Here is a 57,671-nt window from a genome sequence, read left to right on the forward strand (position 1 = left end):
GTCCAACGGCGACCTGCGCGATATCTACACGCTGTTTGGCCAGCTCGGCGGCGAGTTGACCGCCAATGGCAAGTTCCTGCAAGGGGACAATCTCGGCAAGATGGAGAAGGCCTACAACGAGGTTGCCGATTGGGTGAAGCAAGGTTGGGCGCAACCCTATATCGATTCCGAAACCATCACCCCGACCTTCCTCGCCGGGCAATCCGCCTTCTTCCTCAACGGCAACTGGGAACTGCCGACCATGGAAACCGAAAAGGCCAAGGGCAATGGTTTCGATTATGGTATGGTCAACATCCCGGCCTGGATGGGCAAGCCCGCCAACTGGTCGGACTCGCATTCCTTCGTGATCCCCAACAATGTCGGGGTGAAGATGACGCCGGAGAAGCGCGCCGCGGTGCTTGAAGTCATCCATTGGATGAATGTGAATTCCCTGGAATGGGCCGCAGCCGGTCATATTCCGGCTTATCTGCCCGTCAGCACGTCTGATGCCTACAAGGCACTCAAGCCGCAAGCGGACTATGCCGCGATGGCGCTCAACGCCTTCTACATGCCGAAAACGCCGCTCACCGGTGCCGCATCCAAATTCGACGATGACTGGCAGAACATGGCGTCCGGCCCGCTGAACGGCGAGGGAGATGCCAAGGAAACACTTCAGAAGTTCCGCGATCACATGAACTCTCAGTGATATCTCACGTCAACAGTCCCGGGGCTGGAGCAAGCCCCGGGATCGCAAACCGAGGCAGGTAACAGATGGCCGCAGTCAGCAACAGGAAGAAGGACAACATGATCGCAGCGCTGTTGGTTGCGCCTGCGGTTATTACCTTTCTGATCATCTTTGCCTATCCGACATGGCGGATGGTAGCGATGAGCCTGACCAATGCGCCGCTGATTGGTCCCGGCGAATGGGTCGGTCTCGACAATTACATGCGCCAATTGTCGTCGCTGCAACTGCAAAAAGCGCTTCTGAACACGCTGTATTTCATAGTCCTGACCGTCGTCCCGGGTACGCTCCTCGCGCTTGTCATCGCGATGGGCGTCAGCCGCTTGACCGGGCGCATACAGATGCTGGTCCTGGCATGCTTTTTTCTTCCGTCGATCCTGCCGGTTTCCGTCGTGACGCAGATCTGGACCTGGATTGCAAACATGCAATATGGCGTCCTCCAGAACCTTATCGGTCTGTTTACCGGTGGCCGACCGCTACCGGTGCTGCGCGCTCCCTCGTATTTCATGCCCTCGGTCGCTGTCGTCACCATCTGGTGGACAATCGGCTTCAACATCCTGCTGTTTCTTGCCGCGCTGCGCAGCATCTCGCCCGATGTTTATGAGGCCGCTGCACTCGACAATGCCAGCCGCTGGCGCGTGTTTTCGAAAATTACCTGGCCGCTGATCTGGCCAGTGACCGCATTGGTGCTGACGCTGCAGCTGATTGCACAATTCAAGATCTTTGCGCAGCCCTACCTGCTCGGCTACTTCGCTCATACGCCGGCCGATGCGCAATCCGTGGTCATGACAGTCATCTACGACCTCGCCTTCAAACAGAACAAGGGCGGAGAAGGTGCAGCGGTCGCCACCATCCTGTTCGTCATCATCCTGATTGCCTCCGTCCTGCAATATCAGTTCCTGCGCGCGCGAGGCGAAAAATGAGCATTTCGATGATTGATCAGCGGGCAGGCCTGACAATGGCGACCAGAAGCGTTGCCTCGGGCAAATGGGTGAGCCGCGGGCTTACAGCGCTGACCCTTTTCGGAGCGCTGATCTGGTTTTTTCCCCTTTACTGGGCGATCGTAACCTCGCTCAAATCCGATACCGAAGTGGTGAGCCGAACCACCTCGCTCCTTCCCTCGGCGCCGACGCTTGAGCCCTATCGCTATGTGATCGCGCATTCGAGCATCGTGCAATGGTATATCAACTCAGTCGGCACATCGGCGATCATCGCGATCGTGGTGCTGGCGATAAGCGTCTGCTGCGCTTATGCGCTCAGCCAGATTCAATTTCCCGGACGGCGCCTGATCTATGGCGCACTGATCGCCTCGGTGATGGTGCCGGCGGAAGCGCTCATCATCAATCATTTCGTGCTGATGAACACATTCGGTCTCATCAACAGCTGGGGCGGCATCGTGCTGCCGCAGTTGGTCGTCCCATCCGTGATCATCATTCTCAAACAGTTCTTCGACCAGATCCCGAAGGAGTTTCGCGAGGCGGCGATGCTCGACAATGCCGGGCATTTGACGACGCTTTGGAAGATCTATGTGCCGATGAACTGGGGTGTCATGACCGCACTGGGCATTACAACTTTCATCGCGGCATGGAACAATTTCCTCTGGCCGTTCCTGGTTGCGACGTCGGACGCCACAATCACCATCCCGGTCGGTATCACCCAGGTGAAGGATGTCTTCGGCGTGCGTTTCGCCAAGGACATGGCGGCAGCGGTTCTGGCCGGTCTTCCCGTCGCCATTCTGTACCTTCTCTTCCAAAGGCAGATCACACGCGCCATCATGTTATCAGCCGGGATCAAGGGTTAGCGGCGCCACTCATCAAACCGATCCACTGGTATTGCAATGAAACTGCGGTTGGCGCTGCGCCAAGGTTGCGGGACTTGGCGCAGCTATATGTGACCATTTGTTTGACGGTCGTTCCGCTTACTGCTGTGCAGGCGCAGTTTTCTGAATTTTGTCCTGAACCTTCTTAACGAGCGCCGGATCCTTCTTTGCGGCAGCTAGGATAGCGTTGTATTCGTCTACCGACATGTCCGGTGACGTCTGAACAGCCTGCACCATCTGCTTACTTGCCTCGGCTTGCAGCTGTTGCTTTGCAGTGGGATCAGCTGTTGCTCCTATCTTGGCCGAATAGTCCTGCTTGATCTTGTCCACCTTGAGATAGGCGACTGTAAAAGCATCGATTTTTTGATCGCTGACAGGTGCGGCCGTGGCGGCGCTACCTGTTTGAACTTGATTTGGTTGCTTGTCTTGCGTCGCTTGCTGTGCAAAAGCCGAGTTGCTGATAAACATCAGGCTCAAGGCCGCAACTGTTAGCGATGCGACGGGGATATAGCGATTGATCATCTCAATTCCTCTTCGATAGTGCTGGTGAAACACCTCTTTAACGGGGTAGAGCGAATGGCGGCATAGTGCGTTGATTTTGCCGTTGGCCAGGGTTGAGGAACGATCTGGCGACAATGCGACCGTCAAATGTTTTCTGCGGGGCAATAGCACGGCGATCCGCCGGCCACGAGGCGGCGGTTTTGTGGCTGGAGCGAGTTTCCCCAGTGCAAGGTCGCTTTTGCTTCGCCAGCAACGACCTGTTCCCGAGCGTCGACCGGTCCGACACCGGCCACGTCACCAGGGGTCAGGTGCGCCTGCACCACGCCGATCCCGGAAGGTTCAACGGCTGCACCTGACGCGCTGAGGCCCTCTACACTCCAACGATTTCGCTGAACTGCACGATGGGCACGATGTCCGTATAGTTGGCGACATCCGCGACGATCTCCGCGCGGTGGGGGCCGAACGCCGCCTGGAACGTCTCAAGGCTCGGCGAGTAGACGTGGCACGCCGCGACGAACTCCGGCGCGCTGCCAGGTTCGCGACCCACGAGGCCCTTCTCGATCTCGTAGCGCAGGCAGGCATCGCCGAGCCGCTGCTGGATCAGTGGCAGGTGATGGGTGCGGTAGTAGTCGTGATCGAACTTGGAGCCGCCATCGGCCGGATAGTAAACGCTCATCTTAATCATGTCGGGCTCCTGCCTGAACGCCTCTCCGAGCGTCCGCGAAGCCTTTCTAGGCCACCAGCTGATAAAGCACAACCAGATTTTGGCTGAAGCACGTTTGACGGGAGAAATATGGTTTTCGCCGTACTTTCCGAAGCAGGTGGCGAGGAACGGAAGTGCTAGAGTTCGCCGAAGAAGCGTTCGCCAAGTTTGCCGCAGAGCGATTGAGGAAGGCGCTGAACGGCGGGCCGCGTTTGCGGCCGGGCATCAGCTTGATGTTGGCTCATGAGCCGCACGCGGCTTGGTCGATAGCGCCCGCTTGACTACCGACCACTCGAAATCCGTCAACTCGTTGCAGCGCCGAGCCGTCCGCGGTTCCCTGCGGAAGCTTGAATCAGAGCCTTTCGCTACCAACAGCAATTTACGAGTGCATGACCTGATGCATCAGTCCAAGTCATGATAATGAACGCCACTCCAGGCTGAGCATTGGAGTGGCGTTCGATGGCTGACGATTAGAGATGATCGCGTGGGATGGTTTGTTTCCATTCGCGGGTCTTGACGACCGCGCCATTCGCCTTAGCGGTCAGCACGCCGGAGATATGAAAATTCTCGGCGTCCGAGCGCATGCTGGTCGTGCTGTTGATATCGACCATCCAGCCTTCGCGTCCCATACGATACTGCTGGGTCAGAACATAGGATGCGGAAAGCGGGTCATCGTCGCGCACGCGCAGTTCGCGCTTCAGGCTGTGGCTCAGCTCGGTGCCGATGTCGTCGAAGCGCAGTACGCCTTCGCCGAACAGACCGCCGATGCCTTCCGTCACGTAAAGCGTTTCGCCCGTCACGTGGTCCTGTTCGCTCCAGCGGCGCACACTGCCCGGATCGAGCTGGGTGATCGGCGTCGCTGGCCCATGGGCCGGCTTGTCGAATGCGACTTCATCCTTGTTGCACGACTGCGGGCGAACAGGCAGATCGAGAGCCGAGGCGCCCGTATCGAGCATGAGCGTAACGCGTTTCGGCGACGGCCAGACCATCGGCCAGTAGCCAGTGGCAACCGAAAGCCGGATGCGGTGGCCCTTCTTGAAGCTGTAGCCGCAATCGTTGAGCTTGATCGCGATCTCATAGGTCGTGCCAGGCACCAGCATTTCCGGCCTGTCGTGGCCATGAATGTGGTTGAGGTTGAAAACCTGATAGCTGACGCGCGTCACGCGGCCGTCTGGAAGAATATCGCTTAGACGCAGCGACACCTGAGCGACTGGCTGGTCGACGCTGAAGCGCAGCCGCGCGACCGGAGCGCCGAGAATATCGAGATCCTCGGCAAGGACAGCCGTATCGAAGTTGAGCGAACCGCCATCGTCGAGACGCTGGTCGGTCGGATGTTCGCCGACGCAGCCAGTACCCATCCATTCGCCACCGGCCTTGCCGTGGCTGTTGGGTGACGAAATCGCAAGCAGAGCGGAAGCTGCCTCAGGCTTGCCGAGGGAATAGTCAGCGCCGAGTGCGAAGGTTTTCGACGCAATCGACTTCGACGGCCATTCCGCCTCACCGACCCAGCGACCGTCGGTGAAGGTGCGTGTACCGGTCGGCTCGATCGTGTCGCAGAGATAGGCGCGCAACTTCGGCTCGTCCATGACGCCGGTGTCCTTGCCCTTCAGCCACTGATCCCACCAGCGGACCGCTTCCTGGAGGAAGCCGATTGCCGGACCCGGAACGCCGTCCTGCGGATAGATATGGCCCCATGGTCCGATGATGCCGCGGGAGGGAACCTGCAAGCCTTCGAGAAGCCGCGGCACGGCATTCGTGTAGCTGTCGCTCCAGGCGCCGATTGCGAGAACCGGACACTGGATTGCCGACCAGTCCTCGCAGATCGAGCCATGCTTCCAGTATTCGTCGTAGTGCTGATGTTCGAGCCACAGCGCCGGGAAGAACGGCAGGCGCTCCAGGCGCTCGATCCAGGCATCGCGCCATCCAGCGCCGACGATCTCAGGATCGAGCGGCCGCGACTGGTAGGCGAGCATGATCGTGCCCCACCACAGATTGTCGTTGAGCAGCAGGCCGCCCATGTAGTGGATGTCGTCGGTAAAGCGGTTGTCGGTCGAATAGGCGGTGATGATCGCCTTGAGCGCTGGCGGACGGCATGCGGCGACCTGAAGGCCGTTGAACCCGCCCCAGCTCTTGCCCATCATGCCGATATTGCCGTCGCACCAGGTCTGTTCAGCGATCCAGGCGATGACTTCCAGCGCATCGTCCTGCTCCTGCTGGATATATTCGTCGGCCATGTGCCCGTCAGATTCGCCGGTGCCACGCATGTCGACGCGGATAGCCGCATAGCCGTTCTCGGCGAAATAGCCATGCATCGGCTCGTCGCGACCACGCGTGCCGTCGCGCTTGCGATAGGGGATATATTCAAGCACGGCCGGCAACGGCGTCTTATCGGCACCTTCCGGCAGCCAAAGACGTGCGCCGAGGCGCGTGCCGTCCTTCATGGTGATCCACAAATGCTCTGTGACGTTTACGGTCATGGTCGGTTCCAATGGATTTGAATGCAAGAATTATGCTGCGGCATTTGTGCTGCGCCCGCCAGCTAGCCAGCGACGCGCGCTTTCAAAATATCGTCGAGCCAGTCGCGACGCAGCTCCGGAACAGAAGTAATGAGCTGTCTCGTATAGGCTTCGTAAGGCGGTTCGAAAATGGCCTTCGTCGTGCCGGTTTCAACCACCCTGCCCTTTTGCATGACCATGGTGCGGTCGGCGAGACGCCGCACGACGCCAAGATCATGGGTGATAAAGAGATAGGAGACGCTGAGCTCGTCCTGCAGCTTGCGCAGAAGCTTCAGAATTTCCTCCGCGACCAGCGGATCGAGTGCCGAGGTGACCTCGTCGCAAATGATGAGATCCGGCTTGGCAGCAAGTGCACGGGCAATACAGACACGCTGCTTTTGTCCGCCGGACAGAGCTCCCGGCAGGCGACCGGCAAAATCCGTCGGCAGCCCGATCAGCTCGAGGAGACGGGCGATCTCAACTTTGCGCTGATCTTCCGTCATCCCGAAATAGAACTTCATCGGACGCCCGATGATTTCTCCGACCGTCTGTCGCGGGTTGAGCGCTACGTCGGGAAGCTGATAGACGAGCTGGATGCGACGAAGTTCTTCGCGCGAGCGTTGCTTGTAGCTGCCGGGCAGGCGTTGACCGACAAGCGTGATGACCCCGCTCGAATGCGGAGGCAGGCCGGCAATAATGCGGGCAAGCGTCGATTTGCCGGAACCGGATTCGCCGACGATCGCAAGTGTCTCGCCGCGGCGAACATGGCAGTTCACATCGGCCAGAACCAGCTTCTTGCCATAATAGGCCGTCGCATTCTTCACTTCGAGCAGCATATCGCCGGTCTTCAGTTCGGCCTGCTCTCCAGCGATGCTTGCCTCGCGTTCGGCAACCAGACGGCGGGTATAATCCTGCTTGGGCGCTTCCAATACGTCTTCGGCGGAGCCGAGTTCGACCATCTTGCCGTGACGCAGAACCATGATGCGGTCAGCGATTTGGGCGACGACAGCGAGATCATGGGTGATGTAGAGTGCCGCCGTCCTATAGCGTTGGATCAGGCTGCGCAGGAGCGCCAGCACCTCGATCTGCGTCGTCACGTCAAGCGCGGTCGTCGGCTCGTCAAGCACCAGAATGTCGGGACGGCAAGACATGGCCATGGCGACCATTGCACGCTGAAGCTGTCCGCCGGAAACCTGGTGCGGGTAGCGGTTGGCGAAGGTTTCGGGATCGGGAAGCTGCAACGCATGCAGCAGTTCCAGCATCCAGGCTTTGGCTTCCGCCTTCGACATCAGGCCGTGATAGAGCGGCCCCTCCATGATCTGCTGGCCGATACGGTGCGCCGGATTGAAGGAGGCGGCCGCACTTTGCGCGACATAGGCGATGCGCGCGCCGCGAATGGCCTCGCGGGCCTCCCGCGTTCCCTCCATCAACGAGATGCCATCGACGACGATGAGCCCCTCGGTAATCTTGCAGCCGCCGCGGCCGTAGCCCATTGCCGCAAGCCCGATGGTGGACTTGCCGGCGCCGGACTCGCCGATCAACCCCAGCACCTGGCCGCGCTGCAGTTCGACATCGACGTGATCGACAAGCGTTGCACCCGTCGGCGCCTTGACCATAAGGCCCGTCATCTTGAGTACGAGATCGTTGCTCATCTATCCGCCCCTTGCGTCGTTGCACGTCCGCCGAGAAGCCAATCGACGACGAGGTTGATACCGACCGTGAGGATCGCAATGGCAGCGGCCGGATAAAGGGGCGCATACAGTCCATAGAGGATGGCCTGCTGGTTGTCCTTGACCATGCCGCCCCAGTCCGCAAATGGCGGCTGGATACCGAGGCCCAGAAACGACAGGCCGGCGACGAACAGGAAGGTGAAACAGAAGCGCAATCCGAACTCGGCGATCAGTGGCGGCAGAGTGTTCGGCAGGATCTCGCGCCAGATCAGCCAGCCGAGGCCCTCGCCGCGAAGACGGGCGGTTTCGGCATATTCCAGCACATTGACCCCTTGCGCGACGATCCGAGCCAGGCGGAAAACGCGGGTGGAATCGAGCACCGCGATGGTGATGATCAACACCGGCAGCGACGAGCCAAGCGCCTGCAGGACAACGAGTGCCGATATCAGCACCGGAATACACATGACGGTATCAACGATCCGCGAGAGGATGGTGTCGATCCAGCCGCCGAAGATGGCGGCAAGGAAGCCAAGTGGCACGCCAATGCCGAACGAGAGCAGCGATGCGGCGAGTGAAACGCCAATGGACATCTGCGCGCCATAGAGCAGCCGTGAAAGCATGTCGCGACCGTTCTGGTCGAGGCCGAACCAGAAATCCGCGGATGGAGGATCGAACGGTGCACCGACGATTTCCTCCTGGCCATGGGGCGCGATCATCGGCCCGAAGAGGAACAGGGCAATCGCAATGGCGACGATGGCAAGGCCAAGCCAAGCCGTGAAGGGGATGGATTTCTTCATGGCTCTACCGGGAATGCCTCAGTCGCGGATTGAGGGCGATGGCAGCGACATCCGCGATGATATTGAGAATGACGTAGGCCGCGCCGAAAACCAGGGCTGCGGCCTGCACCAATGGCAAGTCGCGCTTGGAGACGGCATCGACCATGAAACGGCCAAGGCCGTTGTAGTTGAAGACCGCCTCGACGAGCACGACGCCGGTGATCAGGTAGGCAATGTTGAACGCCACGACGTTGACGATCGGCGCGGCCGCATTGGGAAGCGCATGTCTGACCACCACACGTTTGGTCCGCAGGCCCTTCAGATATGCGGTCTCGACGTAGGCCTGATCCATCACCGACAGTACGGCCGTGCGGGTCATGCGCATCATCTGCGCGACGGTGACGAGAACCAGCGTCAGCGCGGGAAGCGCAGTCGCCTGTATCCACTCGAGGAAGGTCATTCCTTCATAGGTATCCGCCAGGCTCGGAAGTAGATTGAAGCGGATCGACAGGAACAGGATCAGCAGCAGGCCGAGGAAATACTCCGGCAGGGACACGAAGGCGAGCGCGATGATGTTGACGATGCGATCGAATATGCCGCCGCGCTTCACTGCAGTCAGGAGACCAAGCAGAATGGCAAGCGGCACGCTGATGACGCCGGCAAAGGCGGCCAGCGCCATGGTGTTCCAGAAGCGCGGCCACAACAGGTCGGCCACCGGCTGTTGGTTTGCAAGCGACGTGCCGAGATCGCCGGTCAGGAAGCCTGCCAGCCATGAGATGTAACGCGTGAAAAGTGGTTGATTGAGACCGAGGCTTTCGCGCAGCGTCGCGAGCGCCTCAGGTGTCGCATTCTGGCCGAGGATGGCCGACGCCACGTCGCCGGGCAGGATCTGCGTGCCGGCGAAAATCAACGCCGACACCAGGAACAGCGTGAGGAGCCCGAGCCCCACACGCTTCAGGATTAGAACAGTCATTTACGCTTCCAGCCAGACTTTTTCAGCGAGGCGCGCACCCATCAGATTGAACATCGGGTGGGTCGTCACACCCTTCAGCTTCTTGGAGGTGGCGTCGAGATAATCGCCGAACATCGGGATAAGCGCGCCGCCGTCATTGCTGAGGGAAGCCTGCAGTTCGGCATAGATTTCCTTGCGCTTTGCAGGATCAAGCATGGCGCGGGCTTCCAGCAGCTTGGCATCGAAATCGGCGTTCTTCCAATGGGTGTCGTTCTGCGATGCATTGGAGACATAGGCGACGCTCAAGGCCTGGTCCGTGGTCGGGCGGCCGCCGCGATAGGACATGCAGAAGGGCGCCTTCATCCAGACATTGTCCCAATAACCGTCTGCCGGTTCGCGCTTGATGCCGATCTCGATCCCGGTCTTGGCGGCAGCCGTGCGGACGATGGCCGCAGCGTCGACGGCGCCGGTAAAGGCTGCATCAGACGCAGAAAGCTGGATCTTGAGGGAGCTCATGCCGGCCTGTTTCAGATAGTATTTGGCCTTTTCCGGATCATAGGCGCGCTGCGGCAGAGCGGCATCGAAGTACGGATCCGTGCTTGGGATCGGATTGTCGTTGCCGAGGCGACCATAGCCGCGCAGAGCCGTTTTCAGGAGCTGCTCGCGATCGATCGCATATTTCAGGGCAAGCCGGATGTTGTTGTCGGTAAACGGCGCCTGCGTGCAATCCATCAGGAAGGAGAAATGCTGGCCGCCGGCCGATTGGACGATGTTGAGGTTCGGATTGCGCTTCAAAAGATCGACGGTCTTGAAGTCGAGCTGGTTGATCGCATGGACCTGGCCGGACATCATCGCATTGGTGCGGGCAGACACATCGTTGATGACGATGACTTCGACCGCATCGACCCATGCCGTGTTCGGCTTCCAGTAGCTTTCATTGCGCTTGAAGCGGGCACGGACGCCCGGCTGGAAGCTTTCATAGACGAAGGGGCCGGTGCCGACGGGCTTGTTGAAATCGGTCCAGTCCTTCGGGACGACGAGGAAATGGTAGTCCGACAGGACATAAGGAAGATCGGCGTTACCGCTCTTGAGCGTGATCTTGATCGTACCGGCATCGATCTTGGCAACGTCGGTGAACTCCGATGCAAGCGATCGTGCACCGGACGAGGTTTCACCGCGATGCAGGTTGATCGAATAGAGGATATCGTCGGCATCGAGCGTCTTGCCATTGTGGAAGGTCACGCCTTGGCGGACCTTGAACGTCCATTCCCTGGCATCTGCCGAAGGTTCCCAGCTTTCGAAGAGCTCAGGCACCGCCTTGTTGTTGGCGTCGATTTCCACAAGGCCGTTCATCAGCATGTAGGCCTGATTGACCGGCACCCAATCCTTCAGAAGACGCGGATCGAAATTATCGGTGGTGCTGCCGCCGCCAATGCCAAGCTTGAGCAAACCGCCTTTTTTCGGTGTACCCTCGCTTGCGGCGGCTGCGGGCGATGTGATCAGCCCGCTCATGCCGCCGATGCTGGCCAGACCCAATCCGGCTACACCCGACATGAATGTGCGGCGCGTCAATTGAACCTGGTTTTTCTGCTCGAGCATTCGTTACCCCTGTGTTTAATTCATAGCTCATAGGATTTTGCCGGTGGGTATCTTACCGCGGGCCCCATATTCAAGGGCAAATACTCTATTTTCGGGTATGACTTTTGTGCATAGCCCCATGCAAAATGCATGGCTTGGCATTTGCTGGAACAGGATTAAAGGAGCGTCGCAAACGTGATGGCGGGAGGCGCATTTCGCAAGAAAAGCACAACCTGCCTTTTTGGATTTGGATAATCCTGGAGTTCGAAATGAGTATGCCCGACATTGTCGGCCTTTTGGGAGCCGCCTTCTATCTGACGGCTTATGCGTTGCTTCAATTACGCATTTTGACGGTTGACGACTTTTTGGTCACCGTGCTCAACGTCGCAGGCGGCGTTGCGCTCATCTATTCGCTGATGTGGAATTTCAACCTGGGATCGCTGATCTCGCAGGTCGCATGGCTGATTATTACCGTGGTCGGATATGCGCGCTTCCGCATGATTTCACGCAGGCGCGCAGCGTAGTAGTGAGATGACGAGATGTATTGGGCCCATTCGCTGGGCCCGATCATTTTCATGTGATCACATGGGCGCGTTACTGGCTATCAGCCAATCGGATACTTCGCGCACGATCTTACGTTGATGCCGGTCAGCCGGACGCATCAGATAGAAATAGGCACCCGACCGCATAATGTGACTGTGAACGGGAACCAGCGTTCCTGAGGCCAGTTGCTCCCCTATGAGCCAGGTCCAGCCGAGCGTGATGCCGATGCCCTGCGTGGCTGCAGCCACGCACAGGCCATAGTCACCGAGCCGCCATTCCAGCGCACCGGCCGGCGGTGCAAGCTTTGCGTCTTGCCACCATTCCGGCCATCCCTGCCATTCGCGCATCGTATCCTCGATGGCGAGCAGAACGGGCGCGGTCTGCTCCATAATGTGGAGCGAACCCGGCGCCGAGACCGGCACGATCTCCTCCTGGCCGAGAACGGTGAGATTGACGCCAATTGGCCGTTCCTTGCGATAGAAGATTGCAAGGTCGAATTCGTCTAGTCGCAGATGGGCGACATCGTCGGTCACGCGCAGGCGAATTTCAATGCCGGGAATTTCGGCCTTCAGAATGGCGACGCGCGACAGGAACCACTGGTCGGCAATGCCACGCGAGCAGGCAATGGTAATCTGCCGGGGGCCTGTCCATGCCCGCAGCCCGTCGGTAACGGCGCTCAGATCGCCAAGAAGACGGCTGACTTCCGATGCATAGGTCTCGCCGATCGCGGTCAGTTGAACGCCAAGCGGCAGTCGGTTGAACAGCTTCGAGCCGATGAAGGCTTCGAGCTTGCCGATCTGACGACTGATGGCACTTTGGGTAAGGCCCAGTTCCAGTCCGGCACGAGAGAAGCTACCAAGCCGGGCTGCACTGTCGAAGACGACGAGTGCGTTCAATGGCGGCATGGATTGGCGTCCACCTTCCATGAATAAATGCTTTCAAGAATTCCAAATGTCGGGATTGCCCTAATACCGCAATGCGCAAACAGCAAGATCGATATCGTCGGGATTTTGGCCTGTCATGGTAATATGATAGGCTGATAACCCTCCTTCACTCGTCTTGCGTTCACTCCGCTCCTGCGGTTTCACGAGCTGGTTTAGGCTTGCCCTCAAGCAAGCATCGCCCGGCGCGATCAGCGGATCGATATCGAACGAACTCGCTCTATCCTACCCTAGCGCATGCGGGAAAGGCCGCCGCGATCGAGGATGTGCTTGATCGACCCCTTCTCCATGATCGCGGCACGGTCGCACATGTGGGCCACGACGCCGGGATCGTGGCTGACAAGGACGAATGTCATGGCGTGCAGCTCCTTCAGATCATTGAGCAGATTGAGGATGCCGGCCTGGACGGAAACATCCAGCGCAGAGGTCGGCTCATCAAGAAGCAAGAGCTTCGGCCGCAACAGCAATGCGCGCGCGATGGCCACCCGCTGCCGTTGGCCGCCGGAAAGCTGGTGCGGATAGCGACTGCTTGCCGCTGCCGGGAGACCGACCTGATCAAGCGCCGTCTGCACCTGAGCATCGATATCCTTTATCCCCCTCAGCGATAATGGCTCGCCGAGAATGCGCATGATGCTGTGCCGTGGATGCAGCGAAGAGTACGGATCCTGAAACACCATCTGGATATTATCACGCAGACTGCCAGCGATCTTTTTGCCAGCTTGAAGCGGTGCGCCAAAAACGGAAATAGCGCCTTGCCAGCTGGTGTTTAGTCCGGCAATGGCGCGCAGCACCGTCGTCTTGCCGCAACCGGACTGACCGATGAGACCAAAGGTCTCGCCGCTCGCAATGTCGAAGCTGACACCGCGGACCGCAGTAAACGACTGGCGTGTGCCGGAAAAGCTAATAGAAAGATCGGAAACGGAAAGGGCGTTCATGTGCCTACCCCATAGACCGGCAGGCGGGTGCCGTAGGTTTCAGCCGACGGCCGTGCGGCCCAGAGCGCGCGTGTATAGTCGGATTGCGCATTGGCCAGATCCGCTGCGGCCAGTTCCTCGTCGATGCGGCCGCTTCTCAGCACAATCACACGATCTGCATATCGCGATACCTGCTGCAGATCATGGCTGATCAGCAACAACCCCATCCCGAATTGTTCGGTCAGCGAGCGCAGCAGCGCCAATATCTGGTTTTGAAGTTCTCGGTCGAGCGCTGAGGTCGGCTCGTCGGCGATCAGCAGTTTCGGGCGATTGATCAGCATTGCCGCGATCATCACGCGCTGCCCCATGCCACCCGAGAGTGCCGCAGGATAGCTCGAATAGACACGCTCGGGATCGGGAAGACCGACCATGTCGAGCATATCGAGTGCCCGCTCGCGTCGCTCCGCAGCCGAAAGGCGTGTATGCAACAACAATGTCTCTTCAACCTGGCGACCGACCTTATGCGCTGGATTGAGCGAATATTTCGGATCCTGAAGGACGAGCCCGATGTCCTTTCCCCGGAGGGCGTTCCAGCCGGAAGGCGCAAGAGAAAGGAGGTTCCGTTCGTCGAATGACAGACGCTTTGCCTGGACTGTCGCCGTGCGCGGCAGCAGCCCCATGATGGCTCTCCCCGTCATTGACTTTCCGGACCCGGACTCGCCGACGAGCGCGACGATTTCTCGACCGACCGTAAAGTCGATGCCGTCGACGACACGCACCGGACCGACCTCGGATGGAAAGGAAACCGACAGGTCCTCAACGGTTAGCAGCGCTTCAGCCATGACGCGGATCCAGTATGTCGCGCAGACCGTCAGCCAAGAGATTAAAGGCCAAGGAGGTGATGAGAATGGCAAAGCCGGGCACTGCCGCCACCCACCATTGATCGAAGATGACCTGCGTGCCCTCCGAGACCATGGCGCCCCACTCCGCCGTCGGCGGGCGCACGCCGAGCCCGAGAAAGCCGAGCCCGGCCGCGGCCAGAATGATGCCTGATAGATCAAGGGCCAACCGGATGATCGCCGATGGTAACACCAGCGGCAGCACATGACCGTAAAGCAGCCGGATACCTTTGATGCCAACCATTTCGGCGGCGGCCAGATAGTCGCTGCGGCGAAGCGCTGCCGTCTCGACCCGCGCCTGGCGGGCATAGGCGGGCCAACTCGTCAGCGATAGTGCCAAGGCACCATTGACCAAACCCGGTCCCATGATCGCGACGAAGGCAAAGGCGAGCAACAGGCGCGGGAAGGACATGACGACATCGGTGATGCGCATGAGGATGCGCTCAGTGATGCCGCCGAAATAGCCTGCCAGTATGCCGACGAGGATGCCGAGCGGAGCCATCAGGAGAACGACGAACAAGAGCAGCAGCAAGGTCGGCCGCGCACCATAGATCATGCGAGATAGCAGATCGCGCCCGAACCCGTCCGTGCCGAACCAATGCGCCGCACTTGGCGGCATCAGGCGATTGGCCGTCTCCTGCAGATTGGGATCATAGGGCGCGATCCAGGGCGCCAGCAATGCGGCAGCAAGAATGAGGAGGACGACGATGCTGCCAGCCGCGGCCGATGGTGATCGGAGGACACGTCGCAGGAAAGACGGCCCTTCGAAGGGATGCTGGACAACGGCGCTCAACGCTTCTTCCCCACTTCTAGCCGTGCGACGCCGAGATCCGTCAGCGCGTTCAGAAGGACGAAAGACATGCCGACGACCAACGTTGCGCCAAGGATCGCCGGCATGTCGCCGGCAAACATCGCCGTCGTCAGATAGCGGCCGATGCCGGGCCAGGCGAATACGGTCTCCGTCAGCACAGCCCCTTCAAGCAGGCTGGCATAGGAAAGGGCGATCACGATCAGAAGCGTCCCGGATATGTTCGGTAGGATATGTGTGAAGACGATGCGGGAAAGGCTCGCGCCCTTGGCACGCGCAGTCGTGACATATTCCTGTCCAAGCTCGGTCAGGATCGCAGCCCGCGTCAGCCGCGAAATGGCAGCAAGCGCATGAAAGGCGAGTACTGTTGCCGGCAGGATGAGATGCGCCAGCGCATCGCGAAAGGCGCCCTGTTTGCCCGATAGCCATGCATCGATCAGGGCAAAACCGGTGGCGGGTTTAACCGTATATTGAAAGACGACATCGGCACGCCCCGGACCTGGTGCCCAATGCAGCCGCGCATAAAAGAACAGCAGCATCAGCAGACCAAGCCAGAAGATCGGCACCGAATAGCCGAAGAGTGAGACGATCCGCGCAATCCCGTCAAGCCATGTCCCCTGGCGCATCGCAGCCGTGATCCCGAGTGCGAGGCCAATAATCGAGCCGAGGATGATCGCCGTGGTCGCGAGCTCTATCGTTGCCGGAAAGGTCCGGGCAATGTCCTTGGCAACCGGCTGTCCCGTTGAGGTCGATCGGCCTAAATTCCCCGACGCGGCCGTCTCGACGTAGCGAAGGAATTGCATCGGCAGGGGTTGATCGAGGCCGAGCTCGGCGCGGGCCTGCTCGTATGTCGATTGACTGGCATGATCGCCAACCATCTGCAATGCGGGATCGATCGGCGACAGACGCGTCAAGGCAAAGGTTACCAGCGCGAGCCCGAAAAGGGTGAGCGCAAAAGACCAGACCCACGAGAGAAAAGAGCGCACGAAAGACAACTCCCGCCAGGCTTTCATCTGGCGGGAGTTGGTCATGTCGGCATCGGATTGGCTTGCCGCTTGCGGCACTTACTTCTCCACCTTGTCATAATAGACCTGGTCTGCGTTAAGACCTTGGACATAGTTCTTCACCTTGTCGCTTAGCACGACCTGATCGTTGCCTTGAAGAGTAAAGATGAAGGGAGAGCTCGCCTGGATCTTTTTCTGAAGATCCTGATAGAGCGCAACGCGCTTGGCGGCATCCTGCTCCTTGACCGCTGAAAGTGTCTCGTCGGTCAGTTCAGGAATAACCCAGCCGGCATACTTCGCAGCCGTATTGGTTGAATTGTCCTTGTTGATGGCAAAGGCGCTGGCGTTGGAATGCGGATCGAAATAATCCGGGATCCAGTAGCGCAGCGTCATCTCGAATTTGCCCGAGCGGCCGCGTGCGTAGATGTCGCTTGCTACACCCGGCTGGATGTCGAGCGTGATTCCCGCCTGCGCGAAGGTCGCCTGCAGCGACTGCGCGATCGACAGGAACGGCTGGTCATTGAAGACGATGAATTCGACTTTGAAGGGCGTCTTGATGCCGGCATCGGCCAGGACCTTCTTGGCCTTTTCGACGTCGAGCTTGAAAGGCGTGTCGGTCAATGCACCGGGAAAGCCAACCGGCAGGAAAGCCTGATGGACCGAGCTCTGGCCGCGAAGCAGATTCTTGGCGATGCCATCATAATCGACGAGGTAGCGGGCAGCCTCCCAGAAGGCGGGATTGCCGAGCGTCGGATTGGCCTTGGTGTTGAGGAGGATATAATCGGTGCGAGCCGACGGCACCGACAGGACCTTGACGCCAGCCTTCGTCTTCAGGGCTTCAATCTGGTCGGCCGAAAGACCGCGGGCGATATCAGCATCGCCCTGCTCGACGAGAAGACGGCGCGCACCGACATCGGGAACATTGCGGATGATGACGCTGTCGAGCTTCGGCTTGTCACTGGAATTGGCGTTCGCCTGCAACACCAGTGCCTCGTGCGGCGTGTAAGTGGCAATAGTGTAAGCGCCGCTGCCGGCCGAATTGGTCTTCAACCATGCATTACCGAAATCACCGTCCTTCGCTTGCGGCGCGGCACTCTTCTCGTCGACGATCGAGGCAATCGGCGCGGTCAGAAGCGACAATGCAAACCCGGAACCGACCTCAGCGGACCAGGTCAGCTTCACATGCTTCTCGTCCACCTTGGTGATGGCGCCATCAACATTGTCGGCCTTCCAGCCCAATTCGTTGAGAATGAAGGCAGGCGACTTGTTAAGCTTGACGGCACGCGTCAGCGAAAAGATCACATCTTCCGGACGGACCGGATTGCCCGAGGAGAATTTGGAGTCAGCAAGTTCGAAGGTCAGGCTGCGGCCATCATTGCCGGCGACCCACGATGCGGCAAGCGCCGGCTCGATCTTGGTGCCGTCCTGGCGGTTGGACTGGACCAGCCGCTGGTATACATTGTTGAAGGACTGAACCGTCGTCAGCTCAAAACCTTCGGCAGGATCGAAGCTCACGGCGTCATCGATCGACTGAGCAACGACGAGGACATTCGGCGGCGTTTCGGCATGGGCGACGGGCGCACCGAGCATAAGCGCCAGAGTGAATGCCGTTCCCAAAAGGCGCGAACGGACTGCAGTGATCGACATAGATGAACTCCTGAAATGTCATTTTGCGCGGCAGCCGCAACAGGTTTGATCTTGCCCGATACGGCTCGGCTATAGTTGAAGCATGTAGCAATCTCTTCGCGAGGACGCAGGCTAAACGAATCCTGATTTTTGCGTTTCATTCGAATAATTTTTCATAAGCATTTCGCCGCACCCTCATGGCTTGCCCACAGCCCAAGGCGCAAGGCGCACTGCCCAGTTCCAGTCCCTGGTCACGCCGATCAAGGTCGGTGTCGTGACATGCCAATGCATTATTGCGGCGTTAATGATGGGCAATAGGACGGAAGATGGCCCTCAACGCCGGGCGACGGCCAGGAGTTGACGTGGCAATGCCAGGGACGTTTCAACAGCAATCCGGGCTGCGAAATCGAGGCGGGCTGCTACGTGTGAGTCGGGCTTTCATGAGTGAGTCGCAACTCAAAGCCCCTCCAACAGCCTCAGGTCGCAGCCAATAGCCGTTTGATTCACAGGAGACGGCCCAATAGTAGATTCCGGCTAATGATTTCTGTAACACATTGAAATATAATGGGTATATGTCTTGAAACGTGCTCTTGCGTCGCGCAATCGCCTCCCCTTAAGCCTTTGTTTATCACCTATGATTTGACCCAAGCCCGGAATCAGTTAACTGTGAGGCGACGGAAATTTGGCGACGATCGAAAAAAAACCGTCGTGAGGAAAAATGAACGCGAAGCTACAATCGACCGACATGGTGGAATCCTCCGCCGACAAGATCAGCAGGCAGTCGCAATTGCTGTCTGCGCAGCTGCAGTCGATTCGCGAGCGTCTTTACGAGCCCGAATCCGCCAAAACGTTGAAAACCTACACCTCTCGCGAAGTCGCGACGCTGCTCGGCATCGCCGAGTCCACTTTGAGGCAGATGTCGCTCGATGGCGAAAGTGCCATTCCTGATCGGCAGGATAATGGCCGGCGCATCTATACACTTTCGCAGATCAATCAGTTGCGGGAGCATCTCGCGCACAAGCGACCGGCAGAGGCTTTGGAGTTCCTGCCTCGCCGACGCCCTGGCGACAAGCTGCAGGTTATTGCCGTTGCCAATTTCAAAGGTGGCTCGGCCAAGACGACCACGACGGTGCATCTGGCGCACTATCTCGCGATCCACGGATTGCGGGTTCTTGCCATCGATCTCGATCCGCAAGCCTCGCTCTCGGCCATGTTCGGTTATCAGCCAGAATTCGACGTCGACGAGAACGAGACAATCTACGCCGCCATTCGTTATGATGAGGCGCGCCGCCCCATTCGCGAGGTCATTCGCCAGACCTATTTCGATGGAATAGATCTCGTCCCAGCGAATCTCGAACTCATGGAATATGAGCACGAGACGCCGCAGGCGATTGCCGAGGGATATGGCCGCGGCAACGAGATTTTCTTCAGACGGCTTGCGACTGTGATCGGCGAGGTCGAGGCAGATTATGATGTCGTCTTGATCGACGCGCCGCCGCAGCTTGGCTATCTGACGCTCGGCGCGCTTTGCGCCGCCACTGCACTGATGATTACGATCCATCCGGCGATGATTGACGTCGCAAGCATGAACCAGTTTCTGGCCATGATGAGCGACTTGATGCGGGTCATCGAGGAGCGCGGCGGGGTTCTCAGCCATGATTTCATTCGCTACGTGATTACGCGTCATAATCCCAATGACGGCCCCCAGGTCAACATCGTCACGCTGCTGCGATCGCTGTTTAAGGATGATGTCCTCGCACCCGCCGTCGTTGAAACCACCGCTATCGCAAGCGCCGGTCTCGAAAAGAAAAGTCTCTATGAGATGTCACGCGGCAGCGTCGGGCGTGACACACTCAATCGCGCCCTTGATTCCGTTGATGCGGTCAATCACGAGATCTTAAATCACATCAAGCAGGTGTGGGGGAGATAATGGCGAATCCGCGCGAACGAAACCAGCGTATCAAGAGCCTCTTCGGGAACGTGGATCCGGAAGCTCTTGGTAGGCAGTCCCCTCCTCCGCAGCCTGACGCCGACAAGCGGCGGGTGGGTGCAGGGGCCGTCAAGTCAATGGACCGCGCATTCGTCTCGATCGAAGAAGAGAATAAGCGGCTTCACGATCAACTCCTCTCGTCTGAAACCATTATTGAGCTCGATCCGAGCCGTGTGGTCCCGTCTTTTGTCAACGATCGGCTCGATATCGAAGGCGATCGCAATTTCCAGGCCTTTGTCGAAGGAATTCGCGAGGCAGGCCAGAAACTTCCCATTCTCGTAAGGCCGCTGCCGAGCAAACCTGGTCACTATCAGGCTGCCTATGGCCATAGAAGACTGCGAGCCTGCCAGATACTCAAACGTCCGGTAAAAGCCATCGTCCGCGAGCTTTCGGACGAGGAACTGGTCGTCTCCCAAGGCATTGAAAACTCGGAGCGCCTCAACCTCTCATTCATCGAGCAGGCGATCTTTGCGCTCGCATTGAAGGAGAAGGGCTTCTCCAGAGAGACGATTTCAGAGGCCCTTGGTCGTAACGAGGGCAAGAGGCTCGCCTATATCTCGATCCTCACCAACATCGCTTCCCTGCTACCGGAGGATCTGGTTCGTCTTATCGGTGCTGCCCCTTCGACGGGACGGCCGAAATGGGAAAAGCTGGGTTCGCTGATCGAGAATAGGGTGCTGTCCGGCGCTCAGGCGAAAGCGATTGAGCGCGTCGTTCAGGCTCCGGACTGGGCGCAGAGTGATAGCGACCAGCGGTTCGCCCTTATCTTCGGGGCATTGGGTGAGCGCGAAAAGCAGACAGCCGTAATCACCGAGCTGCGTATCGCCGGCATGGTGATTACCGCGACCCAAACGGACACGAAGACGAACATATCGATCCCGAACAACCGCATTCCCGGCCTCTCGACATGGCTGCTGAAGCGATTGCCGGATTTGTTGGAAGAATTTCAGGCTGAGCGGGGAGAGGATTCCAAGATGGAATAGCCGGAGAAATGAAGAAGGGCCCGCCGACGGCAATCGGCAGACCCTTGGTCCATTAGCCAACGGAACGAAGACGAACCGTAAGCATCAGCGTTTAGCAATCTGATTCTAGGACGGTCACGGCACATAATCAAGCCTCTGTCAGCGCAGGGATGCTTTTTTGTGCCCAGTTCTCTGCTGGCTTCCTCACAAACGATATGTGGGACTGCGGTCATTTTCGGCTGCAGCAGGAAAGCTATGACCGAAACGGCACCTGTCGCGTCTTTCAGACGCGTGACACCAGGGATCGTCGCCAGCGCGCGCCTCGCGATGGCCAATGATGTCCCTGATATAGCAAAAGCTGAAATTGCGCTTCTCTTGAAGAAGGCGGCTCCCGTCCTCGGTATCGACGGAACGACCTATCATGTCCTGGATATTCTGCTAGGCCTCTCACGAGCCGATGATTGGAAAGGCACAGGCCGCCCGATCGTCGCCATATCCAATGCGAAGCTTGCCGAGTTTACAATGCGCTCCGAGCGGACAGTCATCCGCTGCATACGCAGATTGGTCGAGGCCGGAATAGCAGCCTATCGAGACAGCTCGACCGGGCGTCGCTTCATCTACCGTGGCGACAATGGCGAAATCAACGCCGGCTATGGAATAGATTTTACCCCGGCGCGCGTAAGGGCTTCAGAGCTCAGGCTTGTCGTTGAACAGTATCACGCCAAGTTGAATCGAGAGCTTGCCGCCAAGAGGGACATAAAGAGACTGGCACGAGCGCTCGAAGACATCGCCCGAGCCTTCCCGGAAAAGCAGGCAGATCTACGTCTATGCGTGAGCTCGATCAACTGCGCGGATGTCACGATTGAAGAGCGAGCAGAGATGTTCAGAACGCTACATCGTTGCGTCCTCGACGAGATCAGCTCATCAGCTGAAGAGCTTAATATGTCAGGCGAGGGTGACACTGATGACAGGCCTTATATAAATAGAACCCAAGAATCTTTATCTGATAGTAGACCATCGGGAACTCGCTCTGAGGAACGAGACATGGATTATGAAGGCAGCAAAGCTGCCGAGATGGCTTTCGAAAATGATGTCGGGGAAATCGACGCCCAAGAGCAAACACCCGCTTCATCGGTTCGAGTAGATGTTGGTAATTCCGTGCAAGTAGAAGTCCTCGGTTCCGTCTCAATCGGCCTCATTCAGGCAGCTTGCCGCGAAGCGCAGGCCCTGCTTGGGATGGAGTTCACTTCTTGGTCGTCTCTGGCAAGATCTGGTGAGGCTCTGAGGCGGGTCGTTGGACTTTCGGAAGCTAGCTGGGCTGACGGCCGCGCCAGGGTTGGCATTTATACGGCAAGCGCAATTCTGGCGACCGTGCTGGAGAAATACATCCGTGATCCCGAGCTGATCTCGAAGCCTGGTGGATACTTCCGGGCGATGGTCGATCGGGCCACGGACCGGAGGCTCAATCTCGAGCGTACTCTCTTCGGACTAGCTGACGGGGGCAAAGGAAAATAAGGAAAGCAGGAAGTAACAGTTGTTACGATAGCAATAGACCAGCTCTGCAGACCTCTCAGGCATCAACTGAATGGAGCGGCGCCTCGAAAGGAGAACCTGATTGTGGCCGACCTCACTGTCCTTGACGGAACGACCATAGCGTTTGACCTCGACGGAACACTGGTAGACACCGCGCTAGATATCATTGGGGCGGTCAATGCCGTTTTGATCGGTGAAAACCTTGCGCCGTTGGACTACGCCAAAAACCGGGCTTTCGTTAGTCGCGGCGCCCGCTGGTTGCTTCAATCGGGCCTTGTCGCTTCGGGCGTAGAGGATCCCGTTGCTCGGACAGCGACCTTGTTTGAGCGCTTCACCCGTTACTATGAAACCCATATCGCTGACGAGAGCCTGCCTTTTCCGGGCGCAGTCGCAGCCTTGAAGGAGCTGAGAGCCGCCGGCACCAAGTTAGTGGTGTGCACAAATAAGCCAACTCATCTTGCGCGCCGCCTGTTGTCCGAACTAGAGATGGTCGCTTTGTTCGATGGCGTCGTGGGTGTCGATGCCGTTTCAGCGAGCAAGCCCGATGCGGCTCATCTGGTTGAAGCGGTTGCGGCTGTGAGTGGCGATATCAAGCGTAGCATCATGATCGGGGATGCCGAACCTGATGCCCGGAGCGCGCGTTCGGCTGACGTACCACTAATTCTGGTCAGCTTCGGTTACAGCGAAACCCCGGTATCGGTGCTCGCTCCCGATGTCCTGCTTGATCAGTTTGGGGATTTGACAGATGCTTGTTGCGAATTGGTCAGCGGAATGCAACCTCGCGAAGCGCTTGGCTAAGTAAGCGCTTTCATTCCATGGCTGCTCACGCAGCGCCGGATTTTCGATCAGGCTCGAGTATGATTGGTCGGGCAGATCTGGTCATGCGTCATCAGCCGGGTCTCGTCCTCGAATAGCGCCGGACAATCTAGTTAGGAAAGAGACGAGAGGACCCGACCGTCCGATTGATTGACAGGTGAACGCATATCAGGCCAAAGGTCTTGGCCTTGGGCCATTGGTGGACAACTTTGCTGGCTAACTATTGAAAGGCGGTCCTGAAATGCGCGGATGACATGTCCCTTTGCCAAGCGACTTGCGACGCGAGGCAGGCGGAGTTGCAAAGCGAGACATTGCTGATGGCAGCGAAGACGCTACTCTGTGGTGAAGAGGTGAGGAATGAACGCAACATATCGACCTCCGGAGGAATTCACCACGGAGCGCTTTGTCGTAAGGCGAATTCGGCCTTACGACGCTGCAGCCATTTTTGCCGGGTGGGCGACGGATCCTGACGTGACGAAATATCTCACCTGGCGTCCACATGTAAACGTGGCGGAAACAAAGGAGGTCACAACACGGTTCCATAGCGATTGGGATGGCACCTCTAGTTTTCCGGCGGTGATCTGTCCTCGGGATGCGCGCAGTGAGCTGATAGGGAGCATACACGCGCGGGTCTCCGGATCGAAAGTCTCTTATGGCTGGCTGGTTCGCAAGGATCATTGGGGACGGGGCGTTGCGAGCGAAGTAGCGCGCTGGGCTATCAGGCACGCGTTTTCCCATCGGCAGATATATCGGACCGAGGCAGCATGCGATATCGACAATGTCGCCTCGGCAAGGGTCATGCGGAATGCGGGCATGACGCTGGATGCTCTGCTTCGGCGATATCTTCAACATCCAAATGTCTCGAGCGAACCGAGAGATGCTTTCCTGTATTCACGGGTTCGCTGACCTCGAAGGGGGCGCCCTCCTAGCAGCATCGACGATGACGGCGGGTAATGCAGGCAGTAGCTCCTTTACTGGGCAATGAGACCGCAACCGCGAGCCTGCTTGGTGTTGGTGGAACGGAAGATCCCGATTACGCGTGATAATGGTTGTTAATGCGTATCGTGTATGGTGGGTTGTAATTTCCGACATAGATGCCCAAGGATGCGATTTTATAGCTCTGCGGTGCCATTGGTTATCCCGGTCGCAAGATGTCGCTGTACGGGCCTGTGTGTGGACGAAGTTTTCGGATTGTGTTGTGAATGAATGCAATTCTAAGTAGATTTCCGTGAGTTTCATCGCAAATGACTCTCAAGCTTGAAGGGCGCAGGATCAGCGGATCTGCTTAAGCCGTTCGGAGGAATCTATGAGAAAAGGGTGGCCGCTGCAGTTACGCACGGCGATTTCGAGATGCATGTGGCTCGGCTTTGAGCTGAGCCGGACAAGCGCTGTCATCGAAGGGTGGAGACGGGAAGGGGTGCCGTAACTGCGTGTTTCGGAGCTCCCGGAGATTGCCGGTTAAAATGGGCTTCATCGTTCCTTTCACGGTCATTGTGGTGCGATCGAAGCACCCGGCGCGTCAGCAATTTCAGCTGTGGTTGGAATGACACTCTTAGCTTTCATCACCGTACATATAGTTGGAGACGCCGATCACCGGAGACAACGTTCAACTTCCGCCGGTTTGTCAAGCGAAGTGATGATTTGACCCCCGCATTGCCTCAAGCAAAATGTTACCGATAGGGTTGATGCTCCCGACGGGGCGCTGCTGATTTGCTGTCCCGGCTCGGGGGGCGGATGGCACGGCGGATCAGCATGGCGACACGGACGGAACTTGTTGAGGCAATCATCGAACGATATCGATCGGGCAGTCGTGCTGATAAGCAGAGGATTCTCGACGAATTTGTTGCGGTAACCGGCCATCATCGCAAGCATGCGATCCGAGTGCTAGCTCGGCGCAAGCAGCCTTCACGCGGGCACAAGAATACGACCCTCCGTTATGGCAGCGATGTTCGAGACGCGCTCATTTTATTGTGGGAAGTATCAGAACGCCTGTGTTCTAAGCGGCTGAAGCCGCTGATACCTGTCTTGTTGCCTGCGCTTGAACGCCATGGCCGACTAGAGCTTGACGCGGAGCTACGCGACAAACTGACGACGGTAAGCCCTGCAACGATGGATCGGCTTTTGGCGGAAGTCCGTGTCGTTGCGCGCGGTGGTCAGCGTCGTCGTGCTGGTATGAGTTCGGCGGTCCGCCGATCGGTTCCGGTGCGCACCTTCGGCGATTGGAACGATCCTCTGCCTGGCTTTGTCGAAGTCGACTTTGTAGCGCATTCAGGCACGTCTTCGTCGGGAAGCTTTGCGCAGACAATGGTGCTGACCGATATATCTACGGGCTGGACCGAATGCGTTCCGGTCCGCACACGTGACAGCGGCAATGTGATCGTGGCGATCAAGCAGGCCCGTTCGCAGTTTCCCTTCCCGTTACTGGGCGTCGACTTCGACAACGACAGTGCCTTCATGAACGAATTCGTCGTCTCCTGGTGTCGTAGCGAGAATTTGGAAGTAACGCGCTCTCGCGCCTATCGTAAGAACGATCAAGCGCATGTTGAGCAAAAGAACGGCGCCATCGTGCGTCGTCTAGTGGGCTATGGTCGGTTTGTCGGTACCGAAGCAACGATCGCCCTTCGTCAACTCTATGCGGTAGTCCGGCTTCACGGCAACCTGTTTCAGCCGTCATTTAAGCTGCGGGAGAAGACGCGGATCGGGGCGCGCGTGATCAAACGCTATCACCCGCCCGTTCCGCCCGTAGCGCGAGTCCTCGCGCATCCTGCTGTGACGGAGGCCGACAAGGATCGTTTGCGTGCATTGCTAGTGACGGCTGACCCCGTTCTATTGTTTGCAGGCCTGCGCGCTGCACAAGAAGAGCTTGGAAAACGAGTTGACCGTCGTGGCATTAGTCAGACACTTGAGGAGCCCGTTGTCGTTGATTTCCGGCGCTTTGCCGCAAATCTAAAGGTGGCCTGGAAAAATGGCGAGACAAGACCAACGCATCGGCGACCGTATCGACGGACCAAACCCCTGCCCAAAAGACCTAGTATGTACGAGCCTTTCGAAGCGCAGATCAAAGAATGGCTGAAGGACGAACCAGCTCTTTCGGCAACTAATGTGCTGCACCGCTTGATCGATATCGAACCGACCCGCTTCGAAGCAAAGAATCTCCGAATGGTGCAACTGCTGGTAAAGACCTGGCGAATGGAAATGGCTGGCTTGTTCATCGTCGATAGTGGCTGGTTCAGGAACGTACCTGCATCACCTGCCACCGCGGCGGCAGGTGATGCAGATACGTTCGCCGCGGTCGGTAACACCAGCCCATGAGGCAATGCGCACCCCCTAACGAAACGAAGAACTGCCCCTTCGGTCAAACGAGGAGAGATCGATGGCGACTGTGATTTTGGCGCATCCAGCATTATCGCGAACGATGCGGGGGCGAGGATATGCTTCAGGCTGATGAGGTGGTAGCGATGTTGCGGCTGCATGATCTTGGCTGGGGCCCCAAACGCCTGTCGAAAGAGTGCCGCTGCGCGCGCAACACAGTTCGGCGGTATCTACAGGACAGCGGCACAGGCGCACCACTCATCCGCAACTGCGCAAAGCAGCCAGCCAGGTCGCCGTCTTGTGCAGGGTCGGGCGGCCTTGCAGCTGAAAACCGTACTCTGGATGATGGGGTTGGGTTACCGGTCGAGATTGCAATCACGCCAAATCACCGCACGATCTCATTGCGAAGATAGTCGGCGTGGCTACGATCTGCCTCTGGCTGTCCACACCCGGAGCGCCGTCCCTGGAGGTTCCCAACGTGGCGTGATGGCGGTCGCCTCGGCTGGGTGGCCAGGACATGTCCAGCAACACGAGCTGGAAATAGTAACAATTGTTACCCCTCTCGGCTGCTTGTTTAGGTATTGCAGACCAGAGAGGAGTGGGGCGCTCGGAGTTTCGATCGGCATAGAAAGAGTAACAACTGTTACTTTGTTTGGCGCGATGATCTCTCTTCTCCATCAAATGGACGAACGGGACCCATCGTCATTGTGGGCTAGAGAGGTTGCAGCAAGCATCGAGTGCCAAGGGGAGGAAGCTCGTGAGAAAGCCGGAAAGCCGGTGCTTACAGCGGCCTATGGACCCCTTGTTGCCCGTGCACACCGTTCTTCCCGATCTGTTTGATCGAGCGTAACCAACATCACTGCAATGGTGATGCTTCCTGCTTTCCAGGTCCACCGAAATCGCCTTGGTTGGCCAGAGAGCGCAAACAGGAGACATGCTTCCACGCGTCGGTTCACGTCGTGTTTCCCTATTGCAGACAGCCAAACCGAAATTGAAGTGGCCAACGAGCGGTCAGCCGCACGAAACATTCCGTCATCGCGCCTGCGCACTTAGTAGGCTGATATAGGTCCTGAGCAATGGCACTCTTCGGGGCCGAAAGCTGTGTCCCGTCCTTTCGGCTCGTTGGATCCTGTCGAGCCTGAACATGCGAAAATCCTCTCGAACCTGACACCATGCCAACGCGGTGAGCGCGTAGTCTGTATAGACCACGGCCAGGGGTAAAATAGTGCGTTCACTGTTCTCGGCATTCCGATCCGTGTAGACGATGTCTAGCGCGTATTCATCCCAACAAGCCCGACGTACGACACCGACAATCGCTGGCACGTTCATTCGTCGATGAGGCTTGAAGACATGCGAGACGGCATGAAGCAATTGCTGCTCACGCCCATCGGGTAGCGTCGCGGCGACCTTCGCCTGCACCGCTTCTGCTGTTGCCGTCATGGATCGGTCGCCCATTGCTCTGACCTCTCCCAGGCCAAGCGCGATGACTTCGATCTCGCTGCGCGTAAAGGTCTGGGGCGGAAGCGCGTAGTCCTCGATCAGCCGATATCCGTAGCCGCGCTCACCGTCGATGCGGGCACCGGCCGCGTGCAGGCTGTCGATATCGCGATATAGTGAGCGCAGTGACACCTCCATCTCCTCGGCGAGCCGCGCAGCCGTTATGGGTGGCGGCATCTGCCGCATCAACTGGAGAAGGCGGAACAGGCGATCGGATCGGGCCACTCTTCAACTGCCGGAAAGTGTCAGTTGGCATCTACTATACCTTTGCCATTGGCTCTCACAAGGACGGACAGATGGCAATCAACACAGTCACGCATATCAATTTTCGCGGTAACGCCCGCGAGGCGCTTTCATTCTATCAGGGCGTATTCGGAGGCAAGATCGACATAATCAGCCACGCTCAGGCCTACGGCACGATCAATCCGGACGAGGTGGATCTCGTCGGCTGGGGTCAGGTCGTATCAGAAGACGGTTTTGCGGTGATGGCTCATGACGTCCCCCCCGGCATGGCTTGGAACGCCGGGGAGATCCCTTACTTTGTTTCCGTACGTAGCCAAGACACAGACGAGATCTCCGCCTAGTGGGCGCGGCTAAGCCAAGAGGCGACGATCATCCAGCCGCTCGGGGCGTCGGGTTGGGCTAAGCTCTATGGCATGCTCAAAGACCGCTTCGGTGTAACCTGGGTGCTCGATGTTCCTGCCTGGCCGGCATGAGACGTCTGGCCTAACAGCACTAATCAGAAAAGCGCGAGCCGCCTTTTACGCAAAAAATCATGCGCTGACAAAAAGATGGAGCGGCAATTTGCGGCCGACGGGACGCGTTCCGCTTTCGCTATGCTGCGAGGCAATGGTCATGCGGTCGGCACAGCACTTGTCAAACCCGCCGGGTATATCTCCGGTCACGCCTATCAGGAGCATGGTACCATGGGTGGATATCTGGCTTTTGCAGATCGTTTCGAGATCGACCGATGGTTGGAGGCAAATCACGGCACAGCTGCCGAAATCCAGGTGCGGATCTACAAAAAGGGAAGCGGAGTGTCGTCAATAGACTGGAACGGCTGCGTCATTGCGTGCCTCACCTGGGGCTGGATCGATGGGCATAAGAAGGGTCTCGACGAGCAATCCTACATTCAGCGGATCACACCGCGCCGTCCCAACTCAAACTGGTCGGTTCGGAATATAAGCATCGCAGAGCAGTTGATAGCCACAGGTGGCATGCCGCCGGCTGGCCTCGCCAAAGTGCTCGAGGCGCAGCGTTCAGGACGCTGGCGGTAGGGATATGACGATGGGTGGTGTTCGCCACAATCTCCATCCATACAGAAGCAGCCCGTCAGCGCCCCACCCACTTCAGGCATGCTCAGATCAATCCTAGAATGGCCGGTGGACCGACAGCGCTCTTTCACCGGAAAACACATTCCAAGTGTCGCGTTTCCAACCGCGCGCGGGTCGCTCTCCCGTCTGATCCAGTTGGGTGGCAATGCCGCGCAACGACAGGCCAAGATCGGCAACGGCAATCGCCGCTGCGAGCTGCATCAGCTGACCTGTTGTGGCCTGGCGGGCTATAATCAGCTTCGTCCAGCCTTTCGCCGACCATGTGACGCGCTGCTCAACACAGCCTTTCCACCGTCTAGTCATGGCCTTGGCGATTGAAGACCTTCACGACATTGTCCCACGCCGGGAGCGAGGTTGCTGGATGGCTGGAAACCAGATTTGCGCAGACGAGATCAGCTTGTTGAGATCAAGCTTTCCTTGCGCCTTAGACACTATCTTGGGAGCTCGGTGATCCGGGGGTGCATTCTTCTTCGACCAGGGGGCCGCGTCAGAGGATGGGTTTTAACCGACTTAGAGCATGGAAACAGCCGACAGAGGCGGAGGAATGTTCATCTCCGAAACCATAGGGTCTGTTGATCGCCTGCCGCTGGTTCTGGCGCCAAAAATGTCGTACCGATGGCGGAAACTAAGGGCTTTGTTTGTTCCGTAAGGGATATTTCTTCGGTCATTTCAAAGAATTATGAGAGGTCTGATATTGCCATGTCGGGGCCCATTGAGAGGAAGGGGACCGGTATAGACGCAACATGGATCAGCGATTCGACCCGTCTCGATTTTCTATCATAGTCGGGAGGAGGATGCGAGACCTACCCTGGATCAACGTTGTCAGCGGGAGGCAGGCCGAACTTTCTTACGTGTCTCCGTCAGCGCGGACATTATGCCACGATCGATCCACCCACCCCGGCTCATCGGGCCTTTGGTGACTTGATGAACCTTATCCGGCTCTATCAGCCGGTGTCCCATTTCTTTGATCCATCGTCAGATGGTGCTGCCACTTCTCGCACTTCGAGCCCAAGACGTTAAGAGCTGCCCGTTTTTTCCAAGGTTGCGGTACCGCGTGGGTTTTCACGCCTCGAGTTGTTTGAGACAGTGGAGGCTGGAGCGTTGGGAGCGGCGGCCGGGAACAACAGGCGCACAGTCAGCCCTCCCCCATTCGTCTCCGCAAGCGAGACGGCGCCGCCATGCGCATCCATGATCTGGCCGACGATGGCAAGCCCTAGTCCCGTGCCCTCCCCCATGCTGCGCTTGCCGCGGACAAATGGTTGCAACACGTTCCCGCGCTCGTCGGCTGGGATACCTGCCCCATGGTCAATCACGCGGATTTCGGCTGACGGCAATACCTCCACGACGATGAGTTTCGTGCCATTAGCGTGCCGCACGGCATTGAGAATCAGGTTTTCGAGCGCAACCCGGATCGCAGCCTCCGATCCGGAGATCGGTACCGGCCCCACTGGGGCTCTCAGTTCAATCTCGATGTCTTGCTTCAGGGCAATCGGCACCTGATCGGAAGCAACGATTCTGGCGAGCGCTGCAAGATCAATCTCGGCAAAAGTGAGTGACTGACCGGAAAGGCGCGCCAATTGCAGCAAGGTGGTGACGATAGAGCCGAGACGCGTGGTGTCGTGGATCAGCCCGTCTCGCAACTCGCCGTGCGGCACTTGTTCCACCTTCAGGCGCATCTTGGTCAGTGGGGTGCGTAATTCATGCGCGGCGTTGGCGAGGAAGCTGCGTTGCGCCGTGAAGGCGGCGTCGATACGCATCAGCGCTGTGTTGAAGGCTGCCACCATCGGCTTCAGCTCACTTGGTGTATCGGCATCTGATATGCGGCGACCATTGGGCAGCCCGTCGATCTGCGCCGCGGACCGTACAACGCGCTGCACTGGACTTGCGATCGTTCCCCGGACAATCACGATCGCGATCGATGTGGTGGCGACCAGAATGAGGCTGAGCAGAGTGACCAGTCCTGCAGGGGGACCTGGTACAAGCGCGACAAGGACGGTTTCCCAATTTGAGAGCACGATCCCGCCGACAGTAACGATCTTCAAACCGCCATCCTTGCTGATCGACCTGATGCCCAACATGTCGCGATTGTCTTGCCGGTAGCGAAACTCCGAATATTGCACTTCGCGCGGGGTCTGCTCGAACACACGCCTGGCTTCCGCGGGTTGGCTGCCTCGCGTGAGCACCTGTCGACCGTCTTCGATCACATACCAATATGCCGGTTGGGCCTCAGCCAACTTGACGAGGTTCCGGGTGAGCGGCAGCCGGTCGAGCGTAAGATGGCCATCCGCATCATAAGTGACGGCGGCAGTCAGCGTGCGAGCAAGTTCGCTCGTATTGATCTGTAGGCGGTCTTCTCCACCTATGCTCAAAATAACAATGAGCGTGAGCACCGTTCCCAACAGCATCACGGTCGCCATGCAGACGACCAGCAAAGCGGCGACAGGGAAGGCGATCGAGCGACGTGCATTTGTCATTTCAGGGCCTGTCCATAGGTGTCGCGCACGCTCTTGATGACGACCTCCAAATCGTTTTGCCGGCGCCAGTCTGCGGTTGCCACATTACCGCAATGTTACGAGGGCACTCAATGAACTCCACCCGGAAGGGCGATTTGTGGAATGCTGTCTCGGGACGGACATAGGATATTTGCTCGCCTAGACTGATGGAGATCAAAAGATCTCCAAGGAACCTCAAGAACATTGAGGGGCAAGTCGACACTGGCCCCAGATCATGGTGAAGAAAAGCAATTCCAGGCGGTCACCCTTCCCCAGCCAAAGGTAGCAAGTGTGCGATATCTCGCCGCGCAGCATCCGATCTCTTCCGGCTTGCCGGCTCATCGAGCGCGTGGAGGCGGCATTGCCTCGACGAGTCCAACGACATGATCGAATCCTTGAAATCGGTATCCGCAGGCCATTGCCTCTGATGCCTGGGCTGATAGTTTCGGCCATGGCCACGGTTTATCGCATCCCCGAGCAGTTCCAGATCGCCGAGACTGACGGGTGGTCGGTGAACCACCGCATCAACTCGGCCCTGCCCGGCTATCTCATGATCAGTTCGACGACGTTCACCAACGATCTGAGCGAGCTTTCGCTCCAATCCCTCAGCGAACTCGGCCCTCTTCTTGCCAAGCTTCAGAGGCTGCTGAAATCCACCCTTGGCAGCGAGCGTGTGTATATAGGCCGGTATGGCCATACACCGGGATATCCGATCCATTTTCACCTCATCCCGATATATGGCTGGGTCGAGGATTTGTTCTGGAGCGATGCCCGATATCGGCTTCTTGACAATTTCGCAGTCGGGCCGGGAGAGACGGCAACCGACGGGGCGGAGATGACCTTGTTTGTGTGGCGCGAATTTTGCGAGCGGCCAGATCCACCGCCAATTGTCGGTCCTTCCGTTGCCGACGTCATTGCGCTTCTACGCGAAAAGATGTCGGCAGGCGGGTGATGCGAGGGCACGGACGGTGTTCTTTCTTACCATGAACTTGAAAAGACCTTCCGATTTCGATGTGCGGCCAGTCCTTGGCTTTCTTGCCCTCTGGTCTCGCGCCGACCCGCAACCTGCATCCAGATATAACCATTTCCAATGGCTTAGCATGTTGTCAGCTGACAACATGCTAAGCCTCCCCTCCCCACGGAACCTGGCCATGCCTCGCGACCTGACGGGAAAGAGCGAGAGTTCAATGACACCGGACCGTCACGAGGTTCGAGGTTGAGCGACTGGTGAAGAAGGCAATCCTCCGCCGCGCTGTCGCAACAAAGCCGTGATCATTGGTCCCAGTGAAAACTCACCCCTCCTGGTTCGTGTCGTCAGGTCGCGCAAATAGGCGCCGGGCGAGCTTATCTGCTCGCTTCGTTCCAGAATGCAGGCAACGATCGTGGCCGCATTTTCCGTGCCCATCGTGTCGCATGCAGATTGATAGGTCGATGTCGTGATGCCGAGCATGGATCGCACTATGATGCCGGCTTCCACGAGTTCGCGCCAGCGCCTGATCTCTTGCCCTGGAGCATAACTGATGATCTGAGGGCAGGCTCGCAGCACAAGCTCCAATGGGAATGCCTTGAGTGGCAGCGTAGGCCTCAAGGATGCCTGATCGGGCCGACGGACCATCTCGCTTCGAGCTGCGTGTTCAGATTCATTTGGAGATTCGGGTTTTGAATCCTGTAAGTGGTGCTCATTATGGGCATCACTGGTGCTCAGATTTTCTGTATTATCCAACTGTTGCAAGCGTTTGAGGATTTCTTCCTGGAGAAGGGTCAGTTCGCGCAGAATTTTTCGGATTTCGTCCAGGCTGGGGGAACGGGTCATGTGGCTGAGAACGGTGACATAGGCCTCCTCAAAGCCAGCCCATTCTCCTGGGGCTCCCTCACCGATCGCCGCCGAGATCAGTTTTCGAACGTTCCGCCTGCAGATGGTCAGATCTTCCTTGGCATGGCGAAACGCTGCGCGATCACTCGCGACCTGTTGTGCCAGTAAGGCCAGTTCGTCTGATCGCGAGAGGAGGGGTGAAAGATCAAAGCCGAACGCAGTTCCTATTTCACCTGCATTATCCCTGCGAGCATAGCGCTTGCCGTTTGCGCTGTCCTTGCGGATGATCAATCCTGTTTCGACAAGCAGCGCGAGATGGCGGCGCAAGGTCGCTCCCGCGATACCGTGTGCACGCTGCACCAGGAGCGCATTGGACGGAAAAACGATGAGTTTCCCACCTTGGCGCAGCTCGCTTTCCGGGTGAAAGCTCAATAGGGCATGAAGCACGGCCAGGGTGCGGTCTTGCAGGCCGAGGAGTTCGCGCGCTTCTGAGGCGTCGCGAAACACTTTCCATTTGTCGACGGCTCTTCCCGTTTTGACACGTCCTACAGCTGTTTGATGTGTAAGCGAAGCAAACGTCATCGGCCGCCGCCCGAACGGCGTCGTCACATTTCCATCCTGCATTGTCTTTCACCTTTTGATCGGCAAAAGAAATCCACTCACCAAAGCGGCGCCAAAGACTCTTGACTGCGATTCATGGAAATGCGATTCTCAGGCTGCTTAGACCAATGAGAGAGGCTTCCAGGACGGCGACGTTTAGGGGGCCTTTTTCTTTTGCTCAGTTTTCCTTTTTCTATTCTTCCTGCAGCGACTTATCTTTCCTGAAGCTCTCATAGAGGGCGGGAAGCTGGCTCATCAAAAAAGCCGCGAACGCTTCATCACGCTCCCGGCTGATCTGGATGTTGCAGTGCTTGGCGGATAGGGACAGTTTCGCGATCTGCGAGCCGGTTGTGGCTCTGGCGACAAGCGGCGCGACTGCTGCCGCCTTTGCGCCCTTGTCCAACGTCTTCAGCGCACGGATCACAGCCGCGAAACGATCGTCGGATCCTTTATGGGCAAAGGTCCTGTCGGTCGTTGCCTTGCGAAGCTTTGCTTCGGATTGTTCCGCCTTAAGCAAATCGGCCAGTTCCAGCCATCGGCCGCGGCCGACCTTCGGAGCGCGCCCGATTGCCACGATGATCCATTCGGGTACGGCTTGTACAACAGCGATTAGCTTTGACACTTCCGCCCTGTCTACGGAGAGGGCGGATTGGATCAGAGGACGCTGGAAGCCGGCTGCCTCGAGCTTATGGGCGAATGCCGCACGCTCGATGAAGCTTAGATCTTCGCGTGCAGAATTCTCTATGCCTTGAGCGACCGCAAGCCGATCATTATCCAGCTCACGAATGTATGCGTTGACAGTTATGCCAAGCTCGGCGGCCGCGCGCAGTCGGCGATGACCATAGGCAACCTGATATCGTCCGGGCTCGGTCGAATGTGGCCGCACCAGGATCGGCATTTGCTGTCCGTGTTCAATCATAGAGGCCTTGAGGGCTTCGATCGCTGTGGCATCCTGATCCGCAAAACGATCGCTGAAGGGAGACGGATCGATCAAGAGCGGATTCAATTCGACGGGGAGAGCACCCTCCCCGATGCTCTGCTTCAAAGCCTCGTATTCGCGCTCGACCTCCGAGAAGGTGTCCTGCAGCGAGCGGACTGCTCCGGAGGTTACGCGCTGCACGGCTCCACGGTTCTCGCTCTGCTGGGTGTCCTCCACTCCGGCTGCAAAGAGAGAGCGGATCGATTGTGTGCGCTTGCTCATGGCTCGGATCCCTTCTCCGGCTTGCCGGGAAACTCGGCTGCTTTGGGCATGTTGTCTGCAGACAACATATTAAGCCGTTGATTTTCTTGGATATGTATCATCGCTACCTACCCCATACGCCGTTGATAAGCCCAATGGCCTCGCGGTTGACGGCACTGATTGACTCCATCGCGCGGTCATAGGTCGAGCGGCCGACCGCACCTCGGGAAAGCTCGTAGAGCGACTGCTTGGTCAAGCCGGCATTGGCGATCGCGGTTGATTTCCAGGCTGCAGCAGCCATGACATCGGTTGAGAAAACATCACGCAGCAATGCGACGATCTCCTGCTCTGGAACATCGCGGGGATCATGCCGGGTCACGAGAAACCGCAGAAAGTCATAATCGAGCCGACCACCTGCCTCTTCAATGACGGACACCAGGTCGGATGTCATCAACAGGAACTGACTCATGGAGGCGACATCTACCATCTGCGGATGGACGGTGACGATCATGCCCGTTGCGGCATTCAGGGCGCCCATCGTCAGGAAGCCGAGCTGCGGCGGGCAATCCACGACGACGACATCAAAATCATCGGCAACCTGATCGACGGCACCGGCGACGCGTCTGAAGAAGAGATCACCCGGGCGCCCCCTATTTTGCAACATATAACGCGGTGTCTGATGTTCGAACTCCATCAGCTCCAGGTTTCCCGGAACGATGCTGATGCCTGAAAAATAGGTCGGCTGCACGACATCTTTCATCGCGACGCGGTCATCGTCGTAGCGGATCGCGCCGTAGAGCGTCGCGTTTTCAGCAACATCAAATTCGGGCTGGTAACCGAACATGGCGGAAAGTGAAGCCTGAGGATCGAGATCGATTGCCAGAACCCGATACCCTTGCAGAGCCAAGCCTTGCGCCAGGTAGACCGAGGTCGTCGTCTTTGCCGACCCGCCCTTGAAGTTAGCGACCGTTATGATCTGCAGTTTTTCGCCATCGCGACGCCGAGGCCAGAATCGGACCGCTTCTTTTGGTCGAGCGCTGGCGAGATATTGGCGCAGTTCATTGATCTGCTGGAGCGTATAGGATCGCCGGCCACCGTTTCCGAGATCGGGCGACGGGCCAAGTCCGTCCAGGGAGAGCTGGCGAAGATATCCGTCCGATACGCCGACGATATCCGCGACTTCTCCTGACGTGAATGACCGAAGCGATTTCTGCGCCACAGGAGGGAAGGCTCGCTCGCCGACTGCGCGCAATCGCACGGAGAGCGCTTCCGCACGCTGGGTAATGTGTGCGGACGTTGATGCTCGATTGAGGTTTGCGTCAATCACGTTCAAGGTAGCCTCAGTTTCCAGACGGTTTATCGGCGTCAGACGCGCTCTTTCCGTCTCAAGCTAAGCCATGATTCTAGATTCGTCGCAAGGAAAATAGGGTTAACGGTGCGCTAAGCCGTATGGGAGGCGCTAACCATGTTCTCTTCACATCCACGGTTCTGTCATCCCTCAATCGGAGAGCTGAAGTCGGGTTTGGCAAAGCGTCAGGTGTGGTGTGGGTGGCAAGATCGGTCGTCTCCTGGGGGCGTATCCCGAATCTCGACTGCCAAGGTTTACGCAGCCGCTTTCACGCGCTAGAGGTTTGACGACATGATCCGGCGTCGGCAGCATCTGGCAGCCGCGCGGATCGCAGACCATAAAACGCGAAAGACGACTGATATGAGCGGCGACGATTACATCTATGACGAAGCAACTGGCGAATGGCGTCCGGCATCGGAGATTGCTCAGGAGCGAGCAAAGGGTGCAGAGGTCCGGGATGCTTCGGGCAATGTTCTCGCCGACGGCGATTCCGTCGTGCTGGTCAAGGACCTCAAGGTCAAGGGCGCGGGCCAGACCCTGAAACAGGGAACGGTCATTCGTTCGATACGGCTGACCGATAATCCGGAAGAGATCGATTGCCGTCACGATGCCATCAAGGGGCTGGTCTTGCGCACCGAGTTTGTGCGCAAGCGCTGATTTGCGCCTCCGGTCACCCGGAGTTCTGCCGCGTCATCGCGATCCGGCGGGAATTGCAGGCCGATGAACGGATGGCCGGATGCCGGCCACCATGGTCTTGGCCGCGCGCTGTGCTTATCCGGCGCGCGCCATTTGGTCGGAAAGCCGACTTCCAACTCGCGTCAGTAGAGCAATCGCGCCCGTATTGTTCCCGGGATCTGACGAAGCGCATCAAGTATCTCATCTGCGATCTGGCCGGCACCTTCGGCCTCGATGACCACATAGCCCGTATCGCCATAGGTCTGCAGGAACTCGCCGACGATATTCAGTGCGCGGGACGAGAAAACCTCGTTGAGATTGTTCAGAATGCCGGGGCGATTTTCGTGAACGTGGATGAAGCGCGTGCCGTTCGGCCGCGGCGGCAACTGAACCTGGGGAAAGTTGACCGCGCCGAGCGTCGAGCCGACGTCGGAATATTCCACCAGCTTTCTGGCGACTTCCCTGCCGATGCGCTCCTGCGCTTCCTCGGTCGAGCCGCCGATATGCGGCGTAAGAATGACATTGTCCAAGCCCTGCAGCGGCGTCTTGAAGCGCTCGCTGTTCGATGCCGGCTCCTTTGGGAACACGTCGACGGCGGCACCCGCAAGATGCCCATCCTTCAAAACCTTCGCGAGCGCTTCCAGATCCACAACGGTTCCGCGGGAATTGTTGATGAAGAGGGCACCCTTCTTCATCCGGCGCAGCTCAGCTTCAGTGATCATATTTTGCGTCGCGCTGGTCTCCGGAACGTGCATGGTCACGAAGTCGGAGATCTCCAGCAACTCTCCGAGCGTCGCCATCGATTCCGAATTGCCGTGGCGAAGCTTGTCCGAGGGATCGAAGTAGCGCACGATCATCCCCATGCTTTCCGCAAGCACGCTGAGCTGCGAGCCGATATTGCCATAACCGACAATACCAAGCGTTTTGCCGCGCACTTCGCGACTGCCCGCGGCAGATTTGTCCCATCCGCCCTCGTGCGCAGACGCCGAGCGCGGCAAGATCCGCCTAGTCAGCATTATGATCTCACCAATCACAAGCTCGGCAACCGAGCGCGTGTTCGAATAGGGGGCGTTGAATACGGGGATCCCGCGGTGCCGCGCCGCATCCAGGTCGACCTGATTGGTTCCAACGGAAAAGCAGCCGACTGCCATGAGCTTGCGAGCGGAGTTGAAAATCTCTTCGGTCAGCTCCGTGCGCGAGCGAATGCCAATAATGTGCGCATCGGCAATGCGTCCTTTGAGATCCTTGTCGTCCAGAGCCTTCGGCAGATGGGTGACATTGGCGTAGCCGGACGATGAAAAATAGTCCACCGCCGTCTGGCTGATGCCCTCAAGGAGAAGGACGGAAATCCGATCGCGCGGAAGGGAAAGTTGTCGGGTCATTGAATTGCTTTCGCTTCTAGAATTCAACCAAGCTCGATGCCGCTCGTGCGCTGACGCCACGGACATTGCAAAATGTTTTGCGACCATCCGACCGGCAGCGCAAGAACAAACTCACCGTCAATCGCGATCATGCCCAGAGGGCATCTTCCGATCCTGGCGATTGTTCGAGCCTTGGTGCGTCGTCACCTTGATATCAGACGCGGCAAGTGAATGTACTTTGCCGGCTAATGATGTGCGATCTTTTGCGCGGCGCTGCTCTATCAAGGCTGGTCGAGATTTTGCCATCGTCGATAATTGAGACACCCTTGACTTGCATTCTTTCACCGCTACAGCTGCGTTTGAGGTTTTACGACCATTGTATTTGGCCGGGAAAGCTGGCTGGACCACTGCTAATCAGACCCTTCGTTTTTCCAGCAAAGGCTGACGTTGATGATCCCGAGAACTCTACAGCTTGCCTTCCTTTTTTCATGCCTTGGTACTTTGAGCGGATCATATGCCGTGGCGCAGGATACCGCACCCGTGATCTCCGGCAGTTTTGCCGATCTATGCGCCGCCAGTAGCGAACAGCCATCGAAGCTTTGGAAGATCAGCAGCCGGCTGGACCCAGCCTCATGGAGGTCGCGTATCGTCTGCGACCTCTCATCTCCTTCCCGCCCAATCCTGCATATCACGGTCCACCCCGGTGATGCTCCTGACCAGAGTGTCGGCGACGCGCCCACCGAACGGGTGGAAATCCAGATCAGAAAACAGATCATCAAGTTCGACAGACCGATCTGGTATCACTTCGCCTTTCGGCTGGAAGCCCCTTGGCAGGGGATCGGCAATCGCACGGTTATCCATCAGGTAAAGCAGAATATTCCGACAGAAGAGACGAAGCCCCTTGGGATCTGTCAGTCAGCCAACCCGCTTTTCAAAATCGAAGCCATACCGTCCGCCACAGGAGCAGACTTCGTTGCCAAAGTGAGGGGAACGACCGACTGCAACGCCGGACGCTCCAAGATCATTTGCGGTCCCTGGCACCTGAATGTGGGTGACTGGAACGATGTGAACATGATGCTGAAGCCGAGCTTGCAGGAGGGAGAGAGCGCCTTACAGGTCTATCTCAATGGCCGTTCCTGCGATATCGCCTACACGGGGCGCCTCGGCTATCTCGATCACGGCGTGCGGGATGAGAATGGCCACCCCTTCATTGATACTCAACCACGCTTTGGGATCTACAGAGACACTCTACCCGATGTCGTGCAGTCGATTGATTTTGCAGATATCCAGTTCTGGTCGGCCGACCCTTCCGGCGACCCCACCTGGTCGAAGCAAACGGCATCCTCCAAGTGAGGTTCTCCAAATGATCGTCAAAGATCGTTTGGTCGCACTGAAGGCGGCGAAGTCTGCAAGCCGAAAGTGAACGGCAGGGGCCAGTAGCGTCTGCCGTCGTTTCCATTTCCCGCCTTGCCGAAGCTTTGCAGCCTCCGGCAACGGGGAGTTGCGATCAGAGCACGACGACCTTTGTCCCCACGCCGACGCGGCCGTAGAGATCCATCACATCCGGATTGGCCATGCGGATGCAGCCGGAAGATACCGCCTTACCGATCGAGTTCGGCTCGTTGGTGCCGTGGATGCGATAGAGAGTCGAGCCGAGATAGAGCGCGCGTGCGCCCAACGGATTGTTGAGGCCACCTTCCATGCGGTCAGGCAACTCCGGGCGACGAGCGATCATCTCCTTGGGCGGCGTCCAACTCGGCCACTCCGCCTTGCGGCTGATCGTTTGCGTCCCCTTCCATGAGAAGCCCTGCTTGCCAACGCCGATGCCGTATTTGAGAGCGGTTCCATCGTTGAGTACGAGATAGAGGCGTCTTTCCTTGGTGGAGATTACGATCGTGCCGGGGTCGTAGCCGGAGAAGGCAACAACGCTGCGCGGGATTGGCGATCGTGCCAGACTTGCCTGACTGTCATCCTTGATCCCAGGACTGAACTGCGGGGAGACGGCGCGCGGATCGATCGAAGCCTGTCGTTGCGGACGGCGATCCAACGGGAAATCCTCGTCTTCATCGTCATAATATTCATCGCCGCGGCCGCGATAGGAGTAGTTGTCATTGTAGCGCCGATCGTCGCGATAGCGCGGCGGCGGTTCCCGCCAATCGCGTTGAATGACATAGCCGCCATCCGCATCGTCGCCATAATCAGGTAAATATCTCCATTCCTGGGCATGTACCGAGACGCTCGTCGCAAGCACAGCCAGAGCAGGCAAAAGAACCGATCTTATAGTCTTCATCTCATAAACCATGTTTCCCGGAGAACGCACGGGACTGCGCCCCGCGCGGGCGGGGTATGCGAGCAAGCGACAATTCCGGAAACCGCAGGCGTAATTGTGGCAGCGGCGACCGAAAGCCGACATTTTCCTACATGTATTTTAGTGGCGTGATACGGATGCACAGATGCGAGATGCATAGGACATCCGCAATTTATCGCTCCGCTGCGAGAGATCATTGCATGCCTCAAACAGAAGCTGTTGGTGCGCGTACGGGAACCCTGCTCGATTCATTATGTGCAGCTGTCAGTATTTGCAGCATTTTCACGAAGCTATCGGCCCCCTCATCGCCAAGGGGGGCCAAAAGGCGGCGTTGGCTGTCCCTGACCTTGTCGGACATCGCATCGAGAAGAGCAAGTCCATCTTTCGTCACGGAGAGACGTCTGGCTCTTTTGTCGGCGGGATCGACTTCTCGCAAGATCAACCCCTGCGCTTCAAGTCTCTCGACACATTTGGTGATGGAGGATCTGTCCAGGGCGGAACGCTCCATCAGCCGCGTCTGATCCATGCCTGGCTCATGCGCAATCAGGGACAGGGCACCCCACTGCGCCGTCGTGAGGTCGAAGCCCTGGGTTTCCTCCAGAAAGACGCCGATCGCGATCTGATTGCATCGACGGATGAGGAATGCGGGGAGATTCAGTATTTCTTCGAGCGGCAACATAAAAATGCAGGTCCTCTTTTCCCGGTGACTTCCGTTCCCACGGCCTGATCGTAAGCAAGTCATTGGGCTGCTGAAATTCAGGTCAAAGAATATCTGTATCAAGCCGCTCGCCGCGTCCAGACGGGGTCGGCATCACGCTCGACAAAGAAGGCGAATGGCTTGGAATGTGAGGGGCACTCCCACGGAAACGAGCATTTATCCAAAATTAGTTGACTTACTGAAGTTCAGTATGGAGAATATATGGACCGAATAGTCCTCGGTCGGAGCCCTCTGCGGCCGGTCCTCTTCTCATGGCTTTACGATGACATCCTCTCCCGCCCCCACACTCGACCCAAAGACATCTCCCTCTTTGACAGAATATCCACATTCACCAGCCCGAAAAATCCTGCGAGGGCTGATCGCCCCGTTGACCGCCTTGCTCCTGGTTCTGGGTTTTGTCGGATTTGTCACGGTGAACTGGGGGAAGTGGACGAGTCTTGCGGCAACGCAAACAACGGATGATGCCCAGATCCGTGCACAAACGAGCCGCCTGGCGAGCCGCATTACCGGAACCGTGCGAACCGTTGCGGTTCAGGATTTCCAGCGTGTTCAAACGGGCGACCTGCTGATCGAGATCGATCCGACGGACTACAAAATTGCCGCAGACCAGGCACAAGCCGGCGTCGCTGCAGCTGAGGCGGCCCTTGCCAATCTTGGCAATCAGCTTGCGCTGCAACGGATCACGATCAAGCAAGCCGAGGCCCAGCGCGACGCCGCGGCGGGCAAAGAGCTCCAGACCCGGCAGGAAAACGATCGGCAGCAAAGCCTGGTGCAAACGGGAAGCACGTCCCGGCAAATAGTCGAGCAGGCAATCTCGGCGCATGTTACGGCCGAGAGCAACCTGCGGGCCGCCGAAACAGCCATTGAGGCACAGCAACTGCAGTTGACCATTCTCGGCGTGATGCAGCAGCAGCGCAGGGCCGATCTGGCGGCAGCGCGTTCCGCCCTCGAAGCCGCTCAAGTGCGCCTCGGCTACACACGGGTTGTCGCGCCATTCGACGGCACCGTCGGCGAAAGGCAGATCCAGGTCGGCAACTACGTCGGCATCGGCACCAGCCTCATCTCGCTGGTACCCCAGTCGACGGTCCATGTCATTGCCAACTACAAGGAAACGCAGCTTCCGCGGGTTGTTCCGGGCCAACCCGTCGAGATTGCGGTTGACGCCCTGCCGGGTGTTGCCTTCAAGGGCCACGTCGAGCGGGTGTCGCCGGCTAGCGGCTCGCAATTCGCGCTTCTGCCTCCAGATAATGCCAGTGGTAATTTCACCAAGGTCGTGCAGCGCATTCCTGTGCGCATATCGCTCGATGAAAACCAGCCATCGCTTGACCGGTTGCGGGCTGGAATGTCGGTCGTCACCCGCATTCGTGCGGACGGAGATCGCGGCTCCGGGGCGCTGCAATGACGAGCCCGATCCCGGCGCTCGACATAGGCCCTATTTCGAAGGGCGCGCGCTCGCATCACCCGCTCTTCGCGATCGGAGCAGTAATGATCGGCTCATACATCGCCTCGTTCGACAGCAGGCTGTTCTCGATCGGGCTCGCCGATTTGAAAGGCGCCTTCTCCCTGAGCTTCGATGAGGGCGCCTGGCTCGGCACCGCGGCGTTCGGGTCGCAGATCCTGATTGCGCCTGCCGTCTCCTGGCTTGCGACAGTTTTCGGCGTGCGGCGGATTTTCGTCGTGCCAAGCCTTCTCTACGCCGCCATATCGCTGATCATTCCCTTTGTCGGCGATTACGAAGCCTTGTTGGTGCTTCATGTGATACGTGGCCTGTTGCTCGGCCTGTTCGTTCCTGCGACGGTGATGATTATCTTTCGGAACCTGTCGATGTCGTGGTGGCTTCCGGCCATTGCTCTATATGCCTTTCGGACGCCCTTCACGCTCAATGCCGGCGTTTCGTTTGGCGGCTTTTACGCCCAGACGATTGGCTGGCAATGGATGTACTGGCAGGACGCGTTGGTCGCACCGCTGATGGGCATCTTCATGTATCTCGGGGCGCCGCATGAGCGCGTGAACCGCGAGCTTCTTTTCAAAGCGGATTGGGGCGGCATGCTGCTCTTCGGTGTCGGTCTCACCTTGCTCTATGTCGGCCTCGACCAGGGCAACCGGCTGAACTGGCTTGAGTCGGGTGTTGTGGTTGCCACGCTCGCAGGCGGCGTGGCGCTGATCCTGGCCTTCTTCATGAACGAGTCGCTCGTACACGAACCTTGGGCGAGCGCCACTGTGCTGATGTCGCGCAACATCAGCCTGATGCTGGTCGCCACTATATTTTTCACGCTGACCTGCATTTCCAACACGACCCTTGTTCCCAACTTCCTGGCCACGGTCGGGCAACTCCGGCCAGAGCAAACCGGCAGCTTGCTGCTTCTCTACGGCACCTTGCCCTTGTTCATCTTGGTGCCCGCATGCGTTTTCCTCCTGAGGCGGATCGACAAGCGGTTCGTGATGATGCTGGGCTTCTCTGCTTTCGCAGCCGCGAGCCTTCTGGGGGCGACCTTGTCTCCCGACTGGCGGCTCGACAACTTCATCCCCGTCGTCGTGCTGCAGTCCATCGGCTACAGCTTCACATTTCTGACTGTCATCGTGTTCGCGGTGGCCAATCTCAATCCCGCAAGGGCGACCGCCTTTTCCGCCTACATCCAGGTGCTGCGCCTTGGCGGCACGCAGATCGGTGTCGCACTCATGGGAACCTACATACGCGTTCGTGAGCAGGTCCATTCCAATTTGCTCGGTCAGCACCTGGGCAATGGCGACGAGAGCGTCACGCAGTCTCTGAACGCATGGACATCGCTGTTCTCGGCGGATGAAATGAGCCTTGGGAATGCAAAGGCCATGAGCGCATTGAGCTCGGCGGTACAGAAGCAAGCCTACGTCCTCGCCTATATCGATGGGTTCTGGTTGACGTTCTGGGTCGGGATCCTGGGACTTGCCACCATCGTGTTCATGGCGCGATCGCCAGCCGGGCCGTTCACACCAAAGGGAACCGAAGCATGAACACCGCCGTTATTCATTCGCTGGCAGACTGGCCCTTGATCTTCCTTACTCTGCGGATTGTGCTGACAACCCTGTTCTGGTCCGACGTCTTTCTCGGCATCGCCAAGTTCAATGACTTCGCGGGCGCGGTGCAAAGGGCTGGCTTACCATATCCGCGCTTCGTTGCAGCGGCGGCGATTGTCTTCCTGAGTGTCACCTCATTGCTGGTCATCACCAATTTCAATCAGTGGGGATGGATCGCAGCAAGCGCGCTCGTTGTCTTCACGCTGTTGACGATTCCATATGGTCACGCCTTTTGGACCTTTCCACAGCCACGGCGGGCACAGGAGCTTCATTTCGTCCTGGAACACATCAGCGTCGTAGGCGGTCTGTTGCTTCTCATCGCCGTGTTCCTGAGCAATGCCGGAGTGAGCCCGGTTTGAAGGCGATGATGATGCACTCCTGACGCATAGCTATTCAGAGATGCTCGGTTCTCAAACCTTCACGACAGTGGTGAATTGAAAGTTCTGAACCGCTCCCCATGGCGTCACGTGCTCATGACGGAGGGATTGAACGAACCTGAAGTGGCTGCCAAGGGTAGCCAGCAAGCGTTCGGCATCGTAACGGGCGACCGGCAGGCCGCTGCATTTTTCCGGTCCATCGAGAGCAAACGTACCGATTACGGCCTTGCCTCCAGACTTGAGGCCGTCCTCCAGTGCGTGAACATATGCTTGCTGGTCTGTCTCGGAAGTCAGAAAATGGAAAGCCGCACGATCGTGCCAGAAGTCGTATTGTCGATCAGGCTTCCAATTTGTGACGTCGGCTACGACCCAGTTTACAGGAGCGTCATCTTCAAGTCGCTTCCTTGCCGTTTCAAGCGCGGCGGCAGACAGATCGAGGACTGTGACGTGAGCTTGATCGAGTAAGAGCAGAGCATCGACCAGCCGCGAGGCTCCGCCTCCGATATCAATGACCGACATGTTCGGAGATAATCCAGCTTCTCGCAGCAGCGCCAGCGACAGGTCGGGCTTTTCCTCGTACCAACTGACATCGGTGTCGGCCTTGCTGGTATAGACGCCTTGCCAGTGACTCTGCTGCTCATGGCTTGCCATTTTTCCGTCCTCCAGAGGCATTCTCCCGACATCATTGTCGCGGGTTGCGGGTGAAACATCAATCGATCGGCGATGACAACTACGAGCTTTTGGGATCGCCAAGTGGCTCAAGCTCGCAGGAGCGAACGAAAGCCACGAGATCTCCAGGCTCGGGCGAAGCTGTTTTTAAAGGCGCACTCTTTTCCCTTGACGCCGTTGCGAGAGCTATGCGTGCGGATCGCCGGCTTTTTCCTGTTTTAGAGAGCAATGCTCGCAATTGCGCATGCAATCGACCCGCGATGCTTCCGCAACCTTCTTTAAATTGACCAACGCAGGTGCCATTGTCATGGCCATACCGCATGATGCGCGCAGATTGAGTATGCAGGGGAGATCGCGTGAAAAGACGCATGTTGCTTATCGCAGGGCTTGTTGCGCTCATCTCAACTTCGGTTTCAGCCGGTCGATTAACTGGCCAATCGACTCTTTCTCAATGGGAGAGCAGCCGACGAGATGACCAGATGGCTTTGGCAAAGGATATCCTTGTCAGGACTGCCAGACGAGACCTCCGCAAAACAGCGGATCTGATGGCTTGCATAGAGAAAGTCGCGCGAGACCCCACTCATGCGAATATACCGATTCATAAGATCGCGTCGCCGTGCCTGGTGTTGATCGACGCGGAGTAATGGTGAGAATTCTATTGCTGCCGGAACACGCGCGGAAGATTTTGAGCGGGATTTTCGGTGAGTGATTTCATGTGGCATTTTGATCAAAGTGGGTGAGATCGTGCTTTGGCATGGACGGCTCCGGCACTATGAATTGCTCCGACTTTATTCGCTTCCGCCGCCGGAAATCTAGCTCTATCGATACTTGCTCGGCTTTCGATGTTCGCGGAAGGCAGCAGTGATGGCACGAAGGCTGTCCTTGGATTTTGGGTCAGACAGGGAAGAGTGCAGTACGACGGATAGAGAAGGTAGCGGTGGCAGGCCGAGCGCGTCGCCGACATCTACGACATCGCTTGGGGCAAGGCGGCGTGGAAACGGCGAAACCGCAAGCCCGGCCGATAGGGCAGCGGCAATCGCAGTTGTCCCGCCGACGAAGACTTCCGTCCATGGGATCGAAGATCGATCAAGCAGCCGGATTGCCATGTCGCGCACGGCGCAGGTCGGAGATAGGGCCGCCAGGGGCAGGGGCTCGCCCGCTCGATGCTCGAAATCCCGTGAAGCATACCAGCCAAAATGCTCTGGCCCTAGGATTTCGCCATCGCGCCTGTCGTCGTCGCTGCGAACGATAACGGCATCGAGCGTACCTTCTTCGAAAGCCTCCAGCAGTGGTCTTGAGATGTCCAGCCGAACTTCTATGGTCAGTGCCGGATCAACCGCTTTAAGGCGTGCCAGCAAGCTCGGTACTTCGGGTCCCATGACATGATTAGCAATTCCCAACCTAAAGCGTCTGCGCGTTACGGAAAGCCCGGCGACGGCACGTTCATGCGCGGCTAGAAACTCCCGAGCAGAAGGAAGGAATGTTTCGCCATGGGCTGACAGACGGACATGACGCGGGGTTCGTTCGATCAGCTTCCTGCCGACGCGCTTCTCGAGGCGCTTCAGCTTCACGCTAACTGTCGCCTGCGTGGTGCCAAGCGCTTCTGCGGCACGTGTGAAGCTTTGGAAATCGGCAATGGCGACAAAGACCTGCACGGCATCGACATCGAGCGACATCACGTAAATCCAAATTTGTTATCACTGATATAGATAGTCATAGCATTTTAACATGATCAAGCACCGGGTACAGATTTGAAAGTCGATGGCGCTTCGTCTTGCAGAATGCACGAACATTGGCACAGACGCCCGAGAGCGTTCCGGCGCCAATCGACAAGGATTTTATGTCGAGAGGCGAAATTATGAGCAATATCCGGCACGGCAACCCAAGGTTTGCCTTGGCTGCCATCTGTCTATCAGCAATGATGTTCGGTCTTGAAATTTCGAGCGTCCCGGCAATATTGCCGACGTTGGAGCGGACCTTGCATGCCGACTTCCAGCAGCTTCAATGGACGATGAATGCCTATACGCTGGCAGTCGCGACCGTGCTGATGGCGGCCGGTACGCTCGCCGACCGTTATGGCCGCAAACGGCTTTTCGTCGGCAGCATGATTGCCTTCGGCCTCAGCTCGCTCGTCTGTGGTATCGCGCCCAACATTGCAATCCTCATCACCGGCCGCGCACTACAGGGGGCGACCGGGGGCGCGATGCTGATCTCCCAGATCGCGGTATTGTCGCAGCAGTATGGCGATGCGCGCGAGCGCGCGAAGGCTTTTGGCTGGTGGGGGATTGTCTTCGGCTTTGGCCTCGGCTTCGGACCGGCGATCGGAAGTGGCATCACCGCGCTTATGGGCTGGGAATGGGTATTTCTCGTGCATGTTCTGATTTCGATCCTGACGGTTTTTCTGGCCGTCGTCAGTGTGCGGGAGACGCGGGATCCCAATGCCCAACATCTCGATATTGCCGGTATCGTTTCGCTATCCGCCGCGGTCTTCTGCCTGGTCTTTTACATCACACAGGGTTCGCAGCTCGGATTTATCAATCCTGTTTCGCTCGGCGCCGCAGCCATTGCGGTTGTTAGCTTCATCGTCTTCATGGCCACCGAGCTGTCCAAGGGTCATCCCATGTTCGATTTTACGGTCTTCAGGATCAGGCGCTTCTCAGGCGCAATCTTCGGGTCGATGGGAATGAATTTCAGCTTCTGGCCCTTCATGATCTACATTCCTATCTGGTTTGAAGCGGGCCTTGGCCTAGACGGGGTTGCAACGGGCATCGCGTTGTTGGCCTATACGCTGCCGACGTTGATTGTGCCGCCGTTTGCCGAACGACTTTTGCTTCGCCGCGGCCCCGGCATCGTGATCCCGGCCGGTCTGTTCACGATCGGGCTTGGCTTCTTGCTTATGAAATTCGGTCCGGCTGCAGGTGAAGCGATCCTGCCGGTCACATTGCTTGGCGCCCTCATCGCAGGTGTCGGCCTCGGAGTGACAAACACACCGGTCACGAACACGACGACGGGTTCCGTTTCGAGTGATCGCGCCGGCATGGCCTCAGGCATCGACATGAGCGCGCGAATGATCTCGCTTGCCGTCAACATAGCGGTGATGGGATTCATTCTGATGAGCGGCATTCTTGCAAATCTGCAGGCCATACTCCCAATATCGGCGGATCCTACCGCGTTGCCCAGGCTGGCGGAGCGGATCGCCTCCGGCAATGTCAGCGCTGTGAACGAATCCATGGCAAAGCTATCCGGCGACATCGCACGCAAAGCGCTTACCGCGGGCTTTGATTGGGTGATGCTCTACGGCGCACTGAGCGTTTGGGGCCTCGCTTTCCTGAGCCTAATCGCTTTCGGGACGAGCGCGCGCGGCAGCGCGACCGCACCGGAGTGAGACTGCGCAAAGCTTGTGTTTATCGTGGCTATTGCGCTGGGATTCGGAGCCACTACTGCTGGTCGCGGAAAAGCGCTCATCGTGTCGAATCGGTCACCGTGAGCGACTCGCCGCGAGCTCATCAGCGATTTTAGTGTTCCTGGCGCAACTAGCATTCTCGCTTATGCGGAGTTGGTTAGCTGCTGTGTCTGCGAATGAGGCCGAACGAGATCGCCCTATTGATTGCCGAAGACCAAGCTCAACCATGCTTGGCGAATTCCTCCGCGGCGATGCTAGTAGCATGCTGAACGGCGGGATAACCACAATAAGGAGCCAAGTTTACGAAGGTTTCGATTATCTCACCACGGGTTGCACCGACATTGAGGGCAGCGGTGATATGCACGCGAAGCGGCGTCTCGGCGGTAATCGTGCCGAGCGCTGCCAGGGCGGCGCAGGTCGTCAGCTCCCTCGTCTTCAGATCGATGCCATCACGGCAAAAGATCTCGCCATACGAGTGTTCGACGATCATTCGTCCAAGGTCCGGCGCAACGTCGTTGAAGCTGTTGATCACCGCATTCCCCGGTGCCCCCGATGTTTGCACGAGTGTGGCACGGCCACGCTCGCGGCGCTCGATGCGACCTTCAGATCTGGTAAACGGTAGGGTCTCGGTGCGGGGCAAGTTCGTTTGCCCGGAAAAGACTTCCTTCGCGACGGAAAAGGCGTTCAGCGCTGCGGGAAAGCCGCAACAGACGCTGAGCTGTATCAGCACTTCGATGATCTCTTCACGCGTGACGCCGGCCGCAAGCGCGCCGCCAAGATGAAGGCGAAGCGCAGCGGCGCGATTGCCGTTTGCAGCCAGCATTGAAATGATCGCGAGTAGTTTGGCTCTCGGATCGAGCCCGTCGCGCGCCAGCGCCTCACCGAAAGCAAACTCGACCGAAAGTCGGGCGAGATCGGGGGAGGCTGTTTCGAAGGCATTAAAATAGGCGGTGACATCGCCGGCCGTGAGTGCACGAAGGGTTGCTGACCCGGTCTGGCTGCGCATGGTGCCGTCGTCGGTTACAGGCGCGAACGGCTCTAGTTCCATGCCACGCTCGGAAAATACGGCCCGAACCAATCCGACTGCGTTGACCGTTGACGGGAATCCGAGGATTGCGACCGAAATGAAGAGGAGTTCCAATAGCGTCTCGGGCCTGCCGCCGGCATTGAGATAACCCGCCATGTGAAATTTCAACTGCGGCTGCGCATTGCCGTCAGCCAGCAGCATGGAGACCGTGCAGAGCTGTCGTAAGGTCAGATCGAGGCCGGGACGCGAAAGTACATCCCCATAGGGATATTCGACAGTGAAGCGCGAAAGATCGGGCGATGTTTCGGCAAGGCTGTTGATTGGGGCGTCGAAATTCTCTCCACCGATTCTCTGAAGAATGGCGAGACCGCGTTCGAACCGTTCCGTGCTGGATGTTTGCATTTGGGCATGGACCTCACGATTGCCGATGGCGAGTAATGCGGCCATGACAGGAAGTCATCGCCGGGGCGCTGCCGATCCACCATCGATTGTTGCTCTCCAAGTGTGCGGATCGCGTTCCTGTGGCATGGCCGCTTTCCGGAGTTCCTTGACTGCATCTCCCACAGTGCTTGTCATCAATCTAATTCATTATTAATATAGTTGCCATGAACAAGGTGCATCTCTCTGGCGTTGATCTGAACCTCCTCGTCGTCTTCGATGCGCTTGTCTCGGAAGGCCATGCCACACGCGCTTCCGAGCGAATTGGGTTGACCCAGCCGGCGGTCAGTCATGCGCTCAACCGTCTGAGGGCTCTGTTTGGCGATCCGCTCTTTGTCCGTTCGCCACGTGGCATGATGCCGACGCCGCTGGCCCAGGAGATTGCTCCAGGCATAAGATCAATCCTCGAGCAGGTGGAGGGTCTTCTGCTCGGCGGTCGCGGGTTCGATCCCGCTTTGAGCAGGCGTCAGTTTACGCTCGGCCTGTCCGACTATGCTGCCTTCGTACTGCTTCCGCGCCTCACCGCACGGCTTGACCGTGAAGCGCCAGGCGTCTCTCTGATTGTCAGGAACACCAGCCACAGTCATGGCCTGGCGATGTTGGAGGACGGCTCGGTCGAGCTGATCGCAGGCAACTTTCCTGAGCCGCCAACTCATATGCGGGAAGAGCTGCTTTACGAAGAAGACTTCGTTTGTGCGTGCCGTAGCGATCATCCCGGCTTCGACGGAGCGATCGACCTCGACCGCTATCTCTCGCTGAGACATCTTCAAGTATCGACGAGAGGCAATCCGAGAGGCCATGTCGATAAGGCGCTTGCGGATAAAGAGTTCAAACGCAACGTCACGGCGACGGTTGGCCACTTTCTTATGGCGCCCATGCTGGCCGATGCGTCTGATCTGGTGGCGACCGAACCCCGTCGTCTGTTCGTGCCGCTTGCCGGGCGTCTCTCGATCAGACTCTTTCCGCCGCCTTTCGACATTCCTCCGTTTAAGGTGGTTCAAACCTGGCATGCACGGCACGAGGCCGATGAAGGCCATCAATGGATGCGGCGCACGCTGCGGGAAGTAGGGCAAGAAGCGTAAGCATGGCCATCGAATTGTCCCGTTCGGGCGCGTTCCGTCTCCCTAATTCCGCGGAACGAGACGTTTCCTAGCGCGCGCATTTCCTGAACCAGTTGCTGAAGATCGCAGGCCGCAATTGCCACGCGCATACGCCATTTCCTACGCCGGGCGACGGGAATTTGACCTCCTGTCAGTTACTCCGAGCCCTTTCCGCATCGGGTTGGCATCCATTCATATCTTCGCTGGCACAGAGGCCGAGCTCTCCGAACAACGAGAATGTGATTTTCATCTTGAAAATTTATCAATATATAATATGTTATAATGTATATTGATCGGCGCAATGGAGCTCGCTATGTCTGCAATCAAAATCTCGGAGAAACTGTCTGTTTCGCATCAGCCAAGTGTCGAAGACATCCAGGCGTTAGCCGGGGAAGGGTTCACGACGCTGATCAATAATAGACCAGATAGGGAAGAAAACACCCAATCCGGGACCCAAGTCGAAAGCAAGGAAGCAAACCGCCTCGGCCTGTCCTATGCTTTCATTCCTGTAACCCCTGATACGATCACCGAAGCCGACGTAAGGGCCTTCCAGAAGACAGTATTGGACTCGAAAGGTCCTGTTTTTGCCCATTGCAAAACCGGCACACGTTCGTTGAGCCTCTACCTGATCGGCGAGGTGCTTGACGGTCGCATGTCTGCCGACGAGGCTGTTGAATTCGGGCGCAGCCGCGGAGCCGACACCTGCGGCGCTAAACGCTGGCTTGAAAAACACACCAGCCGCCGGCCGCAGGTGAAAGGCTTCTTCGACAAGCGCACCTCGAGTGTTCAGTACGTGGTGTCCGATCCAACGAGCCAAAAGTGCGCCATTATCGATCCTGTCCTCGACTTTGACGAGAAGGCCGGTGCGACCGCGACGATCAATGCGGATGCAATCCTCGGCTACATTAGCGATAACGGACTGACGGTCGAGTGGGTCCTCGATACTCATCCACATGCCGACCACTTCTCCGCCGCCCATTACCTAAAAGAGAAGACCGGTGCTCGCACCGCAATTGGCGAGCACGTCGTTCATGTTCAGCGCCTCTGGAAGGACATTTACAACTGGCCCGAGCTGAGACCCGATGGCTCCCAGTGGGACCGATTATTTGCCCATGGCGACACCTTCAAGGTCGGCTCGATCGACGCAAAAGTGCTGTTCTCGCCCGGACACACACTCGCTTCCATTAGCTACGTGATCGGTGACGCTGCCTTCGTGCATGATACGCTCTTCATGCCCGACAGCGGTACGGCACGAGCCGATTTCCCCGGTGGTGATGCACACGCCCTGTGGAGGTCGATCCAGGAGATCCTGGCACTACCAGATGAGGCGCGGGTGTTTACGGGACATGACTACCAGCCGCAGGGGCGCATGCCGCGATGGGAAAGCACCGTGGCCGAACAGAAGAAGTCTAATCCGCATATTGCTGGCGTCACGGAAGCAGAATTCGTGGCGCTTAGAACGGCGCGAGACAAGACGCTACCCATGCCGAAACTCATCCTGCATGCCCTGCAGGTCAATGTTCGCGGCGGCCGTCTGCCAGAGCCGGAGGCTAACGGTAAGCGCTATCTCAAGCTTCCGCTCGATGCCTTGCAGGGGGCGGCATGGGAATGAGTATCAACCTGAAAGAAACGAGAAAGGCAAAGCTCTCTTCAGTCGAAATGGCCGAGAAGGCCGGAGACGTGGCAGATCTCCTGAAGACGCTTTCGCATCCAGCGCGCCTGATGATTGTCTGCACCCTCGTGGAGGCGGAGTACGCCGTCAGCGACCTGGAAGAAAAGGTCGACGTGCACCAACCGCACCTGTCGCAGCATTTGACGGTGCTACGGCACTCAGGAATCGTCGAGACGCGGCGGGAGGGGAAGCAGATTTTTTACCGCCTGGCGGAGAAAAACGCCGCCCGACTGGTTAGCGCTCTCTACGACATCTTCTGCGTTAAGGAAGAAAAATGAATACCTATCTTCTATCTTTATTGGGCGGTTTGCTGATCGGCGCATCGGCCGTAATGCTGCTGCTCCTTAATGGCCGTATCGCCGGCATCAGCGGCATCGTCGGGCGTCTTGTCCAAGGTGTCGGTATGACCACCAACCTCGCATTTGTCCTCGGCCTGCTGCTCGGACCGGTCGTCTACCTGCTTTCTTTAGGCACGTGGCCTGTTGTACAGGTTACCGTAGAGTGGCCGCTAATCATTGTCGCCGGGCTGCTCGTCGGCTTCGGGTCGCGCATGGGTTCGGGCTGCACCAGCGGCCACGGTGTGCTCGGGCTTGCGCGCATGTCGCCTCGTTCCATGGTGGCCGTTGCCACCTTTCTGACGGCCGGGGTGGTTGCGGTCATAGTCTTACGAGGTGTCGGATTGTGAACCGTAGCCTATTCCAATTCGGGGCCGCCCTCGCTTCGGGCATCGTATTCGGTTTCGGCCTGTCCCTGTCCGGCATGTTAAATCCCCGTCGCGTTCAAGGCTTTCTTGACATTTTTGGTGCCTGGGATCCGAGTCTTGCCTTCGTTCTTGGCGGCGCCGTGGTCATTGCCTTCATCGGCGTGCAGGTGATGAAGCGGATGCGGCATCCGGCATTCGACGAGAGCTTTCATGTCCCGACGAACCGGCGGATCGACGCGTCGCTTGTAATTGGTTCGGCGTTGTTCGGCCTGGGCTGGGGAATCGGAGGCTTCTGCCCGGGACCCGCGATTGCGTCCCTCGCCGTTGGCTTGCCACAGACAGCGCTGTTCGTCATCGCCATGTTGGTCGGCATGATTGTATACGACAGAGTGTGGAGCAGCCGGTCTTAGGGAGACCGGTAACTTTTCCGGGGTGTGCACGAACTGGTAGTTTCGGCTGGTTCAGCTTGGTTGCCTCGAAGAAGGAGGCAACGATGGCAGTTAAATGGACGATCATGATCGAGGGAAAGAGTGATTTCGGTGATATTTGCCGAAAGGAGGTTCGCATCGACAAGAGCTGGGAGCGTTTGTTTGATGGTGACCTCGGCCTGTCGATCGAGGACGGCAAGAAAATCATGGAAGCGCTGCAGAACGTGGTCGTGAACCACGAGGCCGAGATCTATTCCCTTTTTCGCCGGGTCTGCCCGGACTGCCATACGTTCCGGGCGGTAAAAAATTACACGACGCAGCGCATCAGAACCGTGTTTGCCACGGTGAGGGTTCGCAACCCCGTTGGATGCTCTGCAGCGATTGCTATCCAGGCATGGTAAGTGCCTTCGCGCGGCTGAAGGAAATCTGCCCCGATCGGGCGACAACTAGCTGATGGAGTTGACTGCGCGACTAGGAAGCACTCTGCCCTATCGGCAAGCAGCAAATTTGCTCACCAGATTTCTGCCTATTGAGCCAAGCGAGACGCACGCGACCGTGCGCAAACGTACAATCAGGGTCGGCGAGCGGATCGACAGTCAGATTGCAGAGGAAGAATGGCAAGCAAAAAGGGAGATGGAGGAGCGACATCAACTTGAAATGCCGCTTCCCGGTGATCGGCGCAGAGAGTTCGCCATCAGCATCGATACCGCTCATGTCCGTAGCGCCGAGCCCGGTTCAGCGCGCAACTTCGAGCTTGTTGTGGCCCGATGCGGTCGTGGTGATAGGGCTGATGCCGGTGGCCGCTATTTCGCTACCGCCAGTACAGAGCAGACGACGATCCGCGATCGAGCTCTGCATGCGCTTCGACGAGAGGGATATCGCGGTCATGGCGACGTTACCGTGCTCCCGATGGCGCTGAAATCCTCAAGCGCCTGCCACGCGCCATGCCGAAACCGGCAGCCCATATTATCGACTGGTTCCACATTGCCACGCGGATCCAGCCCATGCAGCAAATCGCGGACTTCATGGTGCGATCCCAATTGGATCTCTTCGAACCTAGTTCTTCCATCGACAGGAAGATCTCAGTGGTGAAGTGGCTCTCGTGGCACGGACGTGTTGATCGCGCCGTCAGTGATATCGAGGGGTTGTTGGAACGGCTGAAACCCTCACTGCAAAAAGGCGCCTTCTCGCTCGTAAGGCTTCACAGTCTCGGTTCGCAACTCTTGGCCTATATTCGTTCGAACCGCAGTGCGATCGTCAACTATGGACAGCGCCATCGAGCCGCGCTTCGTGTCGCCACCACCCTCGCCGCGCCAGCGGTAAACTCGTTGGTCTGCAAGCGGATGGTCACGAAACAGCAAATGTGCTGGACTGTCCACGGCGCTCACATGCTCATGCACGTTCGGACGGCCGAGATCAATGGAGTGGTTCGCGATCGACTGCGGGCACCCTCTCGACAGCCAGGACCCAACATGCCTTCTCTGTTCAAGCCCGTGCCGCCGCTCCTGCACGCCGCGTAACCCCAGAGACGTTACTTGTCTGTAACCAGAACAGATTGTCTGACCCATGCTATCGTAGGTTTTACGTCTCATTCGCGTGGCTGGGTTCGCACCTATCCCTTAAAATACAGTGATCACGTCAGTCCGGCTTGAAGAGCGGTATTGCGGCGTCGAACACTGCTTTTGGTAAAATGCTAAGCTCGGTCGCCGCATATGGCAGATGTGGGAAATGCATGATCGTGAGTTCAGCGACGGCTTCAGCCTGTGCCCTGTCGCGCTGACGTTTGAGTGGCTCGCGATCTTCACGTTGAGACACCCAAAGTTTATGCGCGGCAAAAACGCGTGGATCAGGAGAGACGATACGCAAAGGCTCGCCTTTTTCATCTATCGCGATAGCCTCGAACTGACGCGCGTTTTCGAGCCATTCAAGACCAACGATCGCGGCAGCGACGAGCTCGTCCTCATTGTCTCCGATGCGTTCACGGCTCTCCTTCCAAACGGGTTTGGGGAGCGGCTTGATGAGATCGACCAGATAGCCATCACGGTTGATCGCTCGGAAGGTGGAGCGTGTTCGCTCAAACGACCTATCAACCTTCCTCAGGAGGTCGATAAGGGCGCCCTCCTTCAACTCGCCATCTGCCAGGATTTTCAATGAGCGTCGGGCATCCATTAGCAAGTCAATATCGCCGGTGGTCGTAATGCCGGGATCCACGAAAACGCCGGCGGCGGCCTCATAAGCGTAGATGGCGTTAGTGCCGGCGACACGAATGCCCGTGCCAAGCAAGCCAGCATTGTCGAGTGCGCGGATAATTCGAGCCGTAAGAAGCGGTACACGGCCAAGACGCAGTGCTCGATTGACCGCAGCTTGCCGATCCATCTGAACCTTTCGCGCAGCGAGCACGTCTTGGGCGGCTTGCCGGGCGGTTTCCCATTCGACTTTTATCACTTCGGCTTCGGGAGAACGGCGCCCTTCGACCTTTTGGCGCCGGGTTCCGGTCGACGTGTAGTAGCTGCGCATGAGATGCTCGACGTCGCCGACCTTGTGCCAGACGAGGGAACCTCGGAAGCTCTTGGCTTTAGCGGAGGCCTGTCTGAGCGCTTCGTAGCGCTGGTCGGAATTGACCTTTTCCCGGCGTTGGTCGTTATTTAGTTCAATAAAATCAGACATATCAACATAGGTGCCCATTTTTTACCGAAACTGTTGCAAATGAGCCTATCCTGCAATCGGCCCTGTTGCAACAGTGCTGAGGCATTTCACCTTCATCTGTTGATGCTAATGATATTGCTCGCGAATTCACGATTTGTGCGTCGAAGCTTACGTTCCCGAACCGCATGGGACGCGATGCGCACGGCGCAGCAGCTTGATCGACACCTAAACGGCGCGATGACACCGCGCGAAGCGGAGAGTGCGC

53 protein-coding genes and 2 pseudogenes (1 of these 55 running past the window's edge) are annotated in these 57,671 nt (G+C 57.8%); 28 read left to right on the forward strand and 27 right to left on the reverse strand.

All coding sequences use genetic code 11. The annotated features are described in order from the left end of the window. The 3 genes and pseudogenes from QD461_RS23460 to QD461_RS23470 all read left to right on the forward strand — a co-directional run. Nucleotides 1-685, forward strand: a pseudogene (locus QD461_RS23460) (hypothetical protein); the annotation flags it as partial. Nucleotides 686-750: 65 nt separating this feature from the next. Beyond that, nucleotides 751-1,644: a carbohydrate ABC transporter permease gene (locus tag QD461_RS23465; RefSeq protein ID WP_414089891.1), complete on the forward strand. Its 894-nt coding sequence runs from the start codon at nt 751-753 to the stop codon at nt 1,642-1,644. Nucleotides 1,645-1,679: 35 nt separating this feature from the next. Further along, the gene (locus QD461_RS23470; protein WP_414089988.1) at nt 1,680-2,522 is read left to right on the forward strand and encodes a carbohydrate ABC transporter permease; all 843 of its coding nucleotides are present in this window, start codon (nt 1,680-1,682) and stop codon (nt 2,520-2,522) included. 117 nt (nt 2,523-2,639) lie between these two features. Here QD461_RS23470 and QD461_RS23475 read toward each other — a convergent pair whose 3' ends face one another. The 7 genes from QD461_RS23475 to QD461_RS23505 all read right to left on the reverse strand — a co-directional run bounded on the left by QD461_RS23475 (nt 2,640) and on the right by QD461_RS23505 (nt 11,236). Continuing rightward, the gene (locus QD461_RS23475) at nt 2,640-3,062 is read right to left on the reverse strand and encodes a DUF4168 domain-containing protein (protein WP_414089989.1); all 423 of its coding nucleotides are present in this window, start codon (nt 3,060-3,062) and stop codon (nt 2,640-2,642) included. A 349-nt stretch (nt 3,063-3,411) separates the two neighbouring features. Further along, complete coding sequence (locus QD461_RS23480) at nt 3,412-3,726, reverse strand: EthD family reductase (RefSeq protein WP_184707295.1); 315 nt, start codon at nt 3,724-3,726, stop codon at nt 3,412-3,414. A gap of 488 nt (nt 3,727-4,214) precedes the next feature. After that, the gene (locus QD461_RS23485) at nt 4,215-6,221 is read right to left on the reverse strand and encodes a CocE/NonD family hydrolase (RefSeq protein ID WP_414089892.1); all 2,007 of its coding nucleotides are present in this window, start codon (nt 6,219-6,221) and stop codon (nt 4,215-4,217) included. A gap of 62 nt (nt 6,222-6,283) precedes the next feature. Next, nucleotides 6,284-7,891, reverse strand: a complete 1,608-nt coding sequence (locus tag QD461_RS23490) for an ABC transporter ATP-binding protein (RefSeq protein ID WP_414089893.1) — start codon at nt 7,889-7,891, stop codon at nt 6,284-6,286. Then, nucleotides 7,888-8,706, reverse strand: coding sequence for an ABC transporter permease (locus QD461_RS23495; RefSeq protein WP_414089894.1), 819 nt, complete (start codon nt 8,704-8,706; stop codon nt 7,888-7,890). Before QD461_RS23495 ends, QD461_RS23490 begins: the two co-directional genes overlap by 4 nt. A gap of 4 nt (nt 8,707-8,710) precedes the next feature. Beyond that, nucleotides 8,711-9,658: an ABC transporter permease gene (locus tag QD461_RS23500; protein ID WP_414089895.1), complete on the reverse strand. Its 948-nt coding sequence runs from the start codon at nt 9,656-9,658 to the stop codon at nt 8,711-8,713. Then, nucleotides 9,659-11,236, reverse strand: coding sequence for an ABC transporter substrate-binding protein (locus QD461_RS23505; RefSeq protein ID WP_414089896.1), 1,578 nt, complete (start codon nt 11,234-11,236; stop codon nt 9,659-9,661). It lies immediately after the preceding gene. Nucleotides 11,237-11,370: 134 nt separating this feature from the next. Between QD461_RS23505 and QD461_RS23510 the strand changes: the two genes are divergently transcribed. Next, on the forward strand, nt 11,371-11,739 hold the full coding sequence (locus QD461_RS23510) for a CBU_0592 family membrane protein (RefSeq protein WP_414089897.1): 369 nt from the start codon (nt 11,371-11,373) through the stop codon (nt 11,737-11,739). 57 nt (nt 11,740-11,796) lie between these two features. Here the strand turns inward: QD461_RS23510 and QD461_RS23515 are convergent, their stop codons facing one another. From QD461_RS23515 to QD461_RS23540, 6 genes are all read right to left on the reverse strand, one after another. After that, nucleotides 11,797-12,684: a LysR family transcriptional regulator gene (locus QD461_RS23515; RefSeq protein ID WP_414089898.1), complete on the reverse strand. Its 888-nt coding sequence runs from the start codon at nt 12,682-12,684 to the stop codon at nt 11,797-11,799. A 245-nt stretch (nt 12,685-12,929) separates the two neighbouring features. Next, entirely contained in the window at nt 12,930-13,634 is a 705-nt protein-coding gene (locus QD461_RS23520) for an ABC transporter ATP-binding protein (protein WP_414089899.1), read from the reverse strand. Then, nucleotides 13,631-14,455 (reverse strand): ATP-binding cassette domain-containing protein, encoded by an 825-nt coding sequence (locus QD461_RS23525; protein ID WP_414089900.1) that lies wholly within the window; start codon nt 14,453-14,455, stop codon nt 13,631-13,633. The genes QD461_RS23520 and QD461_RS23525 overlap by 4 nt, the downstream gene beginning before the upstream one ends. After that, nucleotides 14,448-15,305, reverse strand: a complete 858-nt coding sequence (locus QD461_RS23530) for an ABC transporter permease (protein ID WP_414089901.1) — start codon at nt 15,303-15,305, stop codon at nt 14,448-14,450. Before QD461_RS23530 ends, QD461_RS23525 begins: the two co-directional genes overlap by 8 nt. After that, on the reverse strand, nt 15,302-16,351 hold the full coding sequence (locus tag QD461_RS23535; RefSeq protein WP_414089990.1) for an ABC transporter permease: 1,050 nt from the start codon (nt 16,349-16,351) through the stop codon (nt 15,302-15,304). The genes QD461_RS23530 and QD461_RS23535 overlap by 4 nt, the downstream gene beginning before the upstream one ends. 33 nt (nt 16,352-16,384) lie before the next feature. Beyond that, nucleotides 16,385-17,971 carry an ABC transporter substrate-binding protein gene (locus tag QD461_RS23540; protein WP_414089902.1) on the reverse strand — a complete coding sequence of 529 codons (1,587 nt, stop codon included), beginning with the start codon at nt 17,969-17,971 and terminating at the stop codon, nt 16,385-16,387. 697 nt (nt 17,972-18,668) lie between these two features. Here QD461_RS23540 and repA (QD461_RS23545) point away from each other — a divergent pair. The 7 genes and pseudogenes from repA (QD461_RS23545) to QD461_RS23575 all read left to right on the forward strand — a co-directional run. Then, nucleotides 18,669-19,880: a plasmid partitioning protein RepA gene (repA, locus tag QD461_RS23545; RefSeq protein ID WP_414089903.1), complete on the forward strand. Its 1,212-nt coding sequence runs from the start codon at nt 18,669-18,671 to the stop codon at nt 19,878-19,880. Continuing rightward, entirely contained in the window at nt 19,880-20,923 is a 1,044-nt protein-coding gene (repB, locus tag QD461_RS23550; RefSeq protein ID WP_414089904.1) for a plasmid partitioning protein RepB, read from the forward strand. Before repA (QD461_RS23545) ends, repB (QD461_RS23550) begins: the two co-directional genes overlap by 1 nt. A gap of 234 nt (nt 20,924-21,157) precedes the next feature. After that, nucleotides 21,158-22,417, forward strand: coding sequence for a plasmid replication protein RepC (gene repC / locus QD461_RS23555; RefSeq protein WP_414089905.1), 1,260 nt, complete (start codon nt 21,158-21,160; stop codon nt 22,415-22,417). Between the two features lie 102 nt (nt 22,418-22,519). Then, entirely contained in the window at nt 22,520-23,233 is a 714-nt protein-coding gene (locus tag QD461_RS23560; RefSeq protein WP_414089906.1) for an HAD family hydrolase, read from the forward strand. Nucleotides 23,234-23,608: 375 nt separating this feature from the next. Next, complete coding sequence (locus QD461_RS23565; protein WP_414089907.1) at nt 23,609-24,157, forward strand: GNAT family N-acetyltransferase; 549 nt, start codon at nt 23,609-23,611, stop codon at nt 24,155-24,157. A gap of 828 nt (nt 24,158-24,985) precedes the next feature. Continuing rightward, nucleotides 24,986-26,563 (forward strand): transposase, encoded by a 1,578-nt coding sequence (locus QD461_RS23570; protein ID WP_414089908.1) that lies wholly within the window; start codon nt 24,986-24,988, stop codon nt 26,561-26,563. A gap of 61 nt (nt 26,564-26,624) precedes the next feature. Next, a pseudogene (locus QD461_RS23575) lies at nt 26,625-26,913 on the forward strand (IS21 family transposase); the annotation flags it as partial. 682 nt (nt 26,914-27,595) lie between these two features. Here the strand turns inward: QD461_RS23575 and QD461_RS23580 are convergent. After that, nucleotides 27,596-28,285 (reverse strand): helix-turn-helix transcriptional regulator, encoded by a 690-nt coding sequence (locus QD461_RS23580; protein WP_414089909.1) that lies wholly within the window; start codon nt 28,283-28,285, stop codon nt 27,596-27,598. A 71-nt stretch (nt 28,286-28,356) separates the two neighbouring features. On the opposite strand from QD461_RS23580, the gene QD461_RS23585 reads away from it, so the two are divergent. Both QD461_RS23585 and QD461_RS23590 read left to right on the forward strand, forming a co-directional pair. Further along, nucleotides 28,357-28,644, forward strand: coding sequence for a hypothetical protein (locus QD461_RS23585; RefSeq protein WP_414089910.1), 288 nt, complete (start codon nt 28,357-28,359; stop codon nt 28,642-28,644). A 207-nt stretch (nt 28,645-28,851) separates the two neighbouring features. Continuing rightward, on the forward strand, nt 28,852-29,337 hold the full coding sequence (locus QD461_RS23590; RefSeq protein WP_414089911.1) for a YdeI/OmpD-associated family protein: 486 nt from the start codon (nt 28,852-28,854) through the stop codon (nt 29,335-29,337). 93 nt (nt 29,338-29,430) lie between these two features. On the opposite strand, the gene QD461_RS23595 is transcribed toward QD461_RS23590, so the two are convergent. Together QD461_RS23595 and QD461_RS23600 are read right to left on the reverse strand one after the other, a co-directional pair. Further along, nucleotides 29,431-29,697, reverse strand: a complete 267-nt coding sequence (locus QD461_RS23595) for a hypothetical protein (protein ID WP_414089912.1) — start codon at nt 29,695-29,697, stop codon at nt 29,431-29,433. A 713-nt stretch (nt 29,698-30,410) separates the two neighbouring features. After that, complete coding sequence (locus tag QD461_RS23600) at nt 30,411-31,868, reverse strand: sensor histidine kinase (RefSeq protein WP_414089913.1); 1,458 nt, start codon at nt 31,866-31,868, stop codon at nt 30,411-30,413. A 445-nt stretch (nt 31,869-32,313) separates the two neighbouring features. Here QD461_RS23600 and QD461_RS23605 point away from each other — a divergent pair, with 445 nt between their 5' ends. Then, nucleotides 32,314-32,838, forward strand: coding sequence for an HIT family protein (locus QD461_RS23605; RefSeq protein ID WP_414089914.1), 525 nt, complete (start codon nt 32,314-32,316; stop codon nt 32,836-32,838). Between the two features lie 249 nt (nt 32,839-33,087). Here the strand turns inward: QD461_RS23605 and repC (QD461_RS23610) are convergent, their stop codons facing one another. The 3 genes from repC (QD461_RS23610) to repA (QD461_RS23620) all read right to left on the reverse strand — a co-directional run bounded on the left by repC (QD461_RS23610) (nt 33,088) and on the right by repA (QD461_RS23620) (nt 36,812). Next, nucleotides 33,088-34,323 (reverse strand): plasmid replication protein RepC, encoded by a 1,236-nt coding sequence (gene repC, locus QD461_RS23610; RefSeq protein WP_414089915.1) that lies wholly within the window; start codon nt 34,321-34,323, stop codon nt 33,088-33,090. 169 nt (nt 34,324-34,492) lie between these two features. After that, the gene (gene repB, locus QD461_RS23615) at nt 34,493-35,500 is read right to left on the reverse strand and encodes a plasmid partitioning protein RepB (RefSeq protein WP_414089916.1); all 1,008 of its coding nucleotides are present in this window, start codon (nt 35,498-35,500) and stop codon (nt 34,493-34,495) included. A 103-nt stretch (nt 35,501-35,603) separates the two neighbouring features. Next, on the reverse strand, nt 35,604-36,812 hold the full coding sequence (repA, locus tag QD461_RS23620) for a plasmid partitioning protein RepA (protein ID WP_414089917.1): 1,209 nt from the start codon (nt 36,810-36,812) through the stop codon (nt 35,604-35,606). A gap of 375 nt (nt 36,813-37,187) precedes the next feature. On the opposite strand from repA (QD461_RS23620), the gene QD461_RS23625 reads away from it, so the two are divergent. Then, nucleotides 37,188-37,484, forward strand: a complete 297-nt coding sequence (locus QD461_RS23625; RefSeq protein ID WP_414089918.1) for an alkylphosphonate utilization protein — start codon at nt 37,188-37,190, stop codon at nt 37,482-37,484. A gap of 161 nt (nt 37,485-37,645) precedes the next feature. On the opposite strand, the gene serA is transcribed toward QD461_RS23625, so the two are convergent. Beyond that, complete coding sequence (gene serA / locus QD461_RS23630; RefSeq protein WP_414089919.1) at nt 37,646-38,884, reverse strand: phosphoglycerate dehydrogenase; 1,239 nt, start codon at nt 38,882-38,884, stop codon at nt 37,646-37,648. A 498-nt stretch (nt 38,885-39,382) separates the two neighbouring features. Here serA and QD461_RS23635 point away from each other — a divergent pair, with 498 nt between their 5' ends. Continuing rightward, entirely contained in the window at nt 39,383-40,216 is an 834-nt protein-coding gene (locus QD461_RS23635; RefSeq protein ID WP_414089920.1) for a heparin lyase I family protein, read from the forward strand. 154 nt (nt 40,217-40,370) lie between these two features. Here QD461_RS23635 and QD461_RS23640 read toward each other — a convergent pair whose 3' ends face one another. Further along, a complete protein-coding gene (locus tag QD461_RS23640) occupies nt 40,371-40,910 on the reverse strand; it encodes a L,D-transpeptidase (RefSeq protein WP_414089991.1) in 540 nt (179 codons plus the stop codon). A 466-nt stretch (nt 40,911-41,376) separates the two neighbouring features. Next, on the reverse strand, nt 41,377-41,913 hold the full coding sequence (locus QD461_RS23645) for a MarR family winged helix-turn-helix transcriptional regulator (protein ID WP_414089992.1): 537 nt from the start codon (nt 41,911-41,913) through the stop codon (nt 41,377-41,379). A 343-nt stretch (nt 41,914-42,256) separates the two neighbouring features. Between QD461_RS23645 and QD461_RS23650 the strand changes: the two genes are divergently transcribed. From QD461_RS23650 to QD461_RS23660, 3 genes are read left to right on the forward strand one after another with little or no spacing between them, the layout of a single operon-like run. Further along, a complete protein-coding gene (locus tag QD461_RS23650; protein WP_414089921.1) occupies nt 42,257-43,291 on the forward strand; it encodes an HlyD family secretion protein in 1,035 nt (344 codons plus the stop codon). Further along, the gene (locus QD461_RS23655) at nt 43,288-44,880 is read left to right on the forward strand and encodes an MFS transporter (RefSeq protein ID WP_414089922.1); all 1,593 of its coding nucleotides are present in this window, start codon (nt 43,288-43,290) and stop codon (nt 44,878-44,880) included. Before QD461_RS23650 ends, QD461_RS23655 begins: the two co-directional genes overlap by 4 nt. After that, nucleotides 44,877-45,302, forward strand: a complete 426-nt coding sequence (locus QD461_RS23660) for a DoxX family protein (RefSeq protein WP_414089923.1) — start codon at nt 44,877-44,879, stop codon at nt 45,300-45,302. Before QD461_RS23655 ends, QD461_RS23660 begins: the two co-directional genes overlap by 4 nt. Before the next feature lie 51 nt (nt 45,303-45,353). On the opposite strand, the gene QD461_RS23665 is transcribed toward QD461_RS23660, so the two are convergent. Together QD461_RS23665 and QD461_RS23670 are read right to left on the reverse strand one after the other, a co-directional pair. After that, nucleotides 45,354-46,073, reverse strand: a complete 720-nt coding sequence (locus QD461_RS23665; protein ID WP_414089924.1) for a class I SAM-dependent methyltransferase — start codon at nt 46,071-46,073, stop codon at nt 45,354-45,356. A gap of 734 nt (nt 46,074-46,807) precedes the next feature. Next, nucleotides 46,808-47,665, reverse strand: a complete 858-nt coding sequence (locus QD461_RS23670; RefSeq protein WP_414089925.1) for a LysR family transcriptional regulator — start codon at nt 47,663-47,665, stop codon at nt 46,808-46,810. Between the two features lie 182 nt (nt 47,666-47,847). Between QD461_RS23670 and QD461_RS23675 the strand changes: the two genes are divergently transcribed. Next, on the forward strand, nt 47,848-49,374 hold the full coding sequence (locus tag QD461_RS23675; protein WP_414089926.1) for an MFS transporter: 1,527 nt from the start codon (nt 47,848-47,850) through the stop codon (nt 49,372-49,374). A 238-nt stretch (nt 49,375-49,612) separates the two neighbouring features. On the opposite strand, the gene QD461_RS23680 is transcribed toward QD461_RS23675, so the two are convergent. Further along, the gene (locus QD461_RS23680; protein WP_414089927.1) at nt 49,613-50,866 is read right to left on the reverse strand and encodes a carboxymuconolactone decarboxylase family protein; all 1,254 of its coding nucleotides are present in this window, start codon (nt 50,864-50,866) and stop codon (nt 49,613-49,615) included. A gap of 158 nt (nt 50,867-51,024) precedes the next feature. Here QD461_RS23680 and QD461_RS23685 point away from each other — a divergent pair, with 158 nt between their 5' ends. The 6 genes from QD461_RS23685 (at nt 51,025) to QD461_RS23710 (ending at nt 55,161) form a co-directional block, all read left to right on the forward strand. Next, nucleotides 51,025-51,939: a LysR family transcriptional regulator gene (locus QD461_RS23685; protein ID WP_414089928.1), complete on the forward strand. Its 915-nt coding sequence runs from the start codon at nt 51,025-51,027 to the stop codon at nt 51,937-51,939. Between the two features lie 331 nt (nt 51,940-52,270). Continuing rightward, a complete protein-coding gene (gene blh / locus QD461_RS23690; RefSeq protein WP_414089929.1) occupies nt 52,271-53,569 on the forward strand; it encodes a bifunctional sulfur transferase/dioxygenase Blh in 1,299 nt (432 codons plus the stop codon). Then, on the forward strand, nt 53,560-53,907 hold the full coding sequence (bigR, locus tag QD461_RS23695) for a sulfite-sensing transcriptional repressor BigR (RefSeq protein WP_414089930.1): 348 nt from the start codon (nt 53,560-53,562) through the stop codon (nt 53,905-53,907). The genes blh and bigR overlap by 10 nt, the downstream gene beginning before the upstream one ends. Then, a complete protein-coding gene (locus QD461_RS23700) occupies nt 53,904-54,314 on the forward strand; it encodes a YeeE/YedE family protein (RefSeq protein WP_414089931.1) in 411 nt (136 codons plus the stop codon). The genes bigR and QD461_RS23700 overlap by 4 nt, the downstream gene beginning before the upstream one ends. Then, nucleotides 54,311-54,742, forward strand: coding sequence for a DUF6691 family protein (locus tag QD461_RS23705; protein WP_414089932.1), 432 nt, complete (start codon nt 54,311-54,313; stop codon nt 54,740-54,742). The genes QD461_RS23700 and QD461_RS23705 overlap by 4 nt, the downstream gene beginning before the upstream one ends. Before the next feature lie 56 nt (nt 54,743-54,798). Continuing rightward, nucleotides 54,799-55,161 (forward strand): hypothetical protein, encoded by a 363-nt coding sequence (locus QD461_RS23710; protein ID WP_414089933.1) that lies wholly within the window; start codon nt 54,799-54,801, stop codon nt 55,159-55,161. Between the two features lie 334 nt (nt 55,162-55,495). Here QD461_RS23710 and QD461_RS23715 read toward each other — a convergent pair whose 3' ends face one another. Beyond that, a complete protein-coding gene (locus tag QD461_RS23715; RefSeq protein WP_414089934.1) occupies nt 55,496-55,648 on the reverse strand; it encodes a hypothetical protein in 153 nt (50 codons plus the stop codon). 56 nt (nt 55,649-55,704) lie between these two features. On the opposite strand from QD461_RS23715, the gene QD461_RS23720 reads away from it, so the two are divergent. Further along, nucleotides 55,705-56,280 carry a hypothetical protein gene (locus QD461_RS23720; RefSeq protein WP_414089935.1) on the forward strand — a complete coding sequence of 192 codons (576 nt, stop codon included), beginning with the start codon at nt 55,705-55,707 and terminating at the stop codon, nt 56,278-56,280. A gap of 118 nt (nt 56,281-56,398) precedes the next feature. Here the strand turns inward: QD461_RS23720 and QD461_RS23725 are convergent, their stop codons facing one another. Next, a complete protein-coding gene (locus tag QD461_RS23725) occupies nt 56,399-57,445 on the reverse strand; it encodes a GSU2403 family nucleotidyltransferase fold protein (RefSeq protein WP_414089936.1) in 1,047 nt (348 codons plus the stop codon). Nucleotides 57,446-57,601: 156 nt separating this feature from the next. Between QD461_RS23725 and QD461_RS23730 the strand changes: the two genes are divergently transcribed. Then, nucleotides 57,602-57,671 carry the beginning of a nitrilase-related carbon-nitrogen hydrolase gene (locus QD461_RS23730; RefSeq protein WP_414089937.1) on the forward strand. The gene runs 566 nt beyond the window's last position, so 70 of the gene's 636 nt are visible here — the first part of the coding sequence; its start codon is at nt 57,602-57,604; its stop codon lies off the right edge, out of view.

Origin of the sequence: Rhizobium sp. BR 314, assembly GCF_047445805.1 — a bacterium.
In the GTDB taxonomy this organism is placed as follows: Bacteria; Pseudomonadota; Alphaproteobacteria; order Rhizobiales; family Rhizobiaceae; genus Rhizobium; species Rhizobium lusitanum_B.

Bases quoted from the DNA above. Each gene is read 5' to 3' on its own strand.
- repA (WP_414089903.1), top strand. From the start codon at position 18,669: ATGAACGCGAAGCTACAATCGACCGACATGGTGGAATCCTCCGCCGAC.
- QD461_RS23585 (WP_414089910.1), top strand. From the start codon at position 28,357: ATGGCAATCAACACAGTCACGCATATCAATTTTCGCGGTAACGCCCGC.
- QD461_RS23590 (WP_414089911.1), top strand. From the start codon at position 28,852: ATGGAGCGGCAATTTGCGGCCGACGGGACGCGTTCCGCTTTCGCTATG.
- QD461_RS23470 (WP_414089988.1), top strand. From the start codon at position 1,680: ATGGCGACCAGAAGCGTTGCCTCGGGCAAATGGGTGAGCCGCGGGCTT.
- QD461_RS23680 (WP_414089927.1), bottom strand. From the start codon at position 50,866: ATGGCCGCATTACTCGCCATCGGCAATCGTGAGGTCCATGCCCAAATG.
- QD461_RS23540 (WP_414089902.1), bottom strand. From the start codon at position 17,971: ATGTCGATCACTGCAGTCCGTTCGCGCCTTTTGGGAACGGCATTCACT.
- QD461_RS23685 (WP_414089928.1), top strand. From the start codon at position 51,025: ATGAACAAGGTGCATCTCTCTGGCGTTGATCTGAACCTCCTCGTCGTC.
- QD461_RS23475 (WP_414089989.1), bottom strand. From the start codon at position 3,062: ATGATCAATCGCTATATCCCCGTCGCATCGCTAACAGTTGCGGCCTTG.
- repC (WP_414089905.1), top strand. From the start codon at position 21,158: ATGACCGAAACGGCACCTGTCGCGTCTTTCAGACGCGTGACACCAGGG.
- QD461_RS23480 (WP_184707295.1), bottom strand. From the start codon at position 3,726: ATGATTAAGATGAGCGTTTACTATCCGGCCGATGGCGGCTCCAAGTTC.
- QD461_RS23570 (WP_414089908.1), top strand. From the start codon at position 24,986: ATGGCACGGCGGATCAGCATGGCGACACGGACGGAACTTGTTGAGGCA.
- QD461_RS23595 (WP_414089912.1), bottom strand. From the start codon at position 29,697: ATGACTAGACGGTGGAAAGGCTGTGTTGAGCAGCGCGTCACATGGTCG.
- QD461_RS23660 (WP_414089923.1), top strand. From the start codon at position 44,877: ATGAACACCGCCGTTATTCATTCGCTGGCAGACTGGCCCTTGATCTTC.
- QD461_RS23565 (WP_414089907.1), top strand. From the start codon at position 23,609: ATGAACGCAACATATCGACCTCCGGAGGAATTCACCACGGAGCGCTTT.
- repB (WP_414089904.1), top strand. From the start codon at position 19,880: ATGGCGAATCCGCGCGAACGAAACCAGCGTATCAAGAGCCTCTTCGGG.
- QD461_RS23655 (WP_414089922.1), top strand. From the start codon at position 43,288: ATGACGAGCCCGATCCCGGCGCTCGACATAGGCCCTATTTCGAAGGGC.
- QD461_RS23700 (WP_414089931.1), top strand. From the start codon at position 53,904: ATGAATACCTATCTTCTATCTTTATTGGGCGGTTTGCTGATCGGCGCA.
- QD461_RS23465 (WP_414089891.1), top strand. From the start codon at position 751: ATGGCCGCAGTCAGCAACAGGAAGAAGGACAACATGATCGCAGCGCTG.
- QD461_RS23485 (WP_414089892.1), bottom strand. From the start codon at position 6,221: ATGACCGTAAACGTCACAGAGCATTTGTGGATCACCATGAAGGACGGC.
- QD461_RS23715 (WP_414089934.1), bottom strand. From the start codon at position 55,648: ATGACCGCGATATCCCTCTCGTCGAAGCGCATGCAGAGCTCGATCGCG.
- QD461_RS23515 (WP_414089898.1), bottom strand. From the start codon at position 12,684: ATGGAAGGTGGACGCCAATCCATGCCGCCATTGAACGCACTCGTCGTC.
- QD461_RS23605 (WP_414089914.1), top strand. From the start codon at position 32,314: ATGCCTGGGCTGATAGTTTCGGCCATGGCCACGGTTTATCGCATCCCC.
- QD461_RS23505 (WP_414089896.1), bottom strand. From the start codon at position 11,236: ATGCTCGAGCAGAAAAACCAGGTTCAATTGACGCGCCGCACATTCATG.
- blh (WP_414089929.1), top strand. From the start codon at position 52,271: ATGTCTGCAATCAAAATCTCGGAGAAACTGTCTGTTTCGCATCAGCCA.
- QD461_RS23490 (WP_414089893.1), bottom strand. From the start codon at position 7,891: ATGAGCAACGATCTCGTACTCAAGATGACGGGCCTTATGGTCAAGGCG.
- QD461_RS23625 (WP_414089918.1), top strand. From the start codon at position 37,188: ATGAGCGGCGACGATTACATCTATGACGAAGCAACTGGCGAATGGCGT.
- QD461_RS23645 (WP_414089992.1), bottom strand. From the start codon at position 41,913: ATGACTTGCTTACGATCAGGCCGTGGGAACGGAAGTCACCGGGAAAAG.
- repB (WP_414089916.1), bottom strand. From the start codon at position 35,500: ATGAGCAAGCGCACACAATCGATCCGCTCTCTCTTTGCAGCCGGAGTG.
- QD461_RS23520 (WP_414089899.1), bottom strand. From the start codon at position 13,634: ATGAACGCCCTTTCCGTTTCCGATCTTTCTATTAGCTTTTCCGGCACA.
- repC (WP_414089915.1), bottom strand. From the start codon at position 34,323: ATGCAGGATGGAAATGTGACGACGCCGTTCGGGCGGCGGCCGATGACG.
- QD461_RS23535 (WP_414089990.1), bottom strand. From the start codon at position 16,351: ATGACCAACTCCCGCCAGATGAAAGCCTGGCGGGAGTTGTCTTTCGTG.
- QD461_RS23720 (WP_414089935.1), top strand. From the start codon at position 55,705: ATGCCGAAACCGGCAGCCCATATTATCGACTGGTTCCACATTGCCACG.
- QD461_RS23725 (WP_414089936.1), bottom strand. From the start codon at position 57,445: ATGGGCACCTATGTTGATATGTCTGATTTTATTGAACTAAATAACGAC.
- QD461_RS23670 (WP_414089925.1), bottom strand. From the start codon at position 47,665: ATGTCGCTCGATGTCGATGCCGTGCAGGTCTTTGTCGCCATTGCCGAT.
- QD461_RS23675 (WP_414089926.1), top strand. From the start codon at position 47,848: ATGAGCAATATCCGGCACGGCAACCCAAGGTTTGCCTTGGCTGCCATC.
- QD461_RS23525 (WP_414089900.1), bottom strand. From the start codon at position 14,455: ATGGCTGAAGCGCTGCTAACCGTTGAGGACCTGTCGGTTTCCTTTCCA.
- bigR (WP_414089930.1), top strand. From the start codon at position 53,560: ATGGGAATGAGTATCAACCTGAAAGAAACGAGAAAGGCAAAGCTCTCT.
- QD461_RS23600 (WP_414089913.1), bottom strand. From the start codon at position 31,868: ATGACAAATGCACGTCGCTCGATCGCCTTCCCTGTCGCCGCTTTGCTG.
- serA (WP_414089919.1), bottom strand. From the start codon at position 38,884: ATGACCCGACAACTTTCCCTTCCGCGCGATCGGATTTCCGTCCTTCTC.
- QD461_RS23500 (WP_414089895.1), bottom strand. From the start codon at position 9,658: ATGACTGTTCTAATCCTGAAGCGTGTGGGGCTCGGGCTCCTCACGCTG.
- QD461_RS23495 (WP_414089894.1), bottom strand. From the start codon at position 8,706: ATGAAGAAATCCATCCCCTTCACGGCTTGGCTTGGCCTTGCCATCGTC.